Raw genomic sequence first — 57,671 nt, forward strand, 5'->3', positions numbered from 1 at the left:
ACTTTCCATTAACATCTGTTACAATACCTGTTGTGGTTCCTTTAATTGATACAGATACGCCCGGTAACGGCCCGGCATTATCAGATACTACCCCGGTAATAGTTTTGGTTTGTGCAAAAGCTGAATTGCACATGAGTAAAAACAAAAAAGATATAATACAATAATGTACCATCCTTTTGATTTTCACACCATAGCGAATGCCATGGCATCCACCATAATTGGTAAAAATTTCATCCATAAGTAATTTGGTTTAAACTGGTTTATAATTACTCCGGTAACATTGTATTAGGATTGGTTAAGCCATTTACAATTACTTTACCGGCACACAAGTATAAACTGAGGTGTATTAAAAGGAGGGTTAAAAAAGGGGTTAATACAGTTAATAATTCATTAACCGTTATTTATTAACCACTTTTTTAAGAAATAAACAGGTGTATTCGCCGTTAAGGCAATGAAGATTGTTTGGGATGATTATTTGCAGATCTTTTCGAAGTGAACCGGATATTCACTGCCCATTGATTTTTGGTACTCAGTTACAAATTCGTCGTAAACTTTTTTGGCGTAATCAATTCCCTTGATCCGCCTGAGCGACTTAAGTTTATATTTTAAGGCGATATCATTAAAAGGATCGATATTTAGTACCACGCGGCATACATCCAAAGCTTTTTTGTAATCGCCATTTTCGTATAGCTTTTTTATTTCGGGTAAAATTACCGGCATAAGCGATTCTTCAAAACTCAGCTTGGCATCATCCAGCCAGGTTTCGGGTACGTATTGTAAAAGCCCTCCACGTGCAAACAAATCAAATTGATCTGTTATAAATTGTTCTGCTGTGATATTGTGATCATGAATTTGATTAATGGCATCGGTTACAGTAAAATAGTCACAAAAAAAACTTTCACTTAATTTAAAACAGTAGGTATCGTTTAAAAAGCTGAGTTCGACGCCCTCAATATCGGCAATTATATTTCTGAGGTGATTAATTGTAACCCCTTTTATGTTTTTTGTTTTTACAACCTCCTTATCAGGCCATAGTATGGTAGATATTTTTTTAGAAACAACACCATGTGCATCTTTGCTATTTAACAATATTAAAATGAATAGTTGTTTTATCTTGGGGCTAAACAGGTAAGTAATATCCTTCCCGTTTTTATTAAATACAATAAACTCTCCTAATAAATAAACAGCATTGGGTTTTATATCTGCTTCTTTTTTCTTGGTATAAAAGTCGGGTACTATTTCATCGTCAGCCTTTAGTGTATCAGCTTTCGGTTTTGGTCTTTTTATGAAGTACCACACAGCCCCGCATATAAGTATTACAAAGGCGATTAGATATTTATAGGCACCGTTAAACCGGCTTGTACTCGTTTGCTGCGAGCTTAAATAAGCCTGCTGGCTTACCGGCGGGGATGTAAGGGCATAGATCTTGACGGTAGATTGCAACGGAGAAGTAAACTCCTGGGTCGCGCAAAAAAACTCATCCTGCTTTGGATTAAAAAATAAATTAAAATCACTTTCGATCCGTTCTGAAGCAACCGGTATAGTGCCGCTAACTATTTCGTACGAACCATCTTTAACAGAGAATTTATAAAGCCTTAAATTAGTTTTTGGCTTTTCGTGTGGATAACATAACGCATAGAAAAACTTTTTATCTTTTGACAGGATCAGATTATTAGCCGAAACAAAAGGTTCTTCGTCGGGGCTTATTTCCCAACATTTTTTAATAACACGGGTGGTTAAATTAATTCTGTAAAGGTCATAAAAATGCTTCCCTCCAATAATTTGATTGCCCGATTGATTACCATAACCACCAAATATGTAAACTTCGTTGTTTTCATCGGCCTGGCTGCTCCCCGAAAAAAAGCGTGGGGATATTGTATCGCCGGTAAACAATACCTTTTCCCAGCTATCTGTAGTTTGTTGATATTTAAAGAAATCTTTATGATAAGAGAACGAACCATATCCGCCAAAAAGGTAAATGTTGTTTTGATCTTTATCAAAAAATATATTGTGGTGGTGCCTTTGTTGCTTTATTAAAGCTTTACCAACAGCTTCCCATTTTAAAGTACTTAGATCAAGCGCTGCTATGCTATGCAATGAATCTGGCGGTTGTACTTCATAAACATAGCACTTGTTTTGTTTATTGTTAATTATGCTTTTGCCTAGCAAAAGCGTCATGGGTATTTTATTATTATAAGGTTTACTTACTACATTATCTCCCTGTACGTTATACTGTATCAACGAATCTTTTTTAAACATAAACAACATCTGTTGATTTACATCAAAGTTTAATCCTGCTACTTCATTAAGGGTCCGTTTAAATTTAGGTGTCCAAAAGTATGATTCATTTATAAGCCAGGCCGGATGATCTACATAACCAACGGCATCCCCATCACCGGTATGCACGTTGTGCCCATTCCACTCGTTAAGCGGGAAATAATATTTTTTGCTATCATCATTAATAGTCAAATTTTTGATGGCCATATTGGGCACGTCAGAGTAATGCTTATTCTTGCCAAAGGTTAATTCGGGCGTTATTTTACCTTCAAAACCAAAGTCTTTTGCTTTATACCATTTGTTATTTACAAAAAAGCTTACCGTATTGGCTTTTAAGTTGATATCAGCCTTTACCCTTATCCATTTCCGCTTTTTTAATTGTGTTAAATTAAGCGGTATCTCAATCTTATTGCTTTTACTATCAATATTGAAATTTAATGTTGGCGAGCCATTATGGTTAAAAATATAAGTTAGGCTGTAAGAGTTGCCCTTTGTATCGGTTATATTAAATACATAACCTAAGTGATCATTATCCCATAAAGACAAATCAAAACTTATTGATAAATGGTCATTAAACGTAGGTTTATCATCGGCAAAAACAACATACGATGTACGTTTACTTAGTAAACTGTCATTTGAGTTAAATTGCAGCCCCTGTGCGTTGCCTTGTAATGCGGGCAATAGCATTATTAATATATAAATAGCTTTACAAACCGTTTTAGACAGTAATAAAATTCTATTATACAGGCTCATTATAAAAGTGGATGATTGTAGGTAAGTTTAGCACAACCACAAAATTATGTTTTTTCGTGGCGAAAAAAATCGTTTTCTTTTGCTGAAATGGCTTTTTCAGTATCTGCCTGATAATGCTTTGGTTTACAATTTTATAAGCCTCGCCAATGTACCAATAGCAAATCTTTAGCTTTAGAAGGTATCAGTGTTTTCTCCACAAAGGTTGCGCCGCGTAAACCATTTACATACTTTCGCCGTAACCAATATGAAAGTAATTATAGCTGAAAAGCCATCGGTAGGGCGCGAGATAGCCAAAGTGTTTGGCGCTACCACTAAAAAGGACGGTTATATGGAAGGCAAAGGCTACACCTTTACCTGGGCTTTTGGACATCTCTTACAACTGGCCGCCCCTCAAGAATATGGTTATTATGGCTGGAATGTACAGAACCTGCCCATGCTGCCGCAAAAGTTCAAGCTATCCGTCCGTAAGGTAAAAACCAAGGATGGCATGGTGGAAGACCCCGGTGTAAGGAAACAATTGGATATTATTAAGGCCTTATTTGATGAAGCTACCGAGATCATTGTAGCTACAGATGCCGGGCGGGAAGGTGAACTGATCTTCAGATACATTTACTACTACCTCAAATGCAAGAAACCATTTAAACGATTATGGATCTCTTCGCAAACTGATGCAGCGATAAAAGAGGGATTTCGTAACCTAAAGCCGGGTTCAGATTATGATGCACTGTTCAATTCTGCGCATTGCCGTTCACAATCCGACTGGTTGGTGGGAATGAACGCCACACAGGCGCTCAGTTTATCATCGGGCACGCGGTCGGTATTATCGTTAGGCAGGGTGCAAACCCCTACCCTGGCCATGATCTGTGCACGATATTTAGAGAATAAAAATTTTGTGCCGCAAACCTACTACCAGGTCAGTATTCAGCCAGATAAAGATGGGCAAGTGTTTAAAGCGGTTTCTGAAAAAAACTTTAAAACTAAAGAAGAAGCACAGGCAGTGCTTGATCTGGTAGAAGATGTTACTTTAGGTTTCCCACAAGGAGGTCATATTTTAAGTGTGGAAGCCAAGCCGCGTAAAGAACCACCTCCGCTATTGCATGACCTAAGCAGTTTACAACAAGAGGCCAACAAACGCAAAGGTTTTACGGCTGACCAAACGCTAACCTTGCTGCAGAACCTATATGAAAGCAAGCTGGTTACTTACCCACGTACGGGCAGCCGTTATATTGGTGATGATGTGTATGCCGGTGTACCGGCATTAATTGACAAGTTTATGGATCATAAGGAGTTTGGCAAACAGGCCACGCTACTTTCCGGTGCCAAATTGAACAAGCGCAGTGTTAATGCAAAAAAGGTGACTGATCACCATGCGATATTGCCTACCGGCGAAACACCCCACCAGCTTTCAGCTGATCAGCAGGCCATTTATGATATGGTGGCGGGACGGATGCTGGAAGCTTTTCACCAGGATTGTATCAAAGAGATCACTAAAATCACTGTACAATCCGGATCTAAATTTATTGCAAGCGGTACTGTGATCCAAACCGCCGGTTGGCGTTTGGTATTCAATGATAAAGATGAGGAAAAAAAGGATGAGGAAAACGCGACACTGCCCAAAGTAACACAAGGTGAAAACCTTCCTGTTACAGATAAAGCCTTATTAGAGAAACAAACCAAGCCAAAGCCTTTATATAACGAGGCAAGCTTGCTGAAAGCATTAGAGACAGCGGGTAAAGAAATTGATGATGAGGAACTGCGCCAGGCTATGAAAGATAGCGGCCTGGGTACACCGGCTACAAGGGCGGCCATGATAGAAACCTTGCTAAAACGCAATTATATTTCAAGAGAAAAGAAAAACCTGGTCCCTACAGAGACCGGCCTTGCGGTTTATGAAGTAGTTAAACATCAGCAAATTGCACAAGCCGAACTAACCGGTAACTGGGAAAAGCGACTGGAAGAGATAAGAAGTGGCGCTTCGGTTAGTGCATTTCAGGAAGAGATCAAAACCTACACCCGGGCCATTACGCAAGAATTGCTTCAGGCAGGAAAAGGAATGGTGATCAAGGTATCCTAAAGCGCTAAACGGTTCTTACCAAGTATTACCTCGTCAATACATTTACCTATAGTAGTTAAAAGATAATTATCCAGGATATCTTCATTTCTTTGTAACCATGCGTTGCCCGATTTAAAAAGCATAGCTGCTTTACCATCTGCAAATTGTACTTTCCATACTTTCCAGCTTTTGTATAAGTCGGTGGTGATCTGTATTAACTGGGTAGTACCGTCGGCTAATTTTATTCTGTATTTCATAGGTAAATTAAATGTAAGAACCCAACCTCTAATGTTTCTAATACAGCAATAAGTACGTTAAAAAACCTATAATATTATATTCTATTTTATACTTGCAGGCTCATACAAACTAAAGCGTTCATCATCAGTTAGAACCGTGCACTACAACTTTAAGTTGTAAAACAACAAAAATATTTTTTTTGTAAAATTATTGATACAATCAAAGGGTTTTCATTAACTTAGCTTTGCAGTCTACCATCTGCGTGTCCGATCAAATACTTGCGATTTTTATTTTTTTACCTGTAAATTCTAATTGCTATGAGTATTAGTTTACATGCAAATCTACCTAAAGATATCGCTTGTCAATCCGCTTTATTTTCGTTAAATAACAAAATAGACACCAAAGAGTTGGACATAGAGGATGTAGGCAATTTAATTCCCGGCAGCGTTATGGTGCAGGATCTGGATGAACTTACAAACCTGTATATGAACGATAATGGCTGCCGCATACTAAAGCGTTGTAAAGAGGAGCTTAACAGCTTGGGGCCGGCCTATTTTGATATGTTTTTCCCGCCCGAAGAGATCGAAATTTTAAAGATCGAGGTTAGGAAGTTTCTGGAACTCGGCGACCCATCACTTATATATTCCTTCTTTCAACGGGTAAGACCCGATAAAAACAGCGATTATAAATGGTATTTGAGCAATGTAAGGCTTTTCCTTCCCTTTGCCCCCGGCGAAAACCTCAAACTAATAAATGTTGCCATAGAAGTTGATAATATATCCTACGCATCTAAAAAGATCAATTCTATATGTGAGCAAAATGAGTTTGCCCAGAAAAATTACTTTAAATATCTTTTGCTCACCAAACGCGAAAAAGAGATAATAAAGCTGATTGCCAATGGGTATAACAGCCGTTATATTTCAGATACGCTTTTTATATCGTTACATACCGTAAATAACCATAGAAAGAACATTTTGAACAAACTGAACATTAAAGGAATAATTGATCTGATAAAGTTTGCTGCTGCATATAGCATAATATAAAATTTATTTAGGCTGCTTTTTGGCCGTTACTTTCAAACATAGTTACAAATTTAAGCACAGCCGGCAATGCTGCTGTTAAAACACCTAAATAGGTAATTATAGTTGAATAGGTTTCTTGTTGCGATGCGAAGAGAAACGCTAAAACCGCAACAATCAATATCATTAACGGTGTTTTAAGCTTGTTCCAATTACCGTTATCTGTAATTTGCTTCCGTATCAGCATTGCTTCAGACGTGCCGATAGCAGTAAGTATAAAATTCCTGAAGCCTTTATTGAATAAATGTAACGCTCCATTTTTTCGTATAATTAGCCCTTTGCTTACCAGCATAGTGAGGTTATAATCGTCATAGGAGTTTACAAGGCTATCTTCGGCCAGGTCATATAACAAAAACTTTTCTTCCTTTGTTAACGATTGCCATATATACATGTAAAAATAATGGGATGTGACCTGCATTTTAAAAGCAAGGGAATCGCCATCGAGGTAACCGGGCATAATTGCATCTAATTTTTCAAGCGAGGTTACCAGTGGTTCCTGCATCTTGTTTAAGAAGTGCGTATGGCTGGTCTCTTGCAGCAATACCTTTTTCCAGGCTGCCAAATCATCTGATATAGGCAGGTTACTTGTGACGAGCCTATCTATAATTATCTTAAAATGCCCTAATAGTACATGCCATCTTTCCAGGTCATGTTCGGGCTTTCTTCCATCAGCTTGTCGTAAAGTTCTTTCATTAAGCGATTCAAGAAAGTTTACCGGGTGCACAGTAGAGGTGATAAATATTTTGCCTCTGTTCTTCTGCAGCAAATTTTCCAAGAAGTTCAGCTTTATAGAGTTGGTTAAAGCGCTTTGTATATCATATTCAAAGTGGTTAACTATTATAAGCGAAAATTCTCCATTCAAAGCTAATTTAGATATATTGATCCAATCACAATTGGTTTTTAAAGCTTCTTCATTATCGGGAATAAATATCATATCTACTACTAACACATTCCCTAATGAGTTATCGCTTTCATTAAGCACAGCAATTTTTCCATCTTTTCCGTAAATCTTTTTACCGGCTATCAATTGTTTAATTTTTTCCAACTTACCTGAACCTGGAGAGCCAATTATAAACAGCAATGAATTTAGCTTAGAGTTTGTTAAAAGTACCTGATCAATATCTTGCCAGCCAGACTCCTTTGGAAGGTTTAAGGCAAATAATTTACGAATGATAAGATGCAATATCCGCCAAAAAATAAAAAGCGACATGATAAACAAGAACCAATACATTATACCATAATTAGTTAGTGGCAGTATGTGTGGCAGCATATAATTTAATCTGGCGGATGTTAGTGTAAGATACCTGCCGGATGGCAACAAATAAGAAGTAGATGAAGGTTTGCTATCAAACAAACTATTGAATATCAAAGAGTTTCCTGGATGGTTATTATAAAATTCGTCTATCCCACTTTTATCAAGGTTGTTATAGCTCATATTATTAAATAACCATGCAGTTTTTATCTCGGCATAAGAGGGTTCTTGTTTCGGAAGGGCTTTTGAATTAATACTTATATCTTTTATCCAAACATTGTCAGTATAAACGTTTTTTAATTTAATAAGCGAACTGTCATTTGGCGTCGACAACTTTTTTACAACTTCTTGCATAAAAAACGTATGCCTGTATCTGGATGTTAACCTTTCGTTATAGTTATATGATGAGGTATAAAATAGTGCGACAGGTATACCACTGGTAATAATTAACCGGGTAACTATCATTAAGGAGTAGCTGGAACTAAAATCCCAGGAACTTGCCGAAAGCCTGTGCTTTATCCGCCTTAAGCCTCCAAATAATCTTACTGATATTTTTACAAAACCCCATGAAATACCTATCAATACCGCCTCAAACAATAAAAACAGTAACGCCTGACCCTGTATCATGATCAAAGCAATAAAGTTTATAACTATAATTATGGTTAGCAAGGCAGCATTCCCTTTTCTCTTTTCAGAATATTTTAACGGCTCTAGTTTTCTATAACTGTCTGAATAAAGAATATTTAAAAACAAGGTAACGGCCGTTGCCGAGAATAACAGTATGAAAAAAAATTGTAAGAAGCTGGTTATATTATAAAATATAATGAGCAGTAGTATGTTTATAATGTTTAAAACTATTGCCAAATTGTATTGATGATGGTAGCGCGAATCTGGTCGTATCCATGAGATATCAAAATACTGTTTTTCAAAAAAGGATTGCTTTCTGCAAAGAATAAATATGAGTAGCAGTTGAACAATGAGGATCAGAAAAAAGGCGATGAGCATATAAAAGCTAAAAGAGAATATTTTAATATCTCTCATGTTTTTAAACGATGTACTCTCAAATACAAGCACATAGTAAGGCAGATTTTGAATAGGCCTGGCGTAAAACTTATAATCATCTCCCGAATACCTGGCTTCAAAAAAATCGCTTCCCTGACTTGTAATCAAACCATTTAACTTCTGTTTATCCAAAACTTCACTCAGGAAATTCTCGTTAAGATTTTTAGTTGTATCAGAATGATAAAGCACCCTACCTTGCGCATTTACTATGCAATAGAATAAGCCCTTTGGCAATACCGGCTGTTTAAGGCATTTTAGATTGACCGTTAAGGCAGCCACAACAGCATCCTTGTTAACAGATGGAATGGATATAACAGTGGTAAACTTGCCGCTCGTCCATGATACTATCTGGTCTACATAATATGGCTTGCTTAGTTGATTGGCCATGAAATAGGTTTTGCCGGCAACTATGCTTTTAAAATAATCTCTTTCGCCGAAATTCCCCGATGGCGAACTGTCATACAAGGCCGACCAGTTGTTTACTTCCAATCCATTTGCTTGTATCCAATAAACCTTATTAAGATCAAATACCTGAAAAACCGAATCTAACGTTTTGCCATATTTATTATTAAGCCGGGTACTATCAGAATCTGTTTTGGCTATGTTTTTTTTACCAAGGTTTTTCAGATCAAAAGTAAATTTTGAATCGCGCCTAAGGGTGTCAAGCTCATTCAGCAAATTATACGTTTTGTTAAGTTCAGCTATATATCGTTCCTCAATTTTATCAGCCAAATTCTTCTTAACAATCTCAGAATAGCTCATTACAGGCTTAAAAAAAGTATTGTACTTAAAAAAGGAAAAGAATATGAGCGACATAAAAAGCATTGAAACAGCGAACGAAAACATACCATCCATTACGGTGAGCCTGTCCTGGTTACCCATTTGATAGAGCTTTATCCAAGGCATTGCCACTATAACCCCCATTGCTGATATCAAAAGCAGGAGCACAATACTTTGGGGAAGTTTTGTACGCTCAAACTTGTAATTGCTGTTTGTTACCAAACCGGTCATAGTAAGTACAGAATCTTCATTCAGACTTAATTGCTGGGCAAAAAGCTTATAATCTATACCACTCATGTGGGTACTTTTAACATGGCCCTTTAAGAAAGTACTTTTATCGGTTTGTAAAGAATCTGTAGCTATGGCAGTTACGCCGCTTGGGAAGGTTTGATATATGATTTTGCCATCTTTTAACAGAATATATTCGTCGAATATCTTACGCACAAGCAACTGCTCAATAAACTGACTAATGGTATATCTAAGCCCAACCTGGTACTGCCCCTTCCTTAAGTAGATAATAAGCTCCTTTCTGTTAAAATTTAGAATACTGGTGCTATCAGAAAATGGTTTACCGTTTTTAGCGGGTGCCATTTTTTCTACGGGGAGTAGTATAAAGTTCTTACGCGGATAATTGGCTATATACTTATTAAGCCTGCTGGTATCATATGCCGGCGAATTTCGCTCATAGGTAATTAGTATGTTGTTCAGCAATGCTATTGAGTTATTAATTTTAGCATGTATATTTTTCTCAATATTTTGCAGGCACCTAAAACGCTGTTCTTCTAAACGTTTTTGGTTGTTGGGGATATAAATGAAAAAGTATAAACTGCCCAATATAATTACAAACAGTACTGTAACCAATACTACGACCTGGTTTTTGCTAAACGTGAAAAAGCTTTTCATGCTGGTTTGATTATAATTACACAGCTGTAGCGCTTAGCCATCTTGCTTTTGCTTCGCGATAAGTACCATAGCCCAGGTGGATACCACTTCCATCGCCCCTTATAAATTGGTTAGGCAAACATGGATCACTGTTCACGATAAATTTGCTGCATAATTGTGTAATTAAACTCACCTCATCATTAGCAACAGCATCCATATCCAGGTCCATTACTTTAACAAAATCGTCGGCGTTATTGGCGTAGGCTTTTGGTATTTCAAACATTAAACTATCCGGATTTAATACCGGCTTAATGCAGGGGTTTATGCGAACAATGCAGGCCTTATTACTTAGCGATGGATCAATGATAGAATAAGCAATGAATGTTGCTGAATCTGGTGGGTCACCCAAGATACTTGTCGACATTTTTTGAATATCAGATATAAAGGAGGTGCGGCTGTTTGTCATAGCAAGCTTATTATCTTTATTTTTCTGATAAATGGATGCTATACGCGGATCTGTTGAATTTTGATAATCGGGTATTACCGCCCGCCCCCCTGTGCCAGTACCCAATGATAAGATATTGTAATCGCTTAGGGGGATGCCATTGTTATTTGTCATAGCTTCAATAACCCCTGCTAAAATAGGGTTGTTAAAGCCGGATACCGCACCATCCCAATACCATGCCTTGCGGGAATCGTTACCGCCTAACAGGCTTACACTTGCCTCAGCCGGCGAATCAAAATAATTTACCGGTGCGTTGCTTGATGAGTGTATGGCATGGCCAAGCGTGATCTGGTAATACTTTCCGTTGTTAAAAACATCGGTGTGGCTTTTTGTATTTGACCGGAAAAAGCTCGCCCTTTGTTTAAAATAATCAAACCCTACTACGATGATCTGCAAATCGGGTTTGCCAATAATTGCAGGTAATTCATGCATTGGTGTATCAACAATCGACTTTGTAGCTTTTCCCTCTTTTATCAAAGAATCGTACTTTGTAAAAACAGTCCTTAAGCCCTCCATTTTTCTTTTTGCGCTATACTTAGGGCCCAAAACACTTGTTAAACTCGCAATATTCCGCAGACTAAGCTTTTCCCAAAAATTCAGTTTTGAAAATACCAGCTTGCGTTTGCTTTCATCCTCAAAAACCGAGATGATATCACTAAGCAGCATATTATTGCACAAACAGGCTAAAACGAGGCTTCCACCCGAGTTAGCTATCGCCATATCAAAAGTCTTCAAAAGTTCATGTCCGTGTATATCGCCATATATATCTTTGAGTACCCTGGCCTGTATCACAGCCCATGAACCGCCACCATCAAGAGAAAGAATTTTGTATGCCATATGATAAAGTTTAATGTATAATATTGGGTTAGCGGAAATCGTAAAATTTAAAGTATTTTACGCCTTATTTAGAAGTTAAATATTTAAATTTAGATTAAATACAATACAACGTCAATGACTACTTATAGCTATTTACAGGGCGTAGATAGTTATGTAACAATAGCTCAGTTAATGCTTAAGGACGCACATAAAAAGCATATAAATGACCACCAGTAGCTATTTTTTACTTCGGGATATAATATCAATTTAGTGTACCATTAGCCTGATTATCGTTAAAGTATTTTTAACTTAATATTAAGTGTGCCCTATCACGTAATATATGAGCTATCAATAATATATTTGTTTAACATAAACCCTTATATCATGTATTTACAACTTACAAAAGCCAGGTATTGGCTCTTGGGCCTAATTACCCCCATAATATTTACCGCTTGCCATGTTGTGCTAATAGGCGCATATGACCAAAATGTTGATCAGAGTATTCAACAGATCTCAACAGAAGTATCTACCCTGTTGGTTAAACTCGAAAAAAACGTTGATGATAATCAGCCGGCAGAAAACAAGTACGAAAAATTTAGGGATACTTACATTAATTTATACGGACAGGTAGAAAACCTCAAGATCCGGACAATGGCTCTGCCTAAGTATTCTAAAATTACTGAAATGGTTGTTCTGCTCAACAAAAATATACACGATCTGGAAGCACTGCATAAAACAGGTTTCACCGACAAACGACTTATTGAAACCACAAAAACGTTAATTGAAACGTCGTTGCAGGCCATGCTTACTGCACAAAATGCGCTTAAACGGGAATCTGTTTAATTTAACCTTTAAAACTTATCGACATGAGTACAATTGATTTCTCAAAAATATTAGGCGATATGCTTGGTGCCGCTAAAGCGCAGTTAGCCGATAAATGGCCTGCGGTTGAAAGCCTGGCTACATCATCTATAAAAACATTAGCCCAAAGTTTAGTAGACATAGAAGAGATGTCCCTTAAAGGCACTATAACTAAAGAACAGGCGGCATTATTATTAAATATGCATAAAAACACCGCTAAAATGGTTTTACTATCTGTAGAGGTTGTTGGAATTGTAGCAGCAGAACAGGCTATTAATGCAGCCTTAGATGTAGTAAAAGATGCAATAAATAACACTATAGGATTTGGGCTTATATCTTGATAATAGACTCAATAAAAATATTATAAACAAAAAATGCCGGGTCATAAGCCCGGCATTTTAACTGATCTACTATTAACTATTATATTTTGTCCAATATCAGCCATGATTTTGGGCCAACTATACCATCCGGCACTATGCCATTCTTTGATTGAAAGCTGCGTACCGCGGCTTCTGTTTTTGGCCCAAAATTGCCATCTTGCTCTAAACGCAGCTTTTGTTGTATCTGCTTTACAAGGCCTGTATCGTTATTGCCCCCACGGCGAATTGTGGCGCGGCCGGCTTTACCATTTTGTGCAGGTTCAGCAGCTGGTATTACCCTCGGCGGAGGTGCATTGCCGTTCAATATATCTCTTACAGATGTTCTAAAACCAACCATATCAAACACCGGATCGCTTTTGCGGCCTTTGGGCAAGGCATATTCTTTATGCCCTGCACACCATTCGTGGCTTTGCCCAACATGTTTAAGTATGGCAGCTACCCCGCGGTGATACGCATCAAGCTGTATCTCGGGCCAGGGGAAATCGTCAGCGCCGCCGGTATTTTCGGCTTCAATGCCAATAAAATTTGTGTTGCCATTTACTACACCATTCCAAATGCCCTGCCCGGCATGGAAGCATTTTCCTGCAGCAATAATATAATAAGTCCCATCGCGACCAAGCCCAAGCTGTGACAACGGCCCCGGCAGATCAGATCGTCCTTTAATTAGCGTGTTTAACGTTGGCATGTTTCCATGCTTACCGGGTGTTGCGGTATGATGGCATATTACACCAAATATACGGCCAACGTCGCCGTGGCCCCTATCTTCCCAACCCGGGCAAAGTGATACTTTTAAACCGGCTTCCTGTAATACAGTGGGTAGCCATATTAATGATTTTGGCATATTATACAACGCCTCCCTGCGTTGGTGGTAAATCTTCGTCGTTGGTTTTATCTGTAGCCTCTACATCACATCCATCAACTTCAGTATCATCATCGGCCACACTTGGTTGCTGCCCCTGCGATATTGTTGGTGTAGCAGCAACTGCCTGCTGAATAGTCGGAAATGCAACTACAGGTGCAGTAACTACCGGGGCTGTGGTATCAGGCGTTGCAACTTGTACCTTATTTGTGGGTGCTTGCCTGTCTTCAGAGGCTTCTTCCTGACTTTTTTCGTGCGGCTTAACTGTTGAACGGATAACCATTACCTTATTTAGGATATCAAACCAAAATGGCGCGCCCAATGAAGCTGCTAGGGCAGTTAATAACCAACCTATTATCCCGCCAAAAAAAATACCTACTAATGAGTTAGCATCGGTATTGCTGTTTAATTGCGACCAGCCAATTGGCAAGCCCAGGCTATTTAATTCGGCTTTAGCACTGTCATAGGTCTGATTATCGGGTGCTCCTTGTTTGTTTATAGCTTCAGCCTTTTTAACAAGCATTTCGCGGGCAGTTTCATTTTTTGTAAGATAATCTGCTATGGTTAATGTATTAATATTTAGCCCGATGGATACCAATAACGCCACCGCGAAAATAATGATCTGCGTAGAGCGCTTATACCAGCCGGATACCCTGTCCATACCACTGTTATACCAATCTTCGATGTTTGCTTGAGCCTTATTCAGATCGCCCTGGGCCGAATCAATGGCATTTATCAACAGCCTCTGTACAGTTGGGCTGCCCAGGTTTGCCACATTTTGTCTCAAAATATCAAGCGATATCACCGGCGTATTTGGGTCGCTGTTCACATCATTGGTTATTGGCCCGCGCGCAGCTATATCTATTATTGCTAAAGCAAAGTTTTTTGATGGGATATAGGAAGGTAGATTGCCACCTTTGGCAAATAATGCAGGCGAACCGTTCGTTTTGCCGGGCTTATAACCCTCAGTAAACAATCCAAAAATAAGCGGGTGGTTATAAAGATTTTTTGCCAGGCCTGTACCGGCACTATCTGCAAGCAATTGCCTTATACCATGTTCAAGATAGGCTGCCCTGGTTTTTAGCCAGCTTTCTAATCCCTCGCGAACTGCTGTACAAATTATACTAACCAGTATAAATACAAAGATGACCCCAAGGGCCACCTCAAGCATGTTTGATCCAAACATATTATTACGGTTTAAGTATTAAGATTGATAGATATGGGTTCCTGGTATCTGCAGTGGTTTACGTCTTATAAATTTCCAAAACAAGTATGTCAATTACAATAGCTATCAATAGCCATATTCTAAATAAAACAATGTAAATGTGCACTTTACACGCACAATCGGGCACCAATAACGTTAGTTAGTTTTTTGTTTTAATGCGGCCTTGGCAGCCTTTTTTATAGCATCTTTATCCAAGCCATCAGGCAAGCTATCAACAGCAACATCAATTGCTTTTTCGGTACCGGCCTCTATGCCGTCACGTATTAATTCTTCTGCCTTCTCCCTTATCTTATCAGATAAAGGCAGCTTCTTTAATAGCGGCTTAATAGCTTTATCCATTACACCATCAATAATAAAATCGCTTACACTGGTGTTTTTTTGTGGATTCTTTTTATCAAACTCTTCCACCTGTTTGCGGGCATCTTCCATCTTTTTCCATAAGGCGGTGCTATCCGGATCGCGTACCGGCCCTATCGGCCCCGGGTCTGTGATATCCCCAATGTTGATCTTCGGCTTTTCGGGTGGCTTAGTAAAGGTGACCTCCCTTTCAGGGGGCCGTAATTTCAGGTCCATCCCAAATGAAATTGGATTTTTTTGTACGCTGAACCTCACCTCCACCCGTCTGTTCCTTGGTTCCTGCACATTATCTTTTGTTGGAACAGCAGGCGAGCTTTCGCCTTTACTTTCGGTACTCATAATGGCTTCAGGCACGCCCTCCTGCAGTAAAAAAGCCTTTACGGCATCGGCACGCTCCTGCCCAAGCGATACATTCTTTTCGTCTGTGCCAACCTTATCGGTATGCCCTTTAATGGTTACTGAAGACAGAGAGAATTTTTGCAGAAAATACAGGATCTGTTTAGCTGAATAGCGTAACGTACCCATGCCCTCTTTGGGTATTTCTGCACTACCAAGTTTAAAGCGGCTTATTTCGGCCGAGCCCAAAGCACTTGCAAGTAAGGGGGAAGCAGAATCCCGCAGATCAACCGATGGCATTGCGGCATCCTTATCAGGCGATAGCGGCTGGCGCTGTATCATATTGTTTGAAGCGCCCGTGCCGGATTGTTGTACAACGTGACTAAGTTCGTGAGCAAGCAAATGCTGTCCACCGGTAGAATTATAGTCAACATTTTTATTAAAAACTATATTGCTTCCGTGGGTATATGCTTTAGCGTTTAATGATTCGGCAGATTGCGCAGCTTTGCTATCGTTATGTATTCGCACATTGCTAAAATCATAACCAAAGCGCGACTCCATAAAACCTTTTGTATCATTTTTTAAAGGGCGCCCGCCAGATTGCAGAACATCGTTCACTAACTTATTGGAACCATTCCTTTCCTCTTTCTCTGATGCCGGCAGCGAAGTTGCCGTAGAAAGACGGCTCGCGTTAGTTGACGAGCCTGTAACTTTATTAGCCATGCTATCAGCTTCCTGCTCATGTTTATCACCGGGCGTGTTAACTGTTAATTTTTCCTGAACTTTTGTGGGTGAGGCGGTTAAAGTTTTCCTGGAATGCAACGCCTCCTTATCAGTATTACCAACTTTAAGCAGTCTATCATCCGCTGGTGTTTTTTCATGTGCTCTCATAATCTTACAGCTTAGTTAAAACATATCCAACTTTGGTTTTTAAGTCTATTACTGTCCAGCCGTTGGTTGTACCTACAACATTCACCACATCACCTTTTGCCAGCTTGGCAATTACCTTTGATTGAGGTGTAAAATTGGGATGTGATTGTACAACTACCGGGAATTTCAACGTAGCCCTGTGAGCATCAACATCAACTAAAATGTCGTTTTTCTTGTCATTATCTGTATCAAGATTGGCATCGTTAAGCACTGGTGGCCCTGATGTTTGTATAGATCCCGGAGCCAACCCGATATTTTGTAATATCGAAAGCTCGCTTGCACCATCTAATAATGACTTTACGTTTAATGCAGCCGGGAATTTAGTTGTTTTAACGCCACCAGCGGCTTTAATTAGCATATCCTTAACTTCTACCGGCATTGACGCACCCTCTTTTACAGCCATAGATAGCGCAAGCAGCATTTGGCCCTTAGTTGGCAACGCTGGCGGGGTAAATTTTAATAAGTTGAGTAAATGCGGGCCTAACAGAGCTTTCGACAAAAATGCCGACAGCTTTAATCGTTTCAAGGCTGTGGCTTGTAACACACTCATAAAATTGGGCTCGTGCGCGGCATCTATATGCATCCACGCCTCCTGCACTACAACAGGTAAATGCGGCGAAGTTTTAAAATCTGATGCCAGCATTACCGGGAAAAGTTTAGGCGCTTCGGTACCCCTTACAGTTACAGCCAAATGATCTACATTAGCCATCTCTTCCCAACCAACAAATAGCCAGTATGATACCCTGTGTGCCAGATCATTTATAACTTGTGGGTCAACGTCGCCAACGGCAGGCAGCGCTAATTCAAATGCCATACGCGTAAGTGTTACGTACCAATTTTTGTCGTTTTTCACCTTAGATACGTGCTTCTTCATGGCTTTGGTGGTCCAGTCGGGGCCAAAATTAGGATCGGCCCAGGTTTCAAGGGCAGCACGTAAAGCACCTTCAGGTTCAATACCTGTTTTAACATATTCATCTTTTGTTCCGCCGATATCGGGGTCACCGCTAAAACCAAGCTTTGCCTTACCGCTTGCGTCAAGTGTAAAGGCATTGAACTGGGTGGACGCATTTGCCGCCTCCACCCTGCCCTTTATCTTTAACATGGCCATCCGTGCATTTACCTTATCCCTGAGGTTAGGATTGGCCTTAATAGCCGCATTAATTTCTGCCGCTGCATTTTTAGTACTTGTTATCACACCAGCTTTAACATTGTGCGAACCCACTAAACAACCGGCAAAAACAATCCGTGCCTGGTTAGGATCCATTCTTTGCAATGCCTCATCAATAAGCTTTTCAGAATCACCATCGGCTTCACCAAACTTCAAATCCTTCTGGTCATAACCTACGGTTTTATCACTTGATGATTTTGCGTTTGTTCCGGGTGTAATTTGTTCAACAGAATCGTCCTGCCCGTGCCCTGCAATAACTACTTGCCCCAAAATTGGTTTCGGAGCGCCTTTTAGTATCTGTCCGTAATCGTCGGCAACTTTATCGAGCCTTGCAATTTCACCTTTAAGGTCTGTAGCACCTTGTATAAGCAATGCCAGGTTTTTAATATTCAGCACAACCTTCTCCAGGTTTTCTGCCTGCAGGAACGCACCATTCCAGTCCAGCCCGCTCATTAATATGAGCAGCACGGGCCGTTTACGGGTTTTATCTGTAATGTTTTTAACCAGCCGTTTTCGGGTATTTGGTGTAAACACATGCAGGTCATGTACCCAATCTGTAAGAGTTATGTAGACAGCCAGGCCCTCTTTTAGTAAAGCAACAAGCGGGTCGGCCTCCTTTGGATTTTCAATTGTGGGCTTAAACCTGGTGTAGTAATCTTTAAAATCGCCTATCAGTTTCCCGTCAACCAGTTTTTCAAAATGTGCCTGGTCAATACAAATTCGTAATACAAGGCCTGGTACAAATGCTTTAAGATCCGTCATGGCCTTACCCAGCTCTATTATACGGGCAAGCTTATTATGTGGCGCGGTAATACGGATGGTTTGCGCAGCAAGATCTGCCCCGGCCGCATAAGCCATGATGAAAGGCATATCCGGCGTGCCTATCGCGGCACCCAATTCCGTTAGCAGGATTAGCCCGAGAGCCGTATTTACATAATCGCCCTGGTGAAGTGTATCTGCTACTTTCCATAGCAGGTCCTTATCAGCTTCGGATAAAGAAGGTTCTAAAAACCAATCAGCTTGTTTGGTTATATAGTTATGAAACTCATCAACCGTTATTCCTTTCTTTAAAGGCGTCCCGTCTCCCAAAAGTGTGTCATGATCTTTCCGCTCTGCTTTAACGATATTAACCGGTTCGGGACCAATCTGAATTTTCTTTTTAGCTACGTCGGCAAGTATCGTTTCTAATTCTTTATGGTTATCTCCATTTATTTTATCAAGCAGTTCAGCTGGGTCTATCATGCTTAACAAAAACCCAACTTCGTTATCAGCAGAACCTTTAAGCAGTTCAAGTATTGCGGCTTCGTCATCTCCAAGTGTTGGGCCTGAAAGCATTTCCTTTATCAACATCAGCTTATTCTGCTGTGTAAGATTTATTTTTTTCGCTTTCCATTTCCTGACAATTATGCGTGCTTTATCGTCACTATCGTAATCATCTTCAATTTCTCCGGAATTGATTTCCTCCAGATATTTATCAAGCACATCATCGCTAAAGTCGGGCTCATCGCCAAAAATGCTTAGGAACGCCCTGCCCAGGTTGCTAAAAAAGCCTCCGGCAGTTTTGCCTTTACGCTGTACAAAACCATTGGTTTGTACGGCGTCCGATTGTTGTATAACATGGGTTAGTTCGTGCCCCAATAAACGTTTCCCGTCAATAGTTTGGATAGAATACCGGTTGCTATTAAATACAATATTATTTGCCGATGTGTAAGCTAACGCATTAATAGATTGCGCCGACCTGTTGGCCGCAGCATCTGTATGGATCCGTACTTTTGAAAAATCATACCCAAATTTTGGTTCAAAATAACTTCTGGCTTCCTGTGACAGTGGAGCGCCGGAATTAGAAAGGCTATTTAAATAGCCATGCATATTATTGTTTACCTGCGGATGGCGAGTAGTACTTTCTTTTCTTTGTATAGGCTTCTTCTCATCCTCTTCTTCGCAATGAGCACATTTGCGCTGCACAACAGGCATTGTGCGGGTAAACGGTTTCGAGGCAATTTTACTTTTACTATCAATTTGTAAAACGCGTTCGGCCATAGCGTCCGCTTCCTGCTCAAATTTATCGCCAGGTACGTTAATAGATAGTTTAGTTTGAACAGGGAGATTTGATGAGCTGAATAGCGGGATGCTACTAAATGCAATTACAGGTTTTTTATTATCTCCGGGAGGAGCATCTGCCGGGCGGGAGGCTGAAGGCTTAAATAATTTACCTGAACCCGGGGCACCTTTTTTTGATTGATTTTTATTCTTTTCGTTTTGTTGCTCTGTAGCCGACGCTTTTTGGGTATCGGCTTTATTTTGTAAACCTGCTTTTTGAATTGGCGCGTGGGTTGACATTTCAGTTTGAATTTTAGCTACGCTATCTGCAACTTACTATACCGCTTGCCCTACCTGCAGGCGTGGCTATAAAGGCATCCTGAGTAGTACCCACCTGGTCTACATTGGTGCAGCTGTCTACATTCATAGCCCTCATAAAACCGTTAATAGTGGTAAAATCTGCAGCTCTTACTGTACCTAATGCAATTGATGGGAAATTATGTGATGCTATGAAATCAATAAATCCTTTACCGTGGCTACCTTCGTGAAACCGCAAGGTTGTGCCCTTCCATCTTACATCCTGGGCAGTTGTACCTCTGCCGTAGGCAGAAGGGTTATCAACCGTACCCATGTTCTGAAAGCTTGTTTGTATAGTGACAACAAGTTTAGAAGGGAGTGTGAGAGGCGTGCGGGTCCTGCCACTAACTGTAAAAAAGCCGGTTATTAAACCACTGGGATCTAACGAAAATTGGAATGAAGATGTCGGCAGGTTTGTTTTAAATGAAGTGGCGTTACCGCTACCTCCGCTCGTATCAGGCAAAACAATAACATCCACATTAGGGAAGCTCATGGTGAAACCACCCGCGCTATTTACAACCGCAGCATCGGGCACTGGTGTAGATGTTTGCGTTTGCGTATGTAAAAACTGCTGGAGCTTGGTGGTTGTTTCGCCTGTTTGGGCACTTAAATTTTTAGTATCTGTTTCCTTTTTTAATTTATCAGCAGTAGAAAGCCCCCTTAAACGAGTATTGGTTTTTGGATCATTTAAATCGGCATCTGTAAGCCTGTTCTGGTCAAACTTCCAATCAAGCAGGGTCTCATTTGCTGATCTTACAATTTCGGTCTTCCCATTTTCATCTCCGTTTATATAGGCAATCACCTGGTCGTTCTTAACAAACTTACCCATATCGGTCAATTTTTTAAGATAGCTCTGTTGTTCGGTACCGGCTAACGCCTTTAATTTAGCGGTAATTTTATCATTAGTAAGGTCTTCGTTATCTATACGGGCCTGTTTATACCTATTATCATCCACCTTCTCTATTAAGGGTACCAGCATTGCTTTCCTTTTCATTGGGTCGGCCTCATCCCAATAGGCTTTGCCAATTATTGCCATATTTCTATCGTCGGTATCAATATTGGTAACGTTCCCCATTGATGAGCCCGAAAACTTACGCCCATCTTTTGGGAAGAACAGATGTATATCATCCCAAAACTTTTTTGAAGGTGCCATGCCTATGCTTTTACCGTCCCACCAGTTGGCCACCTTTGGGGGGGCTGGCGCCCGTTGTATAGCTTTGCCCTGGCGCTGTTGTATAACATGTGTTAACTCGTGCCCCAATAACTTTTTACCGGTAGTGGTTTGCGGATCGTATTGCCCACTATTAAACACAATATTATTGCTTGTTGTATAAGCCAACGCGTTAATAGAACTGGCCGATTGTGTAGCTGCTGTATCTATATGGATGCGAACTTTTGAAAAATCGTACCCGAACCTTGGTTCAAAATAATTTCTGGCCTGTTGAGGAAGTGGTGCGCCTGAGTTATGAAGCCCATTCAAATAACCCGTCATGCCATCATTTACCTTTGGGTGGCCGGCATTGCTTTCTTTCCTTTGTAACTGCTTTTTCTTTTCTTCCTCTTCGCAATGCGAACATTTACGTTGTACAACAGGTGTTATTGCATTTATTGTTTGTGGCGATGCAACAGAACGGGTATCCATTTTTAGTACGCGTTCGGCCATAGCATCCGCTTCCTGCTCAAATTTGTCGCCGGGCTGGTTAACTGATAATTTTGTTTGAATGTAATGAGACGTGTTACTGAATAACGGGATGGCGTTGAAACCTTTTGACGCGGCATATCGCGGGGAAGAAGGACTTAATAATTTGCCTGGATCGGGCATACTTTTCTTTGCCTGATGCGCACCTTTACCTGCTTCTTTAACTGCCGTTGCGGTATCCTTTTGTTTTTCAAGTAGTGCGCGATCTGCCATTATGGGGATTACTAATTATAGTTTTTGTACAACAATCAGGCTTTTAGCTTTATCTATTTCTATATAATCACCTGTTGAAAGTGTCTCGTTAACAAAGCTCATTACTCCGGGGAAGTAATCTGCATAATCGTGGAATGCTATATAACCGCCGGGGCTTACCCATTTGGCAAAATGTTTAAAGTCGCGCGAAACGTTCATGTAATCGTGCATGCCATCAATAAACAATAGTGATATTGGCTTATCCCACATAACATTAAAAGAGTAATCTTTTATCAGTTCAACCTGGCTGGTAAGGCCTTGTTGCTCAATATTTCTGGTAAACGACTCCAGCGTTGGTGCAAGCTCTTCTATTATCTTATCGGCATCGCCAACAACCCCTTCATGCGGGTCAATAGCGTAAACCTTAGCCCCCGGGAAATAAGCTTTTACAACACTGCCAAAAAGCACAGTAGATTTCCCCTGGAAACTCCCTACCTCCACAATTGAGTGCGGCTGTGGCAGCTCAATACATGCTTTAAGAGTTGCTGACAATAGCAGATCTGCTTCGGCCTCGTCCAGCCAACCCATTATATCTTTAACTTTTTTAAATAACTCCAGTGTAGATAACATATGGTTTGTGGGTTTATTTTCACACGTGTATTTATTGTAATTGTTAAACTGCTGCCTTATTTGTGTACGAATAGGGTCGTTATACTCGCGTACAACAGGATGGATCCAGTACACATCGGGTCTGTTAAAAGCATCTATTACTTCAGTTAAGGAATAATCTTTTTTGTATTGTACAAAATCATAACTATTAGGATTTGCTTCTATCTTAAAACCTAGCAAGGCGGTTAAGGTTGGCAATATCACTTCCTCGGTAGCCCATATCTCCGATTTTTGCATGATCTGCCGGAGCTGGTTATTGTGTCTGAATATCTTTACCAGTTCTTTTACCGCATCGGCTGTAAAAACCGTTGACGGCCAGAACGACCAGTGCAGGAATTTGCTTTCCCCATCTTTAAACTGATTTAAAAGCGGTTTCCACAGGTCATATTCTTTAAAGGCTTGTATAGAAGTGTAGATGTGAATATCATGCTGTGTGATGCGTTTAGGCAGATTGGAGAGTACGCCTACGTTTTTTAAAGGGTACAGAAATTTAGCTATCTGCAAGCTGTGGTTCGGCCGCAGGCAAAGCTGGTCAGAATCTACTATGGTTATAATATCGAACGAAAAGTTTTTCAGGCAAAACTCCATGCAATCCAGCGCAAAACTGTGCAGGTAGCCATACTTTATTACTTTTGAATTAGGACAGATAATTGCCCCATATTTTTCGTACGGAAACCCGCTTGAAAACAGTTGCTTATTTTCTCCTCCGTTATAAAGCAAAATAACAGAGTCAGGGTCATGGTAATGAAGGTTTTTTACAAGATCTACTACACAATCTTCCCTCTCGTGTACGCAACAAGTATATATATTTTTAAGTGGCTTTACAGTTCGGTTAACATATTGGGTAATGTTAATATCATGATGCTGGGTAGGATGTATTATTGAATGACCATTATGATGATACCGGTCAAAATCATGATTCATTATGTTTTTTATCTCATCAACCGATGAGCTTTGCCACCATGGGCCGTCCGTTTGTTTGGGGCTAACGTTGCTGTCGTGGATCAGGTGGACGGCAATACTGCTATCGGGCAGTGCGGTGATCTTATCCTCGCTTGTGCCCCAAACAAAATAAGCGTCCATCCCAACGTCGATGTCCGCAAATTTATTTTTGTTCCACAGTTCACGTGTATAACATAACGAACTACCTAATAGCCAAACCCTTTGATTTACCGGATAGGTATAAGTATGCGCCGCATGGTTACGTATGTCATAATACAACAACCTGTTTATACCGCATACATCAACAGCATAATTGTTTAGCGCATTTACCTGGTAAGTAATGCGATGTGGGGCATACCAGTCATCATCATCCCAGTTGATCAGAATATTTCCCTGCGAATATTCGCAAGCCATGTTTAACTTGGCACCAAGGGTTATCTTTTCATCAAGCTGGTAGTAACGGATATTATCGGCATCAGGTACAAGATCTTTTATCTTATCTGTACCGTCGTCAATTATAATTAGTTCCTTGTTCGGATAATCCTGCCGTAAAAAGTATTGAATAGCATGAGGTACAAATTCGCGTCGGTTATAAGTGGGCATGATACAGGAAACCAAGTTGATATTTTTCTCGGATACCATGTTCAGGTCTTATTAGTATGATTATTTTATTCTTCCTTCACCGGGGTTTTGCAATCCGGTTATATTTGGTTTTCCCGTTATGTTTGGTGTACCGGTTATGTTTGGCGTTTCCGTTATATTTGGTGTTCCGGTTATTCCTTGTGTTTTTATCAGTTTTGAGAATGAATCTGATGTAATTATATTTTTCATCTCCAGGTGATCTTTTTGCAGCGCTTCCATCTGCACTTTAAGCTGGTTTATCATCGCGTCTTTTGCCGCAGCCTCTTGTTTTGTTACAGCAAGTTCTTCGTTAAGTTTTACAAATTGTTCCTGCGTTACCACGTTTACTTGTGGTGCTCCCGTTGAAGGCACCTGTGTTGACGGAGTTTGTGCGGTATCTTTCACAATGGTGTAATACTTAACCTTTCCGTTTTCCTGGTATAAGTTCACTTTTTGCCCGGCCGCAACCTTTATTGGCGCTGAGGTAAGGATTTTAAACGAATCTGAATTGAGTGTAGGGTTATAAGGTAATACTTCTTTTACCTCAACCTGCTGAGCCTGCAAATTAGTTGTGGCGGCGGCAACATCCTGCCCAAAAACACCGGCGGTACTTGTTGTTGGTTTAACCTTAACAGGAGCTATGTCTGCATTTTTAAATGCATTGGATAGCATATCAGTAAGAAAACCAAAGGGCATAGAGGCTTTTTCTTTGGTTTGATTATACACCCCTTTGAAATCAGACTGCTGTACAAAATTGGCCGCTCTTAAAACCTGTGTTGTGTTAACGCGATCTTTACCTACCGGTCGTTCGGCACGCACTTCCTGCCGGATATAGATAGTTACATCGTCTTCGCTTTGTGTGTTCCAGGTAACCGAATTATCTGTACTGGTGAAGGGTTTACCTTCTTTGAACACTTTAAACATAAGTGCAGGAGGGGTTTCAATACCCAACTGCCCCAGATCAAGCACTGTGCTAAACCGCCCGTGGTCATCCGTTTTCAAGGTGGTCATGGCGCGTTGGAACCGTGTTGATTTATCCCATACCTCAACAGTAACACCTGTTACACCGGTATTGGTTTGGGCATCTAAAACCTGCCCGGTAATATTTAGTGAACTCATAATTACAGTTTATTATAATTTAAACACATCCTATTTTATACAACTGTACAGCAGAATTTAATAAAGGCTTGTTTTAACACCGGTAGTATTGGAACAGTTGACATCCAATACTCTACCGATGGGAACGATTTTACATACTTACGCTTACTAAAGTTGCATATATGGTATACCTGCCTGTTGCGTATTTCTACGCTTCCCAGGTAAACCTTGTTGGCTTCGGTACATTGCGGGCAATCAATAAGAAACTCTTCGCAGAACCCATCTTTCAGATATTCTATCAGGTGCTTAAAGATATCCTTATAAGCTGCAAGTATATCATCGCGATAATAGGCAAGGTCTAAAGGTGGATCGGTTGTATAATTTGGCGCTTGTGCAGCAAACGTAGCTTGTATATCAAATACGGTTAAAGTGTTCACCAAAGTATTAAGCACATAACCTTTTTTATTAAAATTATTCACTACGATACCCATCGGGAACAATTGTACCGGTATCCGGAATTGCGGGTGAAGCTGCAGCGCGGCACCAGTAGCCGGGTTATCTAATGATACTCTTATCACTTTAAATTTATCTGCCAGTGTAATAAGCAGATCAAAAGAATTAGCTATCGGCAAAAGCGCCAGCCGGAAAATTGAACTGGCTTCTAATACCAATGGACTGATCAGCGCACCGGTATTTTGGTCAAAACCGCCCAGTACATCTGCACCAGCGGCATTAGTACCGGTAATGTATATCTTTTTGTTAAAAAATAATATATCATTGTTTCCATTTTCACCGGTAAAAGTGAAGAACGAATCATTAACAACAACTCCCGGTACACTGATGTTAAAGATATTTACGCGACTAAACGCCGTGCCCCCACTGGTGCTTGCTGCTGCAAATGCAAACACACCATCATCAGAAAAAGTAAGTAAACCGGTTGGGTGAAAGCCTTCGCGTACCGGTGTACTAGCAAAGGCTGCCGTGCCTATATTAGTTAGCTCGTATATACCTTCATTGACAGATACGGCATATATCTGGTTGCTATTAGGCCTTATGGCCAGCGTTACAAACTTTCTACCGCATTTTGGCGATGTGCTGGTCCATGTATGCTTGCCTGCTGCATCAATAGAAGCAATTGCAAAGTAAGAATCGTTATTATCAATTACTCCAATGGCATAAAGCGATTTGCCATCTGCCGAGATGGCGATATCTGAAACCACCACATTGCTGGTAGACGGGAATGTAAGGATCTGTGCAACTTCATTGGTTTTTAGGTTATATACAGTTATACTATTGCCAAAGCCGCATGTGTAAGCAAAGCTACCGCTTGGGTCGAGCTTTATTTTATTGTAAAACTTAAGCGGAGTGCCAAAAACGGTATCTAAGCCTGCATCAAGCGGATAATCTGGAAATTGATTATCCTGATCATACATGGCGCAGAAAGTGGAGCTGGATAATAATTCCCTTAGCTCGTTAAAAAAACACCATATCAACTGGTCTTCATAAACTTTTTCATCGGTATTGGCACCGCAATCTTTAGTTATATCCCTTTTACCCTTTTGCCCCGAGATGTATGCGTAAGACCCGCTTGCCGAGTTTATTAGTTGGGCAAATAAGTTGATCATGGCTGTAAGCCGACGCTGTTCTACAGGTACAGGTACTTGTTCGGTTAGTGAGAAGGATAGTTGCTTTTTAGCGAAAGTGATAACGTTGAGTATATAATCGTCAAAAAAGTCTTTAAGTAACGAGTTTTCTAAAACCTCTTCCCAAAAGCTCTTTTGAACATATGTTTCCAGTGCTATCACCGGTGCTTCTGCGCCTTTTGCCGATATAGATAAACACACTGTACCGCTGCCGGTAGCATCTAACAAATTAGCTGCAGCAGCCCGCTCAACCAGATCGTAAGCAATACTACTTTTGGTTTGGACAATGTTACCCTCGCAATCAATAGCATAACCACCGCTTATATTTACCTGCTGCCTGTTAAAACCGCAGCTTACTTTAAGTCCACATACAACGCCGTATCCATGCATTAATTTATGATGCAGGCGGAGATCATTCGCGGCACATAACAGGTCTAAGGCTTCCTGCACATTATCAGCATCGCCCAGGTTGCAGTTATTGTTGTTAAAGCTAACATCCTCGGCGCTAATATCTGTTAATGATGGGAATAGGTGACGGCAATCTTCCAATACAGATGCGCTGCCGTTTATGGTCAACAGGGCAAGCCTGGTATATTTATGGTGAATGCCAATTGGCAACTGCTCAACCGGGTTTAGGTTAGGTATTTGATACGGAGGCCACTCCACCTCGCCGGTAGCCGTTCTGGCGGGTATGAGCCAGTAATTACCTGCTTTATAAGTACCACCAGTAAATTTTACCTGAACACCGTCTTCCAGATCGATCCAGTTATTGGTAGCAGTAACGCCTATAGCTGATGCTGAAGGCCCCGATTGATCCCACCGGCGTAACTTTTTATTTGTGCGGAAACGATAGGATTCAACCGATGCTGCAAAAGTTATTTTACGTGTAGATGGTACCAGGTCGGTTATCTGCATTAAAGGGTTTGGCTTACCTTTAAGGGTAGATTCATCATCAATAATTTCTACCCAATCCCCAATAGCGAAACCAAGCATGGCATCCTTACCTATCGAAGATACGATTATAGAGCTTCCCGAAATATCATCAATAGTGCTTTCTACTGATGCATTATCGCGCGACCATTTAAAGGTAACATTACCTGCGGTGTCAACATTTTGCACCTCTACGCGGTACAACTGATTTTCTAACCTGCGATAGCCCGAGCTTGGCGGCAACAAACAAGGATTTGCATCGGGAGATGTTCTGTTGGTTTGTACATTTAACTTGCCGGTAACCGGTGCTGTTAACGCTAACCACTCTTCGAACGGTGTTTTGCAGGAAACATCCGCATCTTCCGCCGCCGCTACCTTTAAATATTTTACCTGCCACACGCTTTGCAGGCGGGTAGTTGTATCAGCTTCGCCAAGGGCAACTTCATGTATCAGTGGGTCATCCAGATGGTTTATTTCCCGTTGCCAGGCATCCAAATAAACTATATAAGCCCCATTAGGTAAATTTAAGGAGTTAACACCTTCTACCGGGCTTGCCGGCGATGTTAAAGGGCTGCTTAACGGACTGCTTATAAAAATTGAGATATCCGGATTGGGGTAATACGGCTGCTTAAGATAGGTAGTAACTTCGGGGGCATTATCTTCCAGCTCACAAAGTAAGCCTTCTACATATATCCTGCCCGGGGCAATTGCAATATCGGTACCACTGGCAGCAATACTAATATTAAAGCCGTTATTTTTTTTAGGCACACCCGAGGTACCTATTACATCAATAGCTTCGGTATGCGTGCGGTACTGTTCTATATCCAGCTGTTCGTTCCAGTCAGAATCAAGCTGTACACGCCCCTGTTGCATCAGGACTCCCCTGTAATGCTTTTTCTTATTGAAGATTTTACGAGAATAGTCTCCTGGCATTGTTATTCCTCCTGATTTAGATTGGTTTATGATGCATATAATATCCCTGCCTCGAGCCCAAAACGCAGATATTCATCTAAGCGGGCCCTAAGGTTTTGTTCGCGCTGCGGCTGATACAAATTATGGAATACACCTATTTCTGCCCCGTCATCAGCGCCTTGCTTTATTTGTTGGGCACAATATTTACTTAATTGACAATAACCCGCGTCGCCGTATTTTTCGCTGGTAAATACCGGCTTTACAGTTGTGGCAAGCTCGGCCTTTTCTGGTTGGCAATGGTACAAACGCGGCAATTTTGAACCCGGCGGCACGTACGAAAAACGGATACACCCTTGTTGCAGGCGTTCGGCAATAACCGGGCTTGCCCAAGTATCTGCAGGTAATAACTCCGAATTGAATATGGAGTTTGATGCGTTTATAACCATTGCATAAACCTTACCCGTTACCGTTGTGTTTATTAAACTTAATGCTGCCCCGAAACCTGATCCTGCCAGTCCGCTGTAAACAACGCCAGTTGGATCTGCGGCATCAGCAATGCTATTTTCCAGTGTTATATCTGCCCCATCAATAGAACGGATAGCCCCCGTAATGGATGACTTGATGTTAATAACCGTATCCGGCAGCTCTATTATCAGTGCCGGCACCGCGGCTTTTGATGCCCTTGCGCCAATTGCCGGGACAGGCCCGGGTGCAATGGTGCAATGTTCTATCACCAAAGAGTGCAGCTTATTAGCACTTGTATCTGCTTTTTTAAGCGGAATTCTTAAAGCACCACCGCTAAAAGTAATACCATTTACAGAGAAGATGGCCTCATCCCCTCCTTCTATAGAAACATCTCCATTCAGTACCAGCAAGGGGTTAAACCCATCGGCAGCCCGTAGTTCTATTTTCTTCTCGGCAGCAATTTTAACTACCGGTGTTTCAAAAAAGTAAGCGTTACTGTGTACCTCCACAACTCCTCCGGTCAAGGTTAATGCATTAAGGGCAGCCTGAATAGTTGGTTGTTCGGATGGTACTTTTATTATGTTTTTCAGTTCCGCATCAAAGGTTTTGCCCCGGCTATATTCGCCGCCGCCCATTGCTGTGCTAAATCCCGAAAAGTAATTTACATCTACCTTAGTGGGTGCATTAGCTATCGGGAAAGCCAGCCTACCCAGAACCGGATCGATAGTTATTTTATCCACAGGGGTATTGGCCCAGCCTATCACATTACCACCCGGATCGAGCAGATCGCTCAGATTACAAACTTTAACAATATCTGCTAAGGCAGGTGGTACGCCATCTCCGGGTAAAACAGCCGTGTCATTTTTATAGACCAATATACTTTCGTTTCCATCGCCATAAAAGGCATCAAGATCGGTTAGCATGTTACGCCCAATGGGCATAGCAACATTGCTTTCATTAGCCAGATGGGTAATTATAGCATCTGTTTGCGGACTGTTGTATAATGGTACATCAAGCCCTAATCGGTTAAACTTATAACGGGTACTATCAATTTTATAAGCGGGTGATTTGGTATGCGCGTAACTGTTTATTCGCCATAACCAAACACCTATATTTTGGATATTGTATTCACCTCTTTTGCTCGTAATATTTCTTACATCGGCAGTATGCGCGGTTTTATCAAACGGTTTATTAATTTTTTCATGCGTATCCCATGCGCGGATGCTGGCTACTGATAAATTTTCGGGGCGTAAATGGTTTAAGTATTGTGTGGTGGCAAGCAGTTGAAAATATTCTACAACGCTTGCATTCCACCCGGTTACATCCCGGGCTAATTGCTCTAAAACGGCGGCTGTACCTTTGCGCCTTCGGTACGAAAGCGTATTGGCCACCTGCGACCGCTGACTAAAATCAGCATCGGGGTAAACATATAAACCACGGGCAGCCACAAGGTCTCCAATATAAGGCACAACCCATTCTGCGCAGGTTTCAATAAATTGATCATCATAAAGCTGATCAAAATTATCTTCCAATACGGCTATCTGGTCGGCAATTATACTAAGCAACGCTTTTAACGGCCCTCTCTGCTTCTCGTCAAGCAAACTGCGAAGGTCGTCGGCCTCAAGGCTGTCCTGGTTTATAATGCCACTAAGTTCCAGTGTTAACTGTGCAATACTTGCCTTATCATCCGCGGTAAGTACTTTAGCACCAAACTTCGTATCCCGCACCCTGTAAAAGGCAGGTAAAAGCTGGTACAACCTGTTTACATCAAAACTCATAACATTTGTGTTAATTGAATAGGTCGCGGGTCAATAGTGAGCAGCTCTGCAGGGACAATTTTATCGTCCCCCTGCTCTGGCCTGGCTGATTTGAGTAGGTTATTTAAAACCAGACTATTCTCTGTTCTATACAAATTATCAAGGTCAATAGCTACAACGCCCTCAATCTTTTGCATGGCAGCAATTACTTCGCTTTGCGAAACCAACTGCCCTAATTGCCTTTGTTTAAACGAAAACCTGTCCCTTAAACAGGCATCAACAGCATTTAATACATTTTTGGCGATATATGCAGGGTCTATTTGAACTTTGGCTTCAAGCCTGAAGAAAACCGGTTTATATGACCTTACGGCAATAGGCACATTAGCATCGCCTAATTTTAATAGGGTATTTGTTAAGCTACCGACAAGATCATCACTCACCAACTGGCCATTTGAACCGGCTACAGTGATGCTCACCCCTCTTTTTTGCCCAAACCACGCCCATGTGGACAGCGCTTTATCTATCCCGGCAAATGCGCGGGAAAAATCTTCATAATCCTGCAGAGATACTATACGGCCAAGTGTGTGTATGGTTAAAGTAGCATTGGCTTTTGCATCATCAATTTGCTCAGCATCGGCAGCGCCACTTGGTGCCAGCATATTGGTAACCTCTTTAACCCCTAAAGGCCGGGTAATTAACTGTGACAATTGATTAGCTTTTACCAAACCGCCAAGCCCTATACCTTTTCGGTATGTTGCTTTAATATTATTTTGCCCTCTTGGTAAGCGGGAGCCGTTTATACCATCGCCAAATATAATGGTGGTGGTAGCATCGTCATTTAGTTGAGTCACATATACTTTATCAGTAGATGCACAGCCAATAAATGAGTCTGTTTTTAACCAAAGAATATCATTTACCCTTATTTCGAGGGTTGATTTAGCACCCGATGCGGTATCGGCGCTTATATAAGTTAACGGAGTTTGCTTTAAGGTAAATTTTTGGAAAGCTTTAGATGTATCGCCACTCCCCAGCACCTCTTTAACCGTTTCGCCATTTGTTGCGTAAGCTATATTGGCATTTATATATACGGAGCTGCGCAAATACTCATTTTTGAGAGATTGCTCAAAAACAAGGAATGTAAGCCCGCTTTCAATAATTATACTTTTGATGATCAGCAACTCTGTTGATGTTACCCCGGGGATATCTGCACGCTTGCCTGTAAGTAAAATTGTTTGGCCAATAGCCAGTTTCATATCAAGCGTTTGTAGTTCCAGTTTATCGCCGGTAACAACCTCGTCTATCTGGGTTTGGGCCAGCTCAAGTTTTTCGCTTTGGGCGTATACCGCAATATCGCGCAAAGGGGCAATATCTCCCGCTGTATTAGGGTCGTACCAGTGTATGTTCCATGGAAATTTTACCAGGGTAGTTTTAGAACTTAGACCATAAGCTGTTCTAGACCGCTGATAGACCTCACTAATCTGCGACGCATCGGAATCTTCAATTGCTACGTCGGGTTTTTGCACTGCTATAAAGCTATTTGGCAATATGCCGTCATAAGCGTTATCTAAAAATATCCTATCCAGCTGTTCAGCGTCAATAGGCCACTCTTTCCATTCAACTGGTTTTTTTGGAAGGGTACCATCATACACCACCTGCTTTAAGGCATTGTATCCAAATACTGAAACCCGTTTGCGAAATACGTATACACTAACATCATTTTCCTCGGCTTTGCTTTCAGTTATCTTTTTTACACCAAGTAAAAAATCGGTTGTTGGCCATCCCTGGGTTTTGAGCAGGGCAGACAGGTCTTCCCTATTCCAGGTACTGTTTATGATGTTTTTAATAACATTTTCGTCAAGTGTCAATTTATCCGGAAAATCAGTTATTGAACCATCCACCACCGGCTCCGGCTGCTCATATGGCGGCATAGCAGCTGTAGTATCCAGATTGGCCCACGTAGTTTGGGTATTGATATCTAAATAAATACTCAATATTTTGCGTAACCCCGGCTTTTTAGGATTCTTGATGTATAAAATGTCACCTACTTTAAGATCATTGCTCAGCCCTTTAAAAACTATTCTATTTGTATCCCTATCAGGACTTTGTTTTTGTGTTATCCTTGGCTTTAAAGCATTCCATTCGGCGCGGGCATAGATTTCTTCAATGGTTTCAAAGGTTTGGGCTGTTTCATTAGGCCCGGGTACGCTTTGCACCTTGGTGCCGCTTTCAATTAATACAGGCGGCAGATCTACCCCCGAATTACCAGTTATAACACCCGCGGTTAAAGCGCCCGGCAGGTCATCCAGTTTAAAAGACAAATAGGTACTTGCAGCAACACCCGGCCGCAGCTCGTAATCAATTAAACGGGCAAGCTCCAGTACAGATAACCGCTCGGTAGCTGTTTTTAAATAGGATTCGTTTGCAATGCGCTCCTGATAAAAAGTAAGCACATCTGAAACAACCGACCATGAATCGAGCAGGGCTATAGTGAAATCATTATCATTTCTGGTAGACAGGTCACGCAGGGAGGGCTGCCTTGAAAGTGTTAATGCAGCAAGCAGACTTTTCTTAAAATCGTCGTGTACACCCGCACGATAAGCAATGGCATTTAACCCGGGCCGGTTATAAACCGTAAGCGGTGTTTCTGGCGATGTGCCGGAACAGCAATTGCAGGTATCGCTCATTTTCTACCTCCGTTTATTATCAGGTTAAATACACCCCTTTCAGGGAAATTAGGATTATTGTCCACACGTGCTATTTCGAGCCGGTTAATGAAAAGTTTGCCGCTATCAATAGCATCCGTTAATGGCTGGCCCTGGCGTTGAAACTTAATAACATTTACCGATGCTACACCCGGTATTTCCTGTGCTGTCGCGTATATATTGCTCAGGTAAACCGTTTGCCCGAATGTGAAATTATCCGGGTGGAAAACACCTTTTTTCCCATTAGGCAATACCCGGTTACTGAAGGCTTTCAGCAGCGCCGCTTTTACATCGGATGCAAAGTAGGTATCCTGTATACAAACGTTTATTTCTATATCTAATGAAACGTATACCGGGCCGTTAACCTCCAGGTCAACACCTGCCATTCTGTATTTTTCAAGTCCGCTTCGCAGATCAGTTTCATATTGTTCATCAACATCATATCCTCCCATGCGATCAACCGATATAAAATTGGTGTGCCAGCTGCCTGTCCACCGGGACGTAGCTGCGGCACGCTGGATATCGGGCATGCTGCGTTTGGCCATTTCTTCATAATCAGCAGGCAATACCGCCCGTTCCTGCACCCTAAAGGTTTTAGGTGCTTTAAGCCTCACCTCCTCCATACTTTCGGGATCAATACCGCCGGTTGCAGGTAAAAGATTAGTTATTTTCAATATGGCAGCTTTATTATTCAGTATCGCATTATCATTTGTAGCAATATGGGCAAGTACATCGGCCCCTATGTTACCGTTTGTACCGTTACCTATGCGATATGTTGCTGTAAACTTAGAACCCGCTTTTGGCCTTGCACCTAATATGCCATCGCCAAACCGTATATGGGCTGCACCGTCAGATTCCATCTCAACTACAAATTCTTTAATTTGCGAATTGCTTTCCAGCAGATCGCGTTGCGGAAACCATTGGCCGGTAACTATCGGCGCATCCGGGTCTTCAAACTCACTAAGTACTATTTCCGGTTTAATAAAGCCGTTCAGCTTCCCGGTTACCAAAGTAGCCGGAGTTGTGATATCATCGTTATTATATTCAACGGCAAACGTTAAAGGCCCTTGCTTTAAATGCGGGCGGTAACGTGGCAATATCAAGTCAGCATCCTCATGTTTACAATGATCTGTTTGCTGATCAGTGGTCGCTACTCTGGCCAGTGGCGCCCTTTGCGGATAAAGGGAACTTTCTTGTGCATCCTTATACGTAAGGCCATGATCTGCCAAAACGATGTTGCCAAGTGCTACACTTACATTGGGTATATAATCGCTGTTTACCCTTGATGATATACATAGCGAAAAAGGTAAAGCGTCGAGCGTATTCCAGGTTATTTCTGTAACCGGCTGCTCCCCATTAAATAAGGGGTCTTGAGATGGAGTTACCGCCGTTAACCTTACGGGATGCCTATGCTTAGCGTCGGCATCGCCGATGGCGCCTGTTTTTGGGCCAAGCACTTCTGCCAGTATCAATATATCCCCCACCTTAAGGTTGGGGTAACTACCTGCTAAAGTTGCAGAGGTTGTTCCTTTCGGTAAACAGCATTCTTCTTCGCCCCAGGTATAAAAATTAATGGAGTTATGTTTACTGTAAAAAACAGTATCGTGTAATAGCTCAAATACCTGCGCACCCTCGTAAACCGCCTGCTCAAATTGTGTGCTATTTATTGGTATAACAGCGGGTAATTCGGGTATATGGGCTATAAATTTTGTTTTGTTATTCTCATTGCCGGCCTTGTAGTTATAACCATTTAAGTCATCGCTTACGCTTATTTGTACCCAGGCACGTGCGTTGCATCCATCGTTTATAAAATAATCTACCAACCGTGCATGCCTTCTAACCGAAACCCGTTTGCGGGAGGTGTTCAGGTAAGCTTCTGTCGCGATAGCATCCTGTTGATAGCTCAAATAATCGCCTACATAGGCCAGCAGCTCGATAATAGCTACACCAGGATCGGCAGGGTTACGCTCTGTCCAGCCCGGGGCTAACAGCGACATCCTGTCAAGCATTAACTGCCTGAAACTGGAATAATCTTTCGCCAGGTAATTTATATCGGGTATAGGTGCAGTCAGTTTTTCACATGAGGTATCCTGCTGGCAATCAAAATCACTCGGGCAAAGCACCTTAAATGAAAAATCAACCTCCGAAAGTATCAGATCAAAATTTGCAGGCGGCTGCGGATGGTCTTCATCCTTGATAAGGCGAAGCTTATAAGTTGAGAAATCGCCCGATTTATTTACTTTGATCTGCAACACCCGCGCATCGGAAACCAAGGGGGAAGCAACCGCGACTGCTTTAACCTCAATAACCTTTATACCCTTTATCCGTTCACCACCTTCTATCCTGAAGTTTGCTTTTGTAAGCGTAACCGGTAATACTGGTTTCAAAAAATGAATAAACAGCGTAGTTTGCCTGTCCTGGTTTGCATCAGCAGGGTTATCCAGAACTTCTAAAAAGTCGATACCATTTAAGGTGGCATGGGCTTTAACCGCGTTCCTTCTTATTTCGCTACAGCAGTGGTATTGCATTTGTTATTAACTTGAAAATTGCACGGTGAAATTTTGTTGTGTACTGCGGATGGTATAGCTTACCACCACCTCTAAAACCGAATCAATTGTATTTACCTGTACAGCGTTTATTTCTATTAAATGCCCAAGCCATTGTTGTAATGAACCTTGTACCAGGAATTGCGTTGTTGCTGCCATTTCGGTACTATTGGGTTCAAACACAAGCTTTAAAAGGCCGCTTCCAAAATCGGGGCGGTTAACGCGTTCGCCCGGGCTTGTAAACAGCACCTGCTCAATCAGCGTACGTATATGTTCTTCGTAGCAGGTTTCGGCAGTTTGGCCGAGATTATTAAACTGATAGGGAAATTTTAAATCCATTTTATTAGGTGCCGGTAACTTTTGTTTGTGTAGATACGATGAGTGCAGGGGTACCATTGGGCACGCAAACTGCCTGGCTATCTAAAAGCAAAACCGGCAACCCATCTGATGTTACGCGAACAGCCCCCGTTACCCATTGTGCTGTAACACATGGTACTGGTGCCCCCGAAACATTGAACGGACAACCGGCTATTGTATATGGTGCGGCCTGGGTAACAATTGGCTGACCGCTAACCATAACTCTTGTACTGGTAACTGTTGGCTGGGCCTGGCCGCCGTGCGCACATTGCACAGTAGCCCCCATATGAAGTAAAAATCCAGGCATAAACAGATTTATATAATTGTTAAAGCTCCATTATTGATTGTTATAGTTGGGCCCACCAGAGTAATAGTGGCACCCTTTCCGTTTTGGATATAAATACCCGTATCGTTTACTATTAAACTGGCCCCGGTTGCGCTTTTAAGCATTATACCCCCGGTAGGCCCCGGCAGGTCACTTATCACGAATGAGTTTTGCCCTACGGTTTGCATAACAATATTGGGAGAAACCGGTAACCCCGCTTTTGATAATGGCGGTACATCTGATGCCAGCCCCCAGCGGCAGCCAACCCAAATGGGCCTGTCAGCGCTTCCGTGTTCAAACTCAACCCAAACACCTGCTCCAATAGGTGGTACCATGTAAACCCCCATTGGAGGGCCGGTTGGGCCAGCCAGCGGAACGCAAGGTTCGGCCCAGGAGCTGGGTATCAGATCCAACACATCGGGGACGGATAGCAGCAGCCGCCCGCGCATGTCCGGATCAAGATTGTTGATTACTGTTCCACGGAATTTTCCATAATAAGGTCCGCCTGTACTCATGTTAATACAAAAGGTGTGTTTGATATTACCCCGTCGCGAGATAGGGTAAAGCTTTGTTTATACTCGCCGGGTTTAATATTATGTGTTACGCTATCAACAAAGTACATCCCATCATAAGTTATCCCGGCCCCTCTTACGCCTACCATCATCCTCGATCTAAGTATATATTGATATCGCAAAACATCAAGCGAGCCACTGCCGCTTACCGCTGCCGAATTGTTTAACAAAAACCCAAGTATGCCCTGGGCAGCTTCTGTTGCATCTGCCTGTGCAACATCAGTAGCAAACTCAATTTTTGATGGCGGCGTTGGCCTTGCACCCATTGGCGGTTTAAACAGGTTAATATTTGGCACAGGTATGGGTATAGGTATCTTTTTGGTGATAGGATCCATAATGGTGTAGATCCGCACCTTTTTGGCCAGGCCATCAAGCGAAAAACTTATGCTTTCTACATTGGTGGCACCATCCATATTTACCGTTAAGGCGGGCTGCGGAACAGGTACATTTACATCGGGCCCGAAATAGGCAATACTTTGCCCCGGGAATGGACCGGCCTCTACAAAAAACAAATATCCGCACTTACTTGCCAACTGTTTAATATATGCCCTATCGGTCATTTTTGGTTGGGTGCGCCAGGTTTCGGTTGGCGATTGTATCAGCGATATAATAGGCGGTATTACCAGCGGCACAATGCCTAAAAATGCATATTTAGCCAGTATTAGATTTATTATTCCCACTTCGGGCATGGCTGGATATGGAATTATCATATCAATAATATCCATAGCTAAACTCAGGTCCTCACCGGTAATGGTCAATGTTGACTTACCCGGTTCGTTAGATGGCCCCAATTGATGATTGGTAACCAGCCCATCCATTATTACATTGGGTATGCCGTTAAGTGTGGCTATTAAAATTACCCTCGTAGTAATGGGATCAAAAAAACCTGCCGGAAGCATTGTAGTAACAATGCTCGAATTTTTACCGGTTAAAAAACTTATTTGAAAACCGCTGCGGTCTTTACTGTTTGTAACCTGGATATTACTAAGTGCATCTACCAATACCTGTGGGGCCGGGATAGGTACACCCGGGCCAATTAACAGGGTAAGATATATTCCTTTAAGCATTGCTGTTTCCGGGGATACCTTCGGGTAGTGTGATCTTTATTTTGCTGCCCGGTTCTTCTATCAGTTCCTCGGGGCGCATGGCATTGTTGGCATCACAAATTTGCCAGTAACGTTCGGGGTCGCCCAGGTATTCAACAGTGACCTGGTCAAGGCGTTCCCCCTGCAGAACAGTATGTTCCTGCAATTTAAAAAACTGATCAGGCTGCGGTAAAAACCTCCTGCGCAGGTAAGTAATACTGTTACCATTCACATCCTGCATTGTAGTGGTATCAATACTATAATACCTGCTTGCCGATGAGAACGTATTAGTTTTTAGCCCGCTTTGCTGTAGTAATGATTGAATTGATGTAGTCATACTATTGCTTTTATACCCAGTTTACTTAACGACCCGGAAATGAACATAGCAGCAAGGCTTTCTTTATTTTGCTGATAGCTCATATACAGGTTACCGCCCTTGTTGTTAAACCCAAGGTCATCAACATTTAACACACGCATGCCAAGGCTTACCTTGGCTCTAATTGGATTAAGGTTTACATCGAAAGCCTCTTCGGTAATACTAAATTCAGTTATACGGACCGGGATGATACGATTTGCATTCCAGATGAACAGTGCAAGTGACGATTCCATTGGTGCAATTTCTATTGTACCAACCTTTGCCATATTGTTGTTGGCTATAAGATGCCCGCTTGTTGGGTAGATCATCATTTCGAGCGCCGCTAACTGTGGTTGTATGCCAACTTTTGATGTTAGCTTATCGGCAGTTTCCAACTGGTCGGTTCCATCTATCTCTGCTTCGAGCTTTATATTTTCTGTAGGTGGGCCGGTAAGGCGTAATGCCTCCGAGCGGCTGTTACCCTCGCCCCCTGTACCATGCACTTGCATTGTACGCGTTAGCGTATCAGGGTTGTATTGCAGGGCTATTACCTTCTGTATTGCCGATGTTTGCGGGTCTACTAATACAATACCTCCCTTTATCAAATAAGGCGAACCTGTGAATGATGTCATAATTTATTCGGTTTTGGGCTTTTAGGTTCGCTAAACCCGTTATAAACGTGGTTTGATATGGCCGAGGCAAGCGTTTTAAGGCTTGACCCTGCCTTCGCGTTAAAGTTACCGCCGGGCAATTGCTCAAAGCTGCCACCCGATCTTATTTCTGAAGGTAATCCGCGTTCTTTTATCATACGGCTTAATTCAAACTCAACAGCCTCTTTTAACCCTTTTGATTGTTTGGGAGAGAAACCATGGAGCACTATTTTATCAATAGCCAACTCTATATCCTGATCTTGTTTTATCACCAGTAGTTAATTTCTGAGCTGCTCAGCATTTTTTCGAGCTTGGTATACTCGCTTCTTGCGGCGCGTGATATGTGGGCCATTTGCACCGGCTGGCCATCATTGGCAGCTATAAAGGATGCATTCATGGCAATATTCTTTATGTTTCCACCAGCCACATTGAGCCGGGCAAGTTTTTCCATATCCAAATCCTGTGTCGGGGTTTGTTTTGGGAAAGCTCGTTTCCATATTTCACTCCGTTGGGCGGTATCAGGGAACGGGAACTGAACTACAAAACGCAGGCGGCGCAAAAACGCATTATCAAGAGCGCCTTTCATATTCGTAGTTAAAATAGCCAGGCCACGGTACGATTCCATTCGCTGCAGCAGATAACTTACTTCGATATTTCCATAGCGATCATGGCTATCTTTTACTTCGCTCCTGCGGCCAAACAAGGCATCGGCTTCATCAAAAAGTAATATAGAACCGCCATCTTCTGCCGCATCAAATATTTTCTTCAGATTTTTTTCTGTTTCGCCTATGTATTTGTTAACTACCTGGCTCAGATCAATGCGGTAAAGATCAAGCTGTAATTCATTTGCCAGCACCTCTGACGCCATTGTTTTACCGGTACCGCTTTCGCCGTAAAAAAGTACGCTTATGCCCAGGCCTCTCGCGCTCTTGGCAGCAAAACCCCAGTCGTCATAAACCGTAATGCGGTGCTGCACATGTATGGCTATCTCTTTTAATATTTCCTTTTGCTGCTGAGGGATAACCAGGTCGTCCCATTTGGCAACCGGGATAACCCTTTCTGCCAGCTCGTTTAGTTGTGGGCGGGTTTCGGCACAACACATGCTCCAAATGCTTTTTCCACTTTTTGTAGCGTTGCCATTTTGCGATTGATGGTTAGCCTCTAAAGCAGTCATACGAATAGTTTTGGTACTCATATTAAACTGCGATACTAACCGGCTAAGGTCTTGCCCGGTGTATTTTAGTTCGGGTTTCAGATACATTTGCCACAGCATTAACTGTTCTTTAATGGTAGGCTTATTAACATTAAGTACTACCTGCTGCCTTTTTAAATCAAGCGATGTGCTTGTTGTACTTATAAAGGTGAGTCCGTTAGTATTTTCTGCAATATTTGTTACCGATTGCAGGGTGGTTTTATCTGTAAGGTCACTTTCTAAACAATCAATAAATAAAGCGAAGTTGTTTAATGCCGATTCGCGGTTCCATAGGCGGATAAATTCGCTAAGGCTTTTCCCCGAAGGCAGATAACCTGCATTTATCGCGTATAACTGATAGCCGGCTTTTGCCGCCGCCGTTTTAGCGATCGCTCTTTTATCTGAATTATCAGCACCAACCAATTGAATTAACCTGACAAGATTGTTTGTTTGAGACCATGCTTTTGTAACCTGGTCTGCCAATGCTTGCTGTGAGGGCACAAGCTCATCATCGTTATCAACAGCTTCAAGCAATTCTGTTAACCGCTCGTCCATGTAATTTACACCTGTTAGATAGTGCAGCACCTGCTCATCAATTTTAAGCGGACTACCGGCCATCAACTCTCCAGATGTTAATTCTATTAATCGCCAGTAACGTAATGGTGATACCGGAGATAACGCGCTCCAATGGGCATCTGTAAGCGTGTGCAAGGCCAGCCTGAATGTTGGCAGAACTGATGTTTGTGTATACGCGAAAACCATTTGGCTCAGCTCTTCATCAAGCTCGACACCTGCGCATAACAGTATGATCTTTCTTTCAAAAACAGACAGGTTAAGCACCCTGCAAAGTTCATCAATAACCGCGGGGTTGGGTAACGACGCGCTAATATCTACGGTAAACTTTTTCGCGGCTACCCATTCGTTATACAAGCTATCGCTTTCCTGTTGCTGCATGTGCAGCTTCATTTCCGCCTTTATTTCGCTCAATAATGCTGCAAGGTAGCGTTGGTTTGCTTCGATCCAATCGGCATAAATTTGCGTGCTCATGGCAGTACAATGTTAGGCTTATCATAAACCCCGGCTCCATTAACCGTTAACGGACTTTCGGCGCCATCTATTTGTAACCGTACCAGGTATTTCCCGGCTTTTATTCCCTTTACTTTGAATGTCATTTTTTTAATGGGAACAAATGGTGAAGCAATTGTAAGTATAGGGTCTAAAAAACTGTAAAAAGCCGCATCTTTTGACAGATCTGCAGGGATCTCATTCAGCATTAAGATCACTTTTTGCGTTTCATCCAAAGCAGGTTCAATATTCAATACAATATCTGCGGCCCTTGGCGCATTGCCGGCACCCGTAATGTTATTTGCTGTTACACTCACTATTTGCGGACTAAGTATAAATGCCAGCGAATTGGATGTAAACCCTTTGTGCGGCATTTCTGGCGTCCCCATGTTTATGGTGTTCACTACCTGTGCCGCATGTACACCCGCTTTAAGTTCGGCGGGTAGTTTTATTGTAATAAGGGAATCGGTAACTTTCGCGCTATCGGGCGTAATGTTAAACTCGTCTACTTTAACAGTAAGATTATCCGCGTACAACGATGAACCCTGCAATACCAGGTTATAGCCCGGTAATATTTTTTGCCCTTCAACTACTGCATCAGCATCTGTTTTTTGCGATAGTAGTTTATCGATAGTTGCGTGCTTAAATGGCAGCACATATATATTCCTGTCTTTAACCGGTAGTGATGCCTTGAACGACCTCTTACTCTCTATAAGTACTACCGTTATTTTATAGGCAGCAGTAGGCCTGTATTTAGCCTGAAAGGCTGTCCATAGTTTCGATAGCTCGTCAACTGTTAAGGCCTGTGGTGTAATTTTTATCAGTTCCGTTTGCTGGTCAAGCTCGGAGGTTGACAGTGCTTTTAAATTAGCCGGAAGATCATTCCCTATAACATTAAGCGGCGGTGAAAGTGAATTTTTAATGGCGCTTTTGCTTAGTATAGGATTTTCGTGGAATAGTTGCATGCCGTATCCCAACAAGATCTCGGTATGTAACTCAACTGTACCATACGCTGTAAGCAAATAATAAAGATCGAGGGCCAGCGGCGGGTTACTTATCAGATCACCACTGCTGTTTCTTGATGGCAACCCCTGCGATGTCCACCCAACATTGGGCGAAACCTGGTACATAAACAGGTTAAGCTGGGTATGCTCGTTTGTGCTGGTGTCTATCTTATCAGGTGCCAGGGCAGTTACTACTACGTTACCGCCAACAACGCCTGTTATGTCCCTATCAATGACCCCGTTGTTCAACAGATCTTTTAAAACGTGTGTTACGGAAGCAATGGCCAGCGCTGTGCTCATTTAATTTGAATTTCTCATTTTCAGATAGTCATCCAGCGACATGCGCGGTGCTTCTGTGGTTCTATTTTTAACACGGACAGGTTGTATATCCGGTATTGCCTTCACATCTATTTGCCCAATTGTAACTTTAATAGAAGGCTTTTTTGCCTCGGGTTGCAGTGTTTCTTTTAAAGGAAGGTTTTTTGTAAAATATGCAGACTGAGAGTAAGTATCAGTCTTTAGGATCGGTTTCTGTAAAACAGGCTCATCAATTGGTTTTTTCGGGGTTGACGGCTGTGATTTGGCAAATACATTCCCCTCTTTTGGATTAGAAAAAGTATTTGAGTGATTTACAGGCTCATTAGCGATCACGTGTGATTTATCCGTGTTAGGTTTCCCGTTGTTCTCAACAGGAAAATGCGGATCAGTTATTTCCGGCTCTTTGTCAAAATCCTTTACAGGTTTGGATGGCCTATGTTCTTCTGCTGGTTTAAACTTCGCAAAAGGGCTTGGTTCGGTAGCTTTAGGCGCTTCCGGTTCTTTATCAACATCCTTTAGTTGCGTGGCAGATTTCGGTATGGCGTTAAAGGGTGCATCAGGTATATCGTCACCTTTCAAATCGCTTATGGCTGCATTTTTCGGATTAGGCTTATCCTGTGTTGGGTTAACATCGAATACATCAGTGGCACCTTCGTTTACATCAGGCATGCCTGTATTTCTGCTTTCCGACTCGAACATAGTCATCAACCTTGGCTTTACAACTTCACTCTTGAATGTATGGCGGTTAATAAGGCTGCTGATAAAAGAACTCATGCTTGTATAAGTTTAACATACATTGTGCGCCTTTGCGGGCTCATGTTTAAGATATCCTTTTCGGCCCATCCGAAAGCAGATGCCAGCAGATAGATTTCGTGCAAAAGGTGTGTTGCCCAAACATCTATCTCTGTCCATAAGTAGCTTAAAATATCAAACTTGGCCTCCCACTCATTTGAGCATGCCGGGCAATTCAGCATTATGCCAATATCTGCCTGCGGGTCATCATTACTTATCTGTTCTTCAAACGCCTGCAGGGTTTCGGTATCCAAATTCTTTACTTGTACCGGCTGGTTATTATGCTGAATGTCAATTATGCAATCGGTAAGCAATTTGTTGGGATCTGCAATATAAGAATTGGAGTTACGAATAACTCTTAACAGATCTGTACTGTTTGGAAGCCGGTATTTGATACTAAGATCTTCCCTAACAAACTCTAATACACTGTTTGCTGGTAAGGGCGGCACAGGCTGCAAATGCATATCACGGCTACTGCTTTCCCATTCTACAATCTCTGCGCATTTGGGGCAGATAGCTGTATTTTTTAGTTTTGTGCCAAAAAGATATTCGCGCAGGCATAGCAACATTTCGTCGCGGTCGCCAATACTTAACATTGCCAGCGAGGAGGGCGTTTGTTCGGGCAATGCTTTAGCTAAAAGCAAAAGCGATCTTTCAATCAGCGTTTGCTCACTGCCTATTTCCCAAAGCTGCAATAGATCAGCTGGTGTAAGGGCTTGCATCAGTTAAATGCTTTATGGTTCGGTAAATGAAGGTTCGGCAGGTTCAACAACTTCATAATCGCGTTCCCAGCCTTCATTTTCAAGTTTAATGTGCTGTATAGCTACAGCATTTGCATTGGCATCCAGATCTGGCATGGCCTGGTATTCAGATACCCAGCAACGGTAAACTTTATAAGTTATGGCCAACTGGCCGGCCTCATTATAAAGTTCTATAATGATGTCTTTCCTAAAATCCTTTAGTGATACCTCTGAACCAAGCCCCGAACCAAAGTTCCAAACTTTGTTGGCCCACTGTTCAAAGCTTACGTCATGGGTAACCCCACGTTCAAGCGATATTGCATCATACTCGGTACGGCCTGGCGACTTTCGGCTACTGCTTGGGTCTCCGCCTTCACGGTGTTTTACTACTTCTGTTGTTTTTTTTAACCCGCCTACCTTGCTCACCCCTAAAACATAACGGCCATCCCATTTTACACGGAATTTAAAATTCTTGTAAGGGTCAAAGCGCTGGGTATTAACTGTAAACTGTGCCATATTACTCTTATTATTAAGTGTCTATTTGTCCGGTTAATTGCTGAATTTTAATAAATACGAACTCTGCCGGTTTTAACGGAGCAAAGCCTACCAGGATATTTACTATCCCCAGGTTTATATCATTCTGGGTAGTGGTTTCCTTATCACATTTTACCAGGTATGCATCTTTAGGTGTAGTACCCTGGAAAGCTCCCTGGCGGAAAAGGTTATGCATAAAAGCACCCACATTTAGCCTTATTTGCGCCCAAAGTGGTTCATCATTAGGCTCAAAAACGACCCATTGTGTACCCCGGTACAAGCTTTCTTCGATAAGCAGAGCTGTACGCCTTACGGCAATATATTTATAATCATCTGCCAACTGATCAGCACCCCGTAAGGTGCGCGCGCCCCATACCACACTACCCACTATCGGGAAATTCCTGAGCACGTTTATACCTAATGGATTCAGCTGCCCGTTCTCTTCGTCAGAAAGCGTTACGTTTACTCCCTGCACCCCATTTAGTGAGGCATCAATACCAGCAGGCGATTTCCAGGCGCCGCGTGTAGTATCTGTACGTGCAATTACCCCTGCTATTATTCCGCTGGGTACAAAAACATCTGTTTGTCCATCGCGTAACTGGTCGGCTAGTTTAACTCTTGGGAAATAAAGCGCTGCATTGCGGGCATCGGGGCCGTTTAAGCCCAGCGCGCCTAAACCGGCTATCGCGTTTGCAGGTGCGTTAGCAGCATTGGCTTCCCACGCTGCCGGCGAATCAACCAATAGGATGGCCCGTTTAGCTACGCAAAGTTTCATGGCTTGTTTATACACCTGTATATCGGTATCCCCTCCTCTTACCGCTGGTGGTATACTTAGTAAATTGAACAGGTCCACATTTTTTAATGCGTAGATGCCCGTCTTGTTTACTTCGCTGCCCAGGTATTGGACTGAGGTTAAATCGATCCCGTCTGACCCGCCTGCTGCCGCAACCGAAGTAAAACCGCTGCCGGGTGGGTTTAATGGCACACTTGCAATGGGGCGGGCTACAGGTACCACGCCGTTTACCCTGACCAATACCGAGCTTTGCAGTAAAACCCGGGTAACAAACCGCGGATCGTTAGCATTGGTAGAAACATTTAAGAATGTTTCTTTAACACCACCATCTGTATCCTCAAATACAATTAAATTAAACAGGCGATTATCCGGTACAGCGCTATCAGCATCTTTTGTTTGATAATTTACCGATGCTTTAAGTTTGTTTCCCCAAATGCCGTTGCTTGCCGCTTTTAAAGACAGCGCGCCAACAGGGCTTCCAAGTGTTGGCAGGTTAATGGTTGATGCCGTTGCACCGTTCTCTATACGTACAATTATAGCCTGGCTACCGCCGTTCAAATAAAAATCCTTTACGGCATAACCCATCATACTTTTAACCCACAAACCACCAAAAGTTCGTTCAAAGTCTGAATAACTATTAATGGTGACAGGCTGATTGGCAGGCCCTTTTAAAGCTGAACCAATAAAGGCGGTTATTGAGGTAGCCACCCCAACAATTGTACGTACCCCACTGGGTATTTCCTGTACATATACACCAGGATAAGTTGGTTGTACTGACATATCTAATTTTAATTAAATGAATGATTATAGATAATTAAGCTGCTATTGAAGAGCTATTGAAGTTTACGCAGACACGAAGTTGGTACCTCAAGAGATAACGACTGGTTGATAGATTTTAACCGTATGCCAAATCTTTGTTTACCACGTTTAGAAAAAAGTTTACCCTGCAAACCCGTAAAGGGGCCGTTTATGATAATTACATTATCGCCTTGTACAAGATGGGGTTCCACATCAAATACAGTGTTTTCAAAACGCATGATGCTGAGTATCTCATCGTCGGAAACTACTGCAGGTTTACCGTTAAAGGTTATAAATCTTAACACGCCATTTATATCATATAGCGTTGAACGCTTTTTTTCGGTGGTGTTAATAAAAACGTAGTTTGGAAATAACGGAATCTGAAGTTCCTTCCGGCGATCGCTCCATTGCCGTATAACACGTTGCATAGGCAGGTATGCTTTTATGTTTTTCTTACCTAATTCCTGATGGATTCTCTTTTCGAGGTTAGGAACAGTATAAACCACATACCAGTTGGCTTTAAGCTCATATTCCATATTCAAAATATTAAGGTTCGGTTAATGCAGATAAACATGGCTTCGCCATCGGATTGTCACAATCGGTCTTGGGTTACAATAGTTTATTTGTCCCAGTAAGAAGATAAAAGTAGATGATTAATATTTGTAGATTTGGATCAATATTTTAACTTATGATTTAAGAAAAACAGCCGTTCGGCATTCAAAAAGACAAATATTAACTATTAGCTAAGTTGAAAATCTTACAAACGGATTACAATAGCTATAAGTAGCTATTTTTTTACAAACAGGGTACCCGCGCAGTTGCATCACTTCTTAAATATTGCGTTTATTTGGGGTTTTTAAAGCCTTAATCCAAAGAGATATCGCTGCTTAAAATTGCATGGCAAAATGCAAGCCTAATATCCCGTTCTGATAAGAGGGCAATACAATAGAACTACTCTTTGGTTCTTTCTTTAACTCGTCGGGTACATCTTTATTATTCTCTTTTTCGCGTCCGGCTTTAAAAAGCCTGTTGCGTATGTAAGGATAAAGCAGGTAGGCTGCCTTTGCCGATAAAATGCCGAAGCCCGCACCGGCAACTACGTCGCTAAACCAGTGGTCGCGGTTGTAAATACGTAAAATACCCGTAGCAGTTGCAAAACCGTAGCCGACTGCACTGTAACCAATAGATTTATCACCCAACTCCTGCGCCATAAACTCGGCCCCAAGAAAAGCATTGGCCGTATGGCCCGAAGGGAAGGAATAATAATTGGAACCATCTGGCCGTAGCCGGTGTGTTATTTTCTTTAATCCGAATGTGCTAAGGCTCATCATACCTTCGGCCATAACAAAAATTAAAGTGCGGTCGACGAAAGTATTCTTACCATGGATACCCACTAAATTTAATCCGTAAACTAAAGCTACGGGCGTATACTGAAAATAATCTTCGGGGTGATGGTTAAAATTTGGGGCATCCTCTTTAATGTCATTATAAATATTCCTGTCAAGCCTTCTTACCGGCTCGAAAAAGAAGTTACTTGCTCCGTAAGCGATCAGTACCGAAGGAGGCACCAATGTCCATGCTTTACTGCGTAAGTGTTTAACAGTATAGGGGGCGGTAAAAAGATCTTTTTTTAGCGTATCAATTATGCTTACCTTTTTGGCTGTGTCTGATACCTGCGCCTGCGCCTTAAAACAAATTAGACAAAATATAATATAAACGACTTTCTTCAACGTACAAATATTAGGGGTATTTATTTATCAATCTTGATCACATGGAACTTCTTCACGACTTTATGTAGCCTATAAATCAACATATTACTTAGATACATCACTTTAGGTTTATCACCAAATGGGATCGTAGAAAGATCACTAACTGTTGCCTCTTCCTATTAAAGGTATGAACCTTTTTGGAAAACTCTTATAAATATAGCAACAGGTTGTTGTAATATGATCTTGTCGGGCTCTGATTTTTTATACTGATCGCGGTGCACCGTTATCTATAACAACATTTGTTAGTAATTTATTTGATTGTATGAGAAATTTATATTTACTTTTAATTACAAAGTACTTTAAATAGCAATTTATGGGCATCTCTTCCATACTTGACCAGCTACATTTTCAGGCTAAGCAAAACAAATGGCTTCGCTATTTTGCTGTTTTCAATCGTATAGCTTTAGCGGCTGGCTTTTTGCCTGCGGGATTTGTAAAAATTATGGGTGAGCGGTTCACCGATCTATCCGTTAACCACCCGATGGGCCATTATTTGGAAGCCCTGCACCTAACCGGTTATTATTATCCATTTATCGGCATTGTGCAGGTTACGGCAGCTATTTTATTGCTGATACCCCGAACGGCCACTTTTGGAGCTGTGCTCTATTTTCCTATTATATTGAACATTTGTATTCTATCACTTGCCGTACGTTTTGATGGCTCGCTGCTTTCTTCCCCCTTAATGGTATTGGCTAATTTGTATCTCTTGTGCTGGGATTACGACAAGTTAAAATTCATTCTCCCCTTTAATCACTCTACAATTCTACCCAAGCCAAAAGTCATCAGTAACAAGTTTCCAACAATGTTCTTTGCCGGTGCAGCTGCCACCGTTATCATTTTAGTGCTGGTCATTACAAACATATATAACATTATGCCCCGCAACACTTTGGCTGATTGTGTGGGGCAATGTAAGGATAGCAAGAATCCCCGGGCTTGTAATACTTTCTGTGATTGCATTCATGAAAAAGGGCAATCGCTTACAAAAAGCCTGGACGAATACAACAAGGCTTTAAAGGAACAGGCTCGGGTAAAGTAGTCTCTTGTTGTTGGCTCAATGAATTACAGGCTTCTATCCTTTTGATCAACAATCTGCGTTGTTTGGTATTCATTAACACTACGGTAAACGGGATAAGAATAACACCTATCCATTGAAGAAAGCTTACAGGTTCCTTTAACAGTAGGTGTGCCATTAGTACAGAAACCGGTATTTCTATAGATGCAATAATGGCACCCAACCCCATACCTATGAGCGGCATTCCCCGGGTGAACCGCAACGACCGAACGATGGTTCCAAACAAAGAAAGGAGAAAGCCCCAGTGCAAAATATTCTGTATGAAAAGTATACAGATTTGTTAGACTTAAAATAAGACCTGCAGCGCAACAATATACATATCCTTCTGCGCCTTATTAATCCTTATTCTTTAATCTCTGAATTTCCTTTTGTTGTTCCTTTAACTGGCTGCTTAATTCAATTAAATAGAGCGTCAGCTCCTCCACCTTTTTGGTAAGTATTTTATTCATTTCACCCAAATTCAGACCGTTAGCTACAACCTCTTTTTCCGAAGGCATATCAGGCAGGTGGTGATTTTTGTCAATGTAATCTTTAACCTCGGTAAGCGTGGGTAATACATATTCTTTATTGAATACATAATCACTCCAGCCCGTGAGGTCAACGCGCACCTCTTTTGTATGAATGGTGCCATTCACCGCCAGCCTGGCATCAGGCGCAGCGGTTCCGATGCCTACATTTCCCCCGTTTGGGTTCAGCGCCAGTATCCCGCCTGTATTCGGACCGTCTATCGCCGCCTGAACCAAACTATACACATTTCCTGTCGTACTGTTCTGACCCATTAAAAGCGAACTTCCGGTCCCGCTGCTCACAAAGTCACTTGTTGTAAGCGCCATGGTCCCGCCTAAAATATGCAGCTTTTTAAACGGCGCTGTCGTACCTATTCCCACATTACCTCCATTCGGATTCAACAGCAGCGGATAAGTTGCGTTAAGTGCAGTTTGGTTGCCTGCCTGCAAGTAGGATCCAGATACCCCATTAACCCCAAAGTCCAACACGGAATTACTGGATAAACCCTGTAAGCGTAATACACCTGTTTGAGCAGTTCCGGTCGTGGCCGGAAACCCTGTTATCCCGTTAATATGTGTTCTTAATCCGGGGGTAGTTGTTCCAATACCAAGATTGCCATCACTTGTCACCCGCATCCGTTCCAGAGAACTGCCCGCATTTTTCCTTGTTGAAAACTGGAGGTATCCCGCATAATCCGCATCGGTTGCATTTTCTTTTCTTCCGGCTATCCCGGCCCAATATGTTTGCGTAGTTCCGGTATAGAAACCGCCGAAACTTAGCTGACCGCCCATATCAATCGCGGCAGCATCGGTTGTACCAATAAATACATTGCCCCTTGTATTCGTTGTGGTATTCATACTATTAATGTGTAACTGTGCGGCCGGCGCATTCACCCCTATTCCAACCTTCCCTGCCGCGGTTATCCTCATCGCTTCAGCGAATGTTGATGATCCATAAGCTGCATTGGTATTGGAACCGAAAACAAGCGGCCCAAGCGCGGAATACCTTATCCCCTGCGCCGAATTAATGTTGAAATCGATAAATCCATAAGCTCCTCCCGACCAGGTGATCGCCGCGTTATTGTCTGCACCACCGGCACTATTCCTGATGTCAACCGCGCTGGCCGGGGTAGCAACTCCCGTGTTAACGACCAGTCTGCCTGTTGTAGGCGTACCTGTTCCGATACCTACGTTAGTGCCGGCAGCTGTCGGGAAAGTGTTTTGTGCGGTTGCATGATTAATAAAGCCCACCAGGGCTGCAAAGCAGAGGATTTTTTTCATGAAGGATAAGCGTTTAGATTAGTAAACCGGGATCTTGTAATTGCACCTGTTTAGGAATAAACATATATGAAATTTATAATACATCCAATTAAAATTCAATATCCGATTAACTCGCAGCACCAAGCGGGACTTACTTTTGAGATGTGATCTATTTTTCCCAACGAGAAATACGACGAGAAAATACCCAAGAAGGGAAATGATTACGGTGTGCCAGTTTCCGGCAAAAATCTTCCAATTTTGAACCGATAACATCTCGACTGTAATGATAATTAAGGCTATTGTTTTTAAATATTTCTATTCTAATTTTATTATCAAAGAAGGCAATGTCAATATGGCCAACAGCGACTTTGTTTTTAAAAAATACAAAACCCACTGTTGGAATATATTCCTTAATTGGTTCATTATATGGAAATACTTCATTTTTGAAATTCGCCAATATTTTAAGAAGCTTTTTGGCATCATGCATAAATACCAATGCTCCTTTATGATCCGTTTGTGAACCGTCTATCGAAACGAAACTTGTATCTGGAAACGTGATTCTATTATAAATATTCGGCGTATCAACTTTCAGTGAGAACTCATTTACATTATATTTTTCTTTATTAAAATAAAACATTTTGACAGAATCATATTTTAACGATTCTAACTCAAAACGCAAACTATCATTACCCGATTTTTCCTTTTTATAAGTTTGGCTATTTAAGAAATTCGATTCTTGTGCACTACAGTTTACCATAATAATCAAACTCAGAAAAAAGATTATTAAATTTTTATTCTTCTTTAGCCCTCTCTTTAGGTTTAACTTCATTTAAAGGTTCTCCTGTTGATTTAAGTAAAATGTTTATATCTTTTTTCACGGCTTTTTTATTTCCAGCCGGAAATAAAATAAATCCAACTTTATATTTAGAAATAGTTTTCACTTTTTGTATTGCATTTGGATCCAAATACGAACCATCGGCTATTCGGGGGGTATTTAATTCCGGAATAGCATCCCAAACATCTTTATTATTCTTATCTTTTTTCATGCCAGATATTCTAACCAGGTCTGGCGTAATATAAATATTAACTTTACCATTAGATAATTTTTGTAATGCTATACCCATACTTTCATCAGAACCAACATTGCATGCTGAAATTACGAAATTTCCATCTTTTCCCATTTGTGCCATAATCCCTTGTAAAGCAGCAATTGACTGGTTCTTTTCGTTAACAAACTTATCATTAGGATTACTTGTTCCATCTTTCATAAAGCTAATAATATCCCCTGATGTTATTAGCAGATTTTCGTTACCCGGAACCGCTTGAAAGAAATATTCTTCGCTTTTTGTGATACTTCCATCTGAATGGTGTGTAGTCGTTTCAACTACTCCTCCGTGAGTTACAAATACCACATTCATCAATTGCGTAGTAGGCAAACGATTGTCTTTTAAAGAATTGATGTAAGTCAATCCATTTTGTATATCACTTTTTACACCGAGCCAATTATTGTTAATCGCATTTGGGTGACTCTGAAGTTTGTCGACATTGACTAATCCAATCATAACATTGCGACCATAATTTACAGTTTTAATTTTAGGCTCTTCTCCATCCATATCAATAAATTGAACAGGGTTATTAGCTGCAAATTGAAAGGGAGAAAGACTTGGAAAACTGCTAGCCAACGGATCCTCGCTCAAAAATCTCCCCACCCTTGGGTCATAGATTCGCATACCGTAATCCTGTTGGTTGCCTTGGCCTTTTACCTCATTATCGTTTTCCTTACCGTTAAACCCATAACGATAACTGCCATTGGCCGAATAGGTTCTGCCGGGTTGTAGCATACCAAAAGGATAATAATCCTGCGCGTTAACTACATCCGCGGTATAGTAATCGTTCGTTGGTGATAGCACCGTGCGGTCGGTTATCGTTGCCAGTACATTATCCAGATGGTTAGTCAGTTCATATCGTTTTAATCCGGCATTGGGCCATATGCTGGTAGCAACAGTTGGGAATCTGTTATCAATGTTACCGATATTCGGCAGCCAGGTCCCCAGGCGACTACTCCCGTACAAATACTGTTCTTTCCAATTTTTAACCCCGCCGATATCGTCGTATACAGCCAGGGTATTCCCCTGCACATCTCTTACATAATAGGTAGTAGTTGTACCAACTTTTTTACTTACCCGCTGCTGGGAAGTATTGTAAGTGTAGCTTACCGGGTTACTGCCAGTTATACTCGTTATTTTGCCGTAAACATTCCATTCAATACCCGTAATACCGGCTTGCGCATCCGTAATTAAATTGCCAATGGCATCGTATTGGTAATTGGAAGCTGCCTGGTTATCAATGTCATCTGCAGATAAACTACTGCTTACATTATCGCTTATTGATTTTAAGCGGTTATTTATTTTGCGGCCTGTTGCAGGGTCAGTAAAATAATTATAGGTAAGGTTATCCATTAACGCTGCGCTGTTGCCAGCTGCAACCATTCCATTACGGGTATAGGTATTGATATTCCCATTGGGATCATACGCCACCTGCTCTTTGTAGTCATTCAATGCAATTGGCGACCATGCGTTGCTGCTTACATTTAATCCTTTAAAAACATCCTGCCCTGTTAGGCGGTTAAGCTGGTCGTACTTATAAACAGCCAGTTGGGGGCCTTGCTGTGCCGTTGCCGCCGGAAAAGCAATATTGACCGCGCTGGCTGCTATATTACCATTATATAATGACCGGAAACCCGTTACGCCTGCCGCGTTTGCAAAAGGTGTAAAGTTACTAACCGGCAGGTAATCGGAGTTGTGGTACTGTAAAGCAAGGCCAAAAGCATCAGCTGTAGCAATTGTATTACCACGATTTGGATCAGGCAAGGCCGGAATTGGCTTACCATCTTCTGAAGGGTCATTATTGTACGACAGGTTTGTACTGTTAATACCTTTTAGCCATCCTTGCAGTGTGTACGCGTAATCAATACCCTGTACACGGTCACGCTCGCCTCCAAGAACAGTTCGCGCCAATGGCCCGTGCAGGTAATAGTAATAATCGGCATCAAGTTTTCGGTTATTCCACAACAAATTGCTTCCACTATAACGATTAATAATAGCCTGTGTGCCAGACCAGGCCTTAACCAGCCGGTTCTCGGCATCATAATCATACTGGTAGTAGAATTGATCTCCCATCCCATCCTGGTAACTTATAAAGTTTACTTTACCACTAACCTCGTCAAACTCGTAATCTATTCGTTTTATATTCAGTCCACCAATTTTTTGCCAAAGGGTTTTCACATTTCCACTAACATCATAAGAGTAATAAGTAGCCTGCGAAGCATTGTCACCGGCGTTCTCACGATAAGCGGTTGCCCATACCCGCTTGCGCAGGTTTTCCTGGGTACCCGGGCTTGTTACGCCGCCTATTCCACCAACTATTCCATCGTACCAGGTATTGGTAACCTGCACATTTGTGCCGGAAGTATTAAAGCCTGTTATTTGCGTATTGGTTAAAAAGTCCGGCAGTCCCAGATAAAAGTTAGAATTATTCTTTTGTCCAACTTCGGTAATACGGCCCAACTGCGGCTCGTAAAGCGTATAGCTGTATTTATTTTCCGCAAGCTGCTTATCATTTTGAGACACAACCAGCCTGCTCAGTAAGTCGTACCAATAACGGTTTACACCACCATCCGGCGAGTATTGCCGGGTAACCTGGTTGGTACTGTTGTAAACATAACTGGTCGCCAGTGAATGTTGCGGGAACCAGCCGAAATTTGTGATTTCGTTTGTGGTGTTACTGCCGGCGGTGGTCATCTCACCTGCCAGTGGGATATTAAACCTGTACCAGCCAAGCTTATTGTTGTCTGCAAAGGTAAAACAGGTGCTTGCGGCATCAGCGTTAATATTGGCAACACTTAATTTGTGGCCGTAGATAACCAGGTGTTTTATCGAGGCAAAGTAATCAGGTACTGTTACGTCGCCTGAAATTGCCGTAGCTGATAAAGAAAGCGGAGACGGTGAAGTTGCATTATTAACAACCGTCAAAACCTTACCGTTTAAATACAACTGCGGCAATACTGCCGAGCCAAGCCCGGTACCCTGCATAACGATATGTACAAATGGATCAAGCGGCATTGCGGCCGAAATATCAGCCTGGAAGTGCCTGGTAGCTGGTGTGAAGGTTAAAGCCCCGGCTACGGAACCATCAGTAGGATAGATATCGACATAAAGCTTGTTGCCGGAAATACCTGCCTGGAAAAGATATTTCTTGTCTGAAGTAAATGCTTTGAAAGTATGGCCCGAGCTGCCGTCGTTAAACAACCACATCTCTATAGCTCCGTCAGTTGTGGAGGATAACACAGACGACAAGGTAGTCAGCGCGCCTGGCTTATCTGTTACAATTGGCCCTGTATAGGTGCAGCTTACGGCATCACCTTTGTCCCTCGCATTATCAATATTGGCAAACTTATCAGAAGTAAGGAGTTTAACACCTTCGGGCGGTATTGTACGAACAAGATTATCTGCCTGGTCATAGTAATACAACGTATAATGATATTGCGGGGTGCGGCTGTTTAATGCCGTGTAAGCTTTCGCTGCTGAACAGGTTGCAATGTAATGCACTTTAAACGCCTCTCTTGCCTCATATATATATTTATCATAATCGATAACGCCGCTGGCCAGCGCACCGTCGATGAGCGATAAGGCACAGGCATAAGGGTCGGGCTTAACAGACAGGTATTTGGGCCTGTTAAGCAACATGGTTTCTGTGTTGTTTTGAAAAGTTTTATAATCATCAAAACTGAGGCTAAACCCCCATTGCATATTCATGAATGTAGCGAATATGACCTGATTATCGAACGTAGTTGTGGCCAGACTGCCGCCAAACTGCGAATTCAGGCTGGAAAGAGCAGTATTATACTGCGCCCTGGTGATATATCCCGAGGTTGAAGGCTCCATGAAAACAGGAAGGGCGATTTCGTCAGGCATCAATTCATTACAGGAAGTACAGGATGTTAATAAACCAGCAAACTGGTCAGATGTAAGATCCATTGCAACCCCGAACTTTGTTTTAAGGTAAGTATACAATCCCCCGTCAGTAGCCGTTTGGCCCTGGGGAAGCGTTGCCTGGTACTCGGCCCTTAAAGCTTGTATTTTATTACAAACCACCGTGCTACCACTCGTTATAGGGGTACGGGTGTTTTTTTGCGGCATATCATATGGGAAGGGCGAATTGATCAGCCATGGGTTAAGTGCCGGTGTGAAATTTGCGAGCTGTAAAGTGTTCTTTATCGCATCGCCAAAACTTAGATCACCATAACTTGTTGCCGCACCTATTTTACTTGCACCAAATATGTTTGTTGACCCGCCGCCTGCAGTACACACCGCAATTAGTCTTGCCCTAAGCTGATCTATCATCCCTAACTTATTGATGGCTATGATACCAGGTCTTAATTTTTCGATCAATTCATCAGCCGTAGCCTCGCAGTTTGTCTTAACGAAACCTGCCACTTCATTATCATTGTTTTGCGTTATTTGGTTCGCCACACCCGTCGTCAGGATTTGTGAACCATTGCCGTCTTCCGGATAGGGAGGAAAGCGGGCATCTTTTGTTAGCAATATCGGATCGCAGGTTGTAGTTGTTGGATTGGAGCTATTCCCCCAGATCAAATAATTACTGGGAACAGTCGGGTTTTTTTCTTTGTCTAAAATTAGATAGGTGTGCTGGTTGTGAGGATGCTCGCCGTCTATGTGGTGATGGTATGCACTATTGTAGGTTATGATACCCGAAGATTGCCCCACCGGAATAGTCACCAACAGGGAAGCAGGTGATGCCGGTAAGTTATTGCCGTATGCATCAGTAGTTAAATAGATATATGGCACAATGACAGGAATATTTTCAGTTGCAATTACGGCATTTCCGAGTTTATCCTTTAACGTTACTGTTGTTTTGTTTACTTTATCGTAAGCAGTGTACCATTTCCAGTAAGTGCCAAAGAGCCAGTTTACAGTTTCAAATAGTCTCACGGGCGAGGTTTCGATCACCTCATCAACGATATCGATATACTTACCTACGGGTATAACGGTCGGTGCACCCGTACAAGTAATCCTCTTT

General features: G+C 41.9%; 40 protein-coding genes (2 of these 40 only partly in view). 5 read left to right on the forward strand and 35 right to left on the reverse strand.

Translation table 11 applies throughout. The annotated features are described in order from the left end of the window. Both NPE20_RS06005 and NPE20_RS06010 read right to left on the reverse strand, forming a co-directional pair. Positions 1 to 133 carry the beginning of a SusC/RagA family TonB-linked outer membrane protein gene (locus NPE20_RS06005; protein WP_256537704.1) on the reverse strand. The gene continues 2,909 nt to the left of window position 1, outside the view, so only the first 133 of its 3,042 coding nucleotides appear in the window; its start codon is at positions 131 to 133; its stop codon lies off the left edge, out of view. Between the two features lie 338 nt (positions 134 to 471). Next, positions 472 to 2,964, reverse strand: a complete 2,493-nt coding sequence (locus tag NPE20_RS06010) for a Kelch repeat-containing protein (protein WP_256537705.1) — start codon at positions 2,962 to 2,964, stop codon at positions 472 to 474. Positions 2,965 to 3,274: 310 nt separating this feature from the next. Between NPE20_RS06010 and NPE20_RS06015 the strand changes: the two genes are divergently transcribed. Then, positions 3,275 to 5,104: a DNA topoisomerase 3 gene (locus NPE20_RS06015; RefSeq protein ID WP_256537706.1), complete on the forward strand. Its 1,830-nt coding sequence runs from the start codon at positions 3,275 to 3,277 to the stop codon at positions 5,102 to 5,104. On the opposite strand, the gene NPE20_RS06020 is transcribed toward NPE20_RS06015, so the two are convergent. After that, on the reverse strand, positions 5,101 to 5,340 hold the full coding sequence (locus NPE20_RS06020) for a hypothetical protein (protein WP_256537707.1): 240 nt from the start codon (positions 5,338 to 5,340) through the stop codon (positions 5,101 to 5,103). The genes NPE20_RS06015 and NPE20_RS06020 overlap by 4 nt on opposite strands. Before the next feature lie 297 nt (positions 5,341 to 5,637). Here NPE20_RS06020 and NPE20_RS06025 point away from each other — a divergent pair, with 297 nt between their 5' ends. Beyond that, the gene (locus NPE20_RS06025) at positions 5,638 to 6,363 is read left to right on the forward strand and encodes a response regulator transcription factor (protein ID WP_256537708.1); all 726 of its coding nucleotides are present in this window, start codon (positions 5,638 to 5,640) and stop codon (positions 6,361 to 6,363) included. A gap of 7 nt (positions 6,364 to 6,370) precedes the next feature. Here NPE20_RS06025 and NPE20_RS06030 read toward each other — a convergent pair whose 3' ends face one another. Together NPE20_RS06030 and NPE20_RS06035 are read right to left on the reverse strand one after the other, a co-directional pair. Continuing rightward, positions 6,371 to 10,396, reverse strand: coding sequence for a cache domain-containing protein (locus NPE20_RS06030; RefSeq protein ID WP_256537709.1), 4,026 nt, complete (start codon positions 10,394 to 10,396; stop codon positions 6,371 to 6,373). Between the two features lie 16 nt (positions 10,397 to 10,412). Continuing rightward, positions 10,413 to 11,717 (reverse strand): patatin-like phospholipase family protein, encoded by a 1,305-nt coding sequence (locus NPE20_RS06035; protein WP_256537710.1) that lies wholly within the window; start codon positions 11,715 to 11,717, stop codon positions 10,413 to 10,415. Positions 11,718 to 12,080: 363 nt separating this feature from the next. Between NPE20_RS06035 and NPE20_RS06040 the strand changes: the two genes are divergently transcribed. Continuing rightward, positions 12,081 to 12,539 (forward strand): hypothetical protein, encoded by a 459-nt coding sequence (locus NPE20_RS06040; RefSeq protein WP_256537711.1) that lies wholly within the window; start codon positions 12,081 to 12,083, stop codon positions 12,537 to 12,539. Positions 12,540 to 12,562: 23 nt separating this feature from the next. After that, positions 12,563 to 12,898: a hypothetical protein gene (locus NPE20_RS06045; protein ID WP_256537712.1), complete on the forward strand. Its 336-nt coding sequence runs from the start codon at positions 12,563 to 12,565 to the stop codon at positions 12,896 to 12,898. A gap of 79 nt (positions 12,899 to 12,977) precedes the next feature. Here NPE20_RS06045 and NPE20_RS06050 read toward each other — a convergent pair whose 3' ends face one another. From NPE20_RS06050 to NPE20_RS06175, 26 genes are all read right to left on the reverse strand, one after another. Further along, entirely contained in the window at positions 12,978 to 13,778 is an 801-nt protein-coding gene (locus NPE20_RS06050) for a peptidoglycan recognition protein family protein (protein WP_256537713.1), read from the reverse strand. A gap of 1 nt (position 13,779) precedes the next feature. After that, positions 13,780 to 14,982 (reverse strand): hypothetical protein, encoded by a 1,203-nt coding sequence (locus NPE20_RS06055; protein WP_256537714.1) that lies wholly within the window; start codon positions 14,980 to 14,982, stop codon positions 13,780 to 13,782. A gap of 174 nt (positions 14,983 to 15,156) precedes the next feature. Further along, positions 15,157 to 16,605 (reverse strand): eCIS core domain-containing protein, encoded by a 1,449-nt coding sequence (locus NPE20_RS06060; RefSeq protein ID WP_256537715.1) that lies wholly within the window; start codon positions 16,603 to 16,605, stop codon positions 15,157 to 15,159. 4 nt (positions 16,606 to 16,609) lie between these two features. Continuing rightward, on the reverse strand, positions 16,610 to 20,152 hold the full coding sequence (locus NPE20_RS06065) for an eCIS core domain-containing protein (RefSeq protein WP_256537716.1): 3,543 nt from the start codon (positions 20,150 to 20,152) through the stop codon (positions 16,610 to 16,612). A gap of 22 nt (positions 20,153 to 20,174) precedes the next feature. Further along, the gene (locus NPE20_RS06070) at positions 20,175 to 22,121 is read right to left on the reverse strand and encodes an eCIS core domain-containing protein (protein WP_256537717.1); all 1,947 of its coding nucleotides are present in this window, start codon (positions 22,119 to 22,121) and stop codon (positions 20,175 to 20,177) included. Positions 22,122 to 22,136: 15 nt separating this feature from the next. Next, on the reverse strand, positions 22,137 to 24,353 hold the full coding sequence (locus NPE20_RS06075; protein WP_256537718.1) for a glycosyltransferase: 2,217 nt from the start codon (positions 24,351 to 24,353) through the stop codon (positions 22,137 to 22,139). Between the two features lie 21 nt (positions 24,354 to 24,374). Beyond that, complete coding sequence (locus tag NPE20_RS06080) at positions 24,375 to 25,451, reverse strand: hypothetical protein (RefSeq protein ID WP_256537719.1); 1,077 nt, start codon at positions 25,449 to 25,451, stop codon at positions 24,375 to 24,377. Positions 25,452 to 25,486: 35 nt separating this feature from the next. Continuing rightward, positions 25,487 to 28,936, reverse strand: a complete 3,450-nt coding sequence (locus NPE20_RS06085; RefSeq protein ID WP_256537720.1) for a DUF6519 domain-containing protein — start codon at positions 28,934 to 28,936, stop codon at positions 25,487 to 25,489. Positions 28,937 to 28,962: 26 nt separating this feature from the next. After that, positions 28,963 to 31,158 carry a phage tail protein gene (locus NPE20_RS06090; RefSeq protein WP_256537721.1) on the reverse strand — a complete coding sequence of 732 codons (2,196 nt, stop codon included), beginning with the start codon at positions 31,156 to 31,158 and terminating at the stop codon, positions 28,963 to 28,965. Further along, positions 31,155 to 33,821 (reverse strand): baseplate J/gp47 family protein, encoded by a 2,667-nt coding sequence (locus NPE20_RS06095; protein ID WP_256537722.1) that lies wholly within the window; start codon positions 33,819 to 33,821, stop codon positions 31,155 to 31,157. The genes NPE20_RS06090 and NPE20_RS06095 overlap by 4 nt, the downstream gene beginning before the upstream one ends. Continuing rightward, positions 33,818 to 36,367: a putative baseplate assembly protein gene (locus NPE20_RS06100; RefSeq protein WP_256537723.1), complete on the reverse strand. Its 2,550-nt coding sequence runs from the start codon at positions 36,365 to 36,367 to the stop codon at positions 33,818 to 33,820. Before NPE20_RS06100 ends, NPE20_RS06095 begins: the two co-directional genes overlap by 4 nt. Positions 36,368 to 36,373: 6 nt before the next feature. After that, positions 36,374 to 36,724, reverse strand: coding sequence for a GPW/gp25 family protein (locus NPE20_RS06105; RefSeq protein ID WP_256537724.1), 351 nt, complete (start codon positions 36,722 to 36,724; stop codon positions 36,374 to 36,376). A 4-nt stretch (positions 36,725 to 36,728) separates the two neighbouring features. After that, positions 36,729 to 37,049, reverse strand: a complete 321-nt coding sequence (locus NPE20_RS06110) for a DUF4280 domain-containing protein (RefSeq protein ID WP_256537725.1) — start codon at positions 37,047 to 37,049, stop codon at positions 36,729 to 36,731. Between the two features lie 8 nt (positions 37,050 to 37,057). Then, positions 37,058 to 37,582 carry a phage baseplate assembly protein V gene (locus tag NPE20_RS06115; RefSeq protein ID WP_256537726.1) on the reverse strand — a complete coding sequence of 175 codons (525 nt, stop codon included), beginning with the start codon at positions 37,580 to 37,582 and terminating at the stop codon, positions 37,058 to 37,060. Continuing rightward, complete coding sequence (locus NPE20_RS06120) at positions 37,579 to 38,706, reverse strand: hypothetical protein (RefSeq protein WP_256537728.1); 1,128 nt, start codon at positions 38,704 to 38,706, stop codon at positions 37,579 to 37,581. The genes NPE20_RS06115 and NPE20_RS06120 overlap by 4 nt, the downstream gene beginning before the upstream one ends. After that, entirely contained in the window at positions 38,699 to 39,061 is a 363-nt protein-coding gene (locus NPE20_RS06125) for a LysM peptidoglycan-binding domain-containing protein (RefSeq protein WP_256537729.1), read from the reverse strand. The genes NPE20_RS06120 and NPE20_RS06125 overlap by 8 nt, the downstream gene beginning before the upstream one ends. Beyond that, entirely contained in the window at positions 39,058 to 39,711 is a 654-nt protein-coding gene (locus NPE20_RS06130) for a hypothetical protein (protein ID WP_256537730.1), read from the reverse strand. The genes NPE20_RS06125 and NPE20_RS06130 overlap by 4 nt, the downstream gene beginning before the upstream one ends. Next, positions 39,708 to 40,001, reverse strand: coding sequence for a hypothetical protein (locus tag NPE20_RS06135; RefSeq protein ID WP_256537731.1), 294 nt, complete (start codon positions 39,999 to 40,001; stop codon positions 39,708 to 39,710). Before NPE20_RS06135 ends, NPE20_RS06130 begins: the two co-directional genes overlap by 4 nt. Next, a complete protein-coding gene (locus NPE20_RS06140) occupies positions 39,998 to 41,968 on the reverse strand; it encodes an ATP-binding protein (RefSeq protein WP_256537732.1) in 1,971 nt (656 codons plus the stop codon). Before NPE20_RS06140 ends, NPE20_RS06135 begins: the two co-directional genes overlap by 4 nt. Beyond that, complete coding sequence (locus NPE20_RS06145) at positions 41,965 to 43,290, reverse strand: Pvc16 family protein (RefSeq protein WP_256537733.1); 1,326 nt, start codon at positions 43,288 to 43,290, stop codon at positions 41,965 to 41,967. The genes NPE20_RS06140 and NPE20_RS06145 overlap by 4 nt, the downstream gene beginning before the upstream one ends. Next, complete coding sequence (locus tag NPE20_RS06150; RefSeq protein WP_256537734.1) at positions 43,291 to 44,082, reverse strand: hypothetical protein; 792 nt, start codon at positions 44,080 to 44,082, stop codon at positions 43,291 to 43,293. After that, complete coding sequence (locus NPE20_RS06155; RefSeq protein WP_256537735.1) at positions 44,079 to 44,822, reverse strand: T4 family baseplate hub assembly chaperone; 744 nt, start codon at positions 44,820 to 44,822, stop codon at positions 44,079 to 44,081. The genes NPE20_RS06150 and NPE20_RS06155 overlap by 4 nt, the downstream gene beginning before the upstream one ends. Positions 44,823 to 44,834: 12 nt before the next feature. Continuing rightward, complete coding sequence (locus NPE20_RS06160; protein WP_256537736.1) at positions 44,835 to 45,356, reverse strand: phage tail protein; 522 nt, start codon at positions 45,354 to 45,356, stop codon at positions 44,835 to 44,837. Between the two features lie 13 nt (positions 45,357 to 45,369). Beyond that, positions 45,370 to 46,947 carry a phage tail sheath family protein gene (locus tag NPE20_RS06165; RefSeq protein ID WP_256537737.1) on the reverse strand — a complete coding sequence of 526 codons (1,578 nt, stop codon included), beginning with the start codon at positions 46,945 to 46,947 and terminating at the stop codon, positions 45,370 to 45,372. 53 nt (positions 46,948 to 47,000) lie between these two features. Then, positions 47,001 to 47,501, reverse strand: a complete 501-nt coding sequence (locus NPE20_RS06170; RefSeq protein WP_256537738.1) for a UpxY family transcription antiterminator — start codon at positions 47,499 to 47,501, stop codon at positions 47,001 to 47,003. 351 nt (positions 47,502 to 47,852) lie between these two features. Further along, a complete protein-coding gene (locus NPE20_RS06175) occupies positions 47,853 to 48,695 on the reverse strand; it encodes a phosphatase PAP2 family protein (RefSeq protein ID WP_256537739.1) in 843 nt (280 codons plus the stop codon). A 352-nt stretch (positions 48,696 to 49,047) separates the two neighbouring features. Between NPE20_RS06175 and NPE20_RS06180 the strand changes: the two genes are divergently transcribed. Beyond that, complete coding sequence (locus tag NPE20_RS06180) at positions 49,048 to 49,770, forward strand: hypothetical protein (protein WP_256537740.1); 723 nt, start codon at positions 49,048 to 49,050, stop codon at positions 49,768 to 49,770. On the opposite strand, the gene NPE20_RS06185 is transcribed toward NPE20_RS06180, so the two are convergent. From NPE20_RS06185 to NPE20_RS06200, 4 genes are all read right to left on the reverse strand, one after another. Then, positions 49,712 to 50,056, reverse strand: a complete 345-nt coding sequence (locus NPE20_RS06185; protein WP_256537741.1) for an EamA family transporter — start codon at positions 50,054 to 50,056, stop codon at positions 49,712 to 49,714. The two genes, NPE20_RS06180 and NPE20_RS06185, sit on opposite strands and share 59 nt — an antisense overlap. 85 nt (positions 50,057 to 50,141) lie before the next feature. Then, complete coding sequence (locus NPE20_RS06190; RefSeq protein ID WP_256537742.1) at positions 50,142 to 51,593, reverse strand: autotransporter outer membrane beta-barrel domain-containing protein; 1,452 nt, start codon at positions 51,591 to 51,593, stop codon at positions 50,142 to 50,144. A gap of 148 nt (positions 51,594 to 51,741) precedes the next feature. Then, on the reverse strand, positions 51,742 to 52,401 hold the full coding sequence (locus tag NPE20_RS06195; protein ID WP_256537743.1) for a hypothetical protein: 660 nt from the start codon (positions 52,399 to 52,401) through the stop codon (positions 51,742 to 51,744). Continuing rightward, positions 52,364 to 57,671: the 3' portion of an RHS repeat domain-containing protein gene (locus NPE20_RS06200; protein ID WP_256537744.1), read on the reverse strand. It continues 3,575 nt past the right edge of the window; the window shows 5,308 of its 8,883 coding nt (coding positions 3,576-8,883); the start codon falls outside the window, past its right edge; it ends in the stop codon at positions 52,364 to 52,366. Before NPE20_RS06200 ends, NPE20_RS06195 begins: the two co-directional genes overlap by 38 nt.

The organism is Mucilaginibacter aquariorum, assembly GCF_024498135.1.
GTDB classification, from domain to species: Bacteria; Bacteroidota; Bacteroidia; order Sphingobacteriales; family Sphingobacteriaceae; genus Mucilaginibacter; species Mucilaginibacter aquariorum.

Bases quoted from the DNA above. Each gene is read 5' to 3' on its own strand.
- NPE20_RS06180 (WP_256537740.1), top strand. From the start codon at position 49,048: ATGGGCATCTCTTCCATACTTGACCAGCTACATTTTCAGGCTAAGCAA.
- NPE20_RS06130 (WP_256537730.1), bottom strand. From the start codon at position 39,711: ATGACATCATTCACAGGTTCGCCTTATTTGATAAAGGGAGGTATTGTA.
- NPE20_RS06105 (WP_256537724.1), bottom strand. From the start codon at position 36,724: ATGGATTTAAAATTTCCCTATCAGTTTAATAATCTCGGCCAAACTGCC.
- NPE20_RS06080 (WP_256537719.1), bottom strand. From the start codon at position 25,451: ATGAGTTCACTAAATATTACCGGGCAGGTTTTAGATGCCCAAACCAAT.
- NPE20_RS06195 (WP_256537743.1), bottom strand. From the start codon at position 52,401: ATGAAGTTAAACCTAAAGAGAGGGCTAAAGAAGAATAAAAATTTAATA.
- NPE20_RS06120 (WP_256537728.1), bottom strand. From the start codon at position 38,706: ATGCTTAAAGGAATATATCTTACCCTGTTAATTGGCCCGGGTGTACCT.
- NPE20_RS06055 (WP_256537714.1), bottom strand. From the start codon at position 14,982: ATGTTTGGATCAAACATGCTTGAGGTGGCCCTTGGGGTCATCTTTGTA.
- NPE20_RS06045 (WP_256537712.1), top strand. From the start codon at position 12,563: ATGAGTACAATTGATTTCTCAAAAATATTAGGCGATATGCTTGGTGCC.
- NPE20_RS06100 (WP_256537723.1), bottom strand. From the start codon at position 36,367: ATGCAATACCACTGCTGTAGCGAAATAAGAAGGAACGCGGTTAAAGCC.
- NPE20_RS06010 (WP_256537705.1), bottom strand. From the start codon at position 2,964: ATGCTATTGCCCGCATTACAAGGCAACGCACAGGGGCTGCAATTTAAC.
- NPE20_RS06085 (WP_256537720.1), bottom strand. From the start codon at position 28,936: ATGCCAGGAGACTATTCTCGTAAAATCTTCAATAAGAAAAAGCATTAC.
- NPE20_RS06170 (WP_256537738.1), bottom strand. From the start codon at position 47,501: ATGGAATATGAGCTTAAAGCCAACTGGTATGTGGTTTATACTGTTCCT.
- NPE20_RS06065 (WP_256537716.1), bottom strand. From the start codon at position 20,152: ATGTCAACCCACGCGCCAATTCAAAAAGCAGGTTTACAAAATAAAGCC.
- NPE20_RS06150 (WP_256537734.1), bottom strand. From the start codon at position 44,082: ATGAGTTCTTTTATCAGCAGCCTTATTAACCGCCATACATTCAAGAGT.
- NPE20_RS06030 (WP_256537709.1), bottom strand. From the start codon at position 10,396: ATGAAAAGCTTTTTCACGTTTAGCAAAAACCAGGTCGTAGTATTGGTT.
- NPE20_RS06155 (WP_256537735.1), bottom strand. From the start codon at position 44,822: ATGCAAGCCCTTACACCAGCTGATCTATTGCAGCTTTGGGAAATAGGC.
- NPE20_RS06140 (WP_256537732.1), bottom strand. From the start codon at position 41,968: ATGAGCACGCAAATTTATGCCGATTGGATCGAAGCAAACCAACGCTAC.
- NPE20_RS06145 (WP_256537733.1), bottom strand. From the start codon at position 43,290: ATGAGCACAGCGCTGGCCATTGCTTCCGTAACACACGTTTTAAAAGAT.
- NPE20_RS06090 (WP_256537721.1), bottom strand. From the start codon at position 31,158: ATGAGTTTTGATGTAAACAGGTTGTACCAGCTTTTACCTGCCTTTTAC.
- NPE20_RS06020 (WP_256537707.1), bottom strand. From the start codon at position 5,340: ATGAAATACAGAATAAAATTAGCCGACGGTACTACCCAGTTAATACAG.
- NPE20_RS06125 (WP_256537729.1), bottom strand. From the start codon at position 39,061: ATGACTACATCAATTCAATCATTACTACAGCAAAGCGGGCTAAAAACT.
- NPE20_RS06070 (WP_256537717.1), bottom strand. From the start codon at position 22,121: ATGGCAGATCGCGCACTACTTGAAAAACAAAAGGATACCGCAACGGCA.
- NPE20_RS06165 (WP_256537737.1), bottom strand. From the start codon at position 46,947: ATGTCAGTACAACCAACTTATCCTGGTGTATATGTACAGGAAATACCC.
- NPE20_RS06050 (WP_256537713.1), bottom strand. From the start codon at position 13,778: ATGCCAAAATCATTAATATGGCTACCCACTGTATTACAGGAAGCCGGT.
- NPE20_RS06060 (WP_256537715.1), bottom strand. From the start codon at position 16,605: ATGAGAGCACATGAAAAAACACCAGCGGATGATAGACTGCTTAAAGTT.
- NPE20_RS06035 (WP_256537710.1), bottom strand. From the start codon at position 11,717: ATGGCATACAAAATTCTTTCTCTTGATGGTGGCGGTTCATGGGCTGTG.
- NPE20_RS06110 (WP_256537725.1), bottom strand. From the start codon at position 37,049: ATGCCTGGATTTTTACTTCATATGGGGGCTACTGTGCAATGTGCGCAC.
- NPE20_RS06040 (WP_256537711.1), top strand. From the start codon at position 12,081: ATGTATTTACAACTTACAAAAGCCAGGTATTGGCTCTTGGGCCTAATT.
- NPE20_RS06075 (WP_256537718.1), bottom strand. From the start codon at position 24,353: ATGGTATCCGAGAAAAATATCAACTTGGTTTCCTGTATCATGCCCACT.
- NPE20_RS06115 (WP_256537726.1), bottom strand. From the start codon at position 37,582: ATGAGTACAGGCGGACCTTATTATGGAAAATTCCGTGGAACAGTAATC.
- NPE20_RS06015 (WP_256537706.1), top strand. From the start codon at position 3,275: ATGAAAGTAATTATAGCTGAAAAGCCATCGGTAGGGCGCGAGATAGCC.
- NPE20_RS06190 (WP_256537742.1), bottom strand. From the start codon at position 51,593: ATGAAAAAAATCCTCTGCTTTGCAGCCCTGGTGGGCTTTATTAATCAT.
- NPE20_RS06095 (WP_256537722.1), bottom strand. From the start codon at position 33,821: ATGAGCGATACCTGCAATTGCTGTTCCGGCACATCGCCAGAAACACCG.
- NPE20_RS06160 (WP_256537736.1), bottom strand. From the start codon at position 45,356: ATGGCACAGTTTACAGTTAATACCCAGCGCTTTGACCCTTACAAGAAT.
- NPE20_RS06025 (WP_256537708.1), top strand. From the start codon at position 5,638: ATGAGTATTAGTTTACATGCAAATCTACCTAAAGATATCGCTTGTCAA.